Annotated in this window: 53 protein-coding genes and 1 tRNA gene (2 of these 54 cut by a window edge); 24 read left to right on the top strand and 30 right to left on the bottom strand. The window is 43.2% G+C overall.

Annotated features, from left to right (window positions below; translation table 11 throughout):
* From SD449_RS16850 to SD449_RS16815, 8 genes are all read left to right on the top strand, one after another.
* Positions 1 to 918, top strand: partial view of an efflux RND transporter permease subunit gene (locus SD449_RS16850; protein ID WP_318312235.1) — the 3' portion only. 2,277 nt of this gene lie to the left of the window's left edge; only the last 918 of its 3,195 coding nucleotides appear in the window; its start codon lies beyond the left edge, outside the window; its stop codon occupies positions 916 to 918.
* Position 919: 1 nt separating this feature from the next.
* Positions 920 to 1,225 (top strand): hypothetical protein, encoded by a 306-nt coding sequence (locus SD449_RS16845; protein ID WP_318312234.1) that lies wholly within the window; start codon positions 920 to 922, stop codon positions 1,223 to 1,225.
* A gap of 10 nt (positions 1,226 to 1,235) precedes the next feature.
* Complete coding sequence (locus tag SD449_RS16840; protein ID WP_318312233.1) at positions 1,236 to 1,439, top strand: YgaP family membrane protein; 204 nt, start codon at positions 1,236 to 1,238, stop codon at positions 1,437 to 1,439.
* 60 nt (positions 1,440 to 1,499) lie between these two features.
* Entirely contained in the window at positions 1,500 to 2,057 is a 558-nt protein-coding gene (locus tag SD449_RS16835) for a YeeE/YedE family protein (RefSeq protein ID WP_318312232.1), read from the top strand.
* Positions 2,054 to 2,467 carry a DUF6691 family protein gene (locus SD449_RS16830; RefSeq protein WP_318312230.1) on the top strand — a complete coding sequence of 138 codons (414 nt, stop codon included), beginning with the start codon at positions 2,054 to 2,056 and terminating at the stop codon, positions 2,465 to 2,467. The genes SD449_RS16835 and SD449_RS16830 overlap by 4 nt, the downstream gene beginning before the upstream one ends.
* 102 nt (positions 2,468 to 2,569) lie before the next feature.
* The gene (locus SD449_RS16825) at positions 2,570 to 2,977 is read left to right on the top strand and encodes a response regulator (RefSeq protein ID WP_318312229.1); all 408 of its coding nucleotides are present in this window, start codon (positions 2,570 to 2,572) and stop codon (positions 2,975 to 2,977) included.
* A gap of 107 nt (positions 2,978 to 3,084) precedes the next feature.
* Positions 3,085 to 3,156 (top strand) — tRNA-Arg (locus tag SD449_RS16820).
* Between the two features lie 221 nt (positions 3,157 to 3,377).
* A complete protein-coding gene (locus tag SD449_RS16815; RefSeq protein ID WP_318312228.1) occupies positions 3,378 to 3,821 on the top strand; it encodes a hypothetical protein in 444 nt (147 codons plus the stop codon).
* 295 nt (positions 3,822 to 4,116) lie between these two features.
* Here SD449_RS16815 and SD449_RS16810 read toward each other — a convergent pair whose 3' ends face one another.
* Positions 4,117 to 6,294, bottom strand: coding sequence for a TonB-dependent receptor (locus SD449_RS16810; RefSeq protein ID WP_318312227.1), 2,178 nt, complete (start codon positions 6,292 to 6,294; stop codon positions 4,117 to 4,119).
* A 68-nt stretch (positions 6,295 to 6,362) separates the two neighbouring features.
* Complete coding sequence (locus SD449_RS16805) at positions 6,363 to 6,692, bottom strand: hypothetical protein (protein ID WP_318312226.1); 330 nt, start codon at positions 6,690 to 6,692, stop codon at positions 6,363 to 6,365.
* A 258-nt stretch (positions 6,693 to 6,950) separates the two neighbouring features.
* Here SD449_RS16805 and SD449_RS16800 point away from each other — a divergent pair, with 258 nt between their 5' ends.
* The 3 genes from SD449_RS16800 to SD449_RS16790 all read left to right on the top strand — a co-directional run bounded on the left by SD449_RS16800 (position 6,951) and on the right by SD449_RS16790 (position 12,470).
* A complete protein-coding gene (locus SD449_RS16800) occupies positions 6,951 to 7,964 on the top strand; it encodes a transporter family protein (protein WP_318312225.1) in 1,014 nt (337 codons plus the stop codon).
* Positions 7,954 to 9,495, top strand: coding sequence for a phosphatase PAP2 family protein (locus SD449_RS16795; RefSeq protein ID WP_318312224.1), 1,542 nt, complete (start codon positions 7,954 to 7,956; stop codon positions 9,493 to 9,495). The genes SD449_RS16800 and SD449_RS16795 overlap by 11 nt, the downstream gene beginning before the upstream one ends.
* A 332-nt stretch (positions 9,496 to 9,827) precedes the next feature.
* The gene (locus SD449_RS16790; RefSeq protein ID WP_318312223.1) at positions 9,828 to 12,470 is read left to right on the top strand and encodes a carboxypeptidase-like regulatory domain-containing protein; all 2,643 of its coding nucleotides are present in this window, start codon (positions 9,828 to 9,830) and stop codon (positions 12,468 to 12,470) included.
* A gap of 252 nt (positions 12,471 to 12,722) precedes the next feature.
* Here SD449_RS16790 and SD449_RS16785 read toward each other — a convergent pair whose 3' ends face one another.
* Positions 12,723 to 13,673, bottom strand: coding sequence for a DUF4382 domain-containing protein (locus SD449_RS16785; protein WP_318312221.1), 951 nt, complete (start codon positions 13,671 to 13,673; stop codon positions 12,723 to 12,725).
* A 527-nt stretch (positions 13,674 to 14,200) separates the two neighbouring features.
* On the opposite strand from SD449_RS16785, the gene SD449_RS16780 reads away from it, so the two are divergent.
* Both SD449_RS16780 and SD449_RS16775 read left to right on the top strand, forming a co-directional pair.
* Positions 14,201 to 14,662 carry a (2Fe-2S)-binding protein gene (locus SD449_RS16780; RefSeq protein WP_318312220.1) on the top strand — a complete coding sequence of 154 codons (462 nt, stop codon included), beginning with the start codon at positions 14,201 to 14,203 and terminating at the stop codon, positions 14,660 to 14,662.
* A gap of 22 nt (positions 14,663 to 14,684) precedes the next feature.
* Positions 14,685 to 16,955 carry a xanthine dehydrogenase family protein molybdopterin-binding subunit gene (locus SD449_RS16775; protein ID WP_318312219.1) on the top strand — a complete coding sequence of 757 codons (2,271 nt, stop codon included), beginning with the start codon at positions 14,685 to 14,687 and terminating at the stop codon, positions 16,953 to 16,955.
* 185 nt (positions 16,956 to 17,140) lie between these two features.
* Here the strand turns inward: SD449_RS16775 and SD449_RS16770 are convergent, their stop codons facing one another.
* The 6 genes from SD449_RS16770 to SD449_RS16745 form a co-directional block, all read right to left on the bottom strand.
* Positions 17,141 to 18,493: a hypothetical protein gene (locus SD449_RS16770; RefSeq protein ID WP_318312217.1), complete on the bottom strand. Its 1,353-nt coding sequence runs from the start codon at positions 18,491 to 18,493 to the stop codon at positions 17,141 to 17,143.
* A 49-nt stretch (positions 18,494 to 18,542) separates the two neighbouring features.
* Positions 18,543 to 19,124 (bottom strand): hypothetical protein, encoded by a 582-nt coding sequence (locus SD449_RS16765; RefSeq protein WP_318312216.1) that lies wholly within the window; start codon positions 19,122 to 19,124, stop codon positions 18,543 to 18,545.
* A gap of 52 nt (positions 19,125 to 19,176) precedes the next feature.
* The gene (locus SD449_RS16760) at positions 19,177 to 19,326 is read right to left on the bottom strand and encodes a hypothetical protein (protein ID WP_207035658.1); all 150 of its coding nucleotides are present in this window, start codon (positions 19,324 to 19,326) and stop codon (positions 19,177 to 19,179) included.
* Between the two features lie 168 nt (positions 19,327 to 19,494).
* Positions 19,495 to 22,320 carry a hybrid sensor histidine kinase/response regulator transcription factor gene (locus SD449_RS16755; protein WP_318312215.1) on the bottom strand — a complete coding sequence of 942 codons (2,826 nt, stop codon included), beginning with the start codon at positions 22,318 to 22,320 and terminating at the stop codon, positions 19,495 to 19,497.
* A gap of 153 nt (positions 22,321 to 22,473) precedes the next feature.
* Entirely contained in the window at positions 22,474 to 23,058 is a 585-nt protein-coding gene (locus SD449_RS16750) for a GDYXXLXY domain-containing protein (RefSeq protein ID WP_318312214.1), read from the bottom strand.
* Positions 23,048 to 24,316, bottom strand: coding sequence for a DUF2157 domain-containing protein (locus SD449_RS16745; protein ID WP_318312213.1), 1,269 nt, complete (start codon positions 24,314 to 24,316; stop codon positions 23,048 to 23,050). Before SD449_RS16745 ends, SD449_RS16750 begins: the two co-directional genes overlap by 11 nt.
* 310 nt (positions 24,317 to 24,626) lie before the next feature.
* On the opposite strand from SD449_RS16745, the gene SD449_RS16740 reads away from it, so the two are divergent.
* The gene (locus SD449_RS16740; RefSeq protein WP_318312212.1) at positions 24,627 to 24,959 is read left to right on the top strand and encodes a hypothetical protein; all 333 of its coding nucleotides are present in this window, start codon (positions 24,627 to 24,629) and stop codon (positions 24,957 to 24,959) included.
* A gap of 5 nt (positions 24,960 to 24,964) precedes the next feature.
* On the opposite strand, the gene SD449_RS16735 is transcribed toward SD449_RS16740, so the two are convergent.
* Positions 24,965 to 25,906 (bottom strand): NAD-dependent epimerase/dehydratase family protein, encoded by a 942-nt coding sequence (locus SD449_RS16735; protein WP_318312211.1) that lies wholly within the window; start codon positions 25,904 to 25,906, stop codon positions 24,965 to 24,967.
* Positions 25,907 to 25,970: 64 nt separating this feature from the next.
* Here SD449_RS16735 and SD449_RS16730 point away from each other — a divergent pair, with 64 nt between their 5' ends.
* The gene (locus SD449_RS16730; RefSeq protein ID WP_318312210.1) at positions 25,971 to 26,468 is read left to right on the top strand and encodes a hypothetical protein; all 498 of its coding nucleotides are present in this window, start codon (positions 25,971 to 25,973) and stop codon (positions 26,466 to 26,468) included.
* Positions 26,458 to 26,958 carry a nuclear transport factor 2 family protein gene (locus SD449_RS16725; protein ID WP_318312209.1) on the top strand — a complete coding sequence of 167 codons (501 nt, stop codon included), beginning with the start codon at positions 26,458 to 26,460 and terminating at the stop codon, positions 26,956 to 26,958. Before SD449_RS16730 ends, SD449_RS16725 begins: the two co-directional genes overlap by 11 nt.
* 1 nt (position 26,959) lies before the next feature.
* On the opposite strand, the gene SD449_RS16720 is transcribed toward SD449_RS16725, so the two are convergent.
* The 3 genes from SD449_RS16720 to SD449_RS16710 form a co-directional block, all read right to left on the bottom strand.
* Complete coding sequence (locus tag SD449_RS16720) at positions 26,960 to 27,661, bottom strand: hypothetical protein (protein ID WP_318312208.1); 702 nt, start codon at positions 27,659 to 27,661, stop codon at positions 26,960 to 26,962.
* Between the two features lie 81 nt (positions 27,662 to 27,742).
* Entirely contained in the window at positions 27,743 to 28,552 is an 810-nt protein-coding gene (locus SD449_RS16715) for an SDR family oxidoreductase (protein WP_318312207.1), read from the bottom strand.
* On the bottom strand, positions 28,545 to 30,815 hold the full coding sequence (locus tag SD449_RS16710; RefSeq protein WP_318312206.1) for a M28 family peptidase: 2,271 nt from the start codon (positions 30,813 to 30,815) through the stop codon (positions 28,545 to 28,547). Before SD449_RS16710 ends, SD449_RS16715 begins: the two co-directional genes overlap by 8 nt.
* 123 nt (positions 30,816 to 30,938) lie before the next feature.
* Here SD449_RS16710 and SD449_RS16705 point away from each other — a divergent pair, with 123 nt between their 5' ends.
* Positions 30,939 to 31,409, top strand: a complete 471-nt coding sequence (locus SD449_RS16705) for a CBS domain-containing protein (protein WP_318312205.1) — start codon at positions 30,939 to 30,941, stop codon at positions 31,407 to 31,409.
* Position 31,410: 1 nt separating this feature from the next.
* On the opposite strand, the gene SD449_RS16700 is transcribed toward SD449_RS16705, so the two are convergent.
* From SD449_RS16700 to SD449_RS16680, 5 genes are all read right to left on the bottom strand, one after another.
* A complete protein-coding gene (locus tag SD449_RS16700; protein ID WP_318312203.1) occupies positions 31,411 to 31,764 on the bottom strand; it encodes a hypothetical protein in 354 nt (117 codons plus the stop codon).
* A 9-nt stretch (positions 31,765 to 31,773) separates the two neighbouring features.
* A complete protein-coding gene (locus tag SD449_RS16695) occupies positions 31,774 to 32,346 on the bottom strand; it encodes a pentapeptide repeat-containing protein (protein WP_318312202.1) in 573 nt (190 codons plus the stop codon).
* Positions 32,346 to 35,495, bottom strand: coding sequence for a VPS10 domain-containing protein (locus SD449_RS16690; RefSeq protein WP_318312201.1), 3,150 nt, complete (start codon positions 35,493 to 35,495; stop codon positions 32,346 to 32,348). The genes SD449_RS16695 and SD449_RS16690 overlap by 1 nt, the downstream gene beginning before the upstream one ends.
* Positions 35,496 to 35,558: 63 nt before the next feature.
* A complete protein-coding gene (locus tag SD449_RS16685; RefSeq protein WP_318312200.1) occupies positions 35,559 to 36,050 on the bottom strand; it encodes a DUF6265 family protein in 492 nt (163 codons plus the stop codon).
* Between the two features lie 36 nt (positions 36,051 to 36,086).
* Entirely contained in the window at positions 36,087 to 36,785 is a 699-nt protein-coding gene (locus SD449_RS16680; RefSeq protein ID WP_318312199.1) for an SIMPL domain-containing protein, read from the bottom strand.
* A gap of 123 nt (positions 36,786 to 36,908) precedes the next feature.
* On the opposite strand from SD449_RS16680, the gene SD449_RS16675 reads away from it, so the two are divergent.
* Positions 36,909 to 38,045: a glycerate kinase gene (locus SD449_RS16675; protein ID WP_318312198.1), complete on the top strand. Its 1,137-nt coding sequence runs from the start codon at positions 36,909 to 36,911 to the stop codon at positions 38,043 to 38,045.
* On the opposite strand, the gene SD449_RS16670 is transcribed toward SD449_RS16675, so the two are convergent.
* The 3 genes from SD449_RS16670 to SD449_RS16660 all read right to left on the bottom strand — a co-directional run bounded on the left by SD449_RS16670 (position 38,042) and on the right by SD449_RS16660 (position 39,776).
* Positions 38,042 to 38,644 carry a GNAT family N-acetyltransferase gene (locus tag SD449_RS16670; protein ID WP_318312196.1) on the bottom strand — a complete coding sequence of 201 codons (603 nt, stop codon included), beginning with the start codon at positions 38,642 to 38,644 and terminating at the stop codon, positions 38,042 to 38,044. The genes SD449_RS16675 and SD449_RS16670 overlap by 4 nt on opposite strands.
* A gap of 113 nt (positions 38,645 to 38,757) precedes the next feature.
* Positions 38,758 to 39,228: a hypothetical protein gene (locus tag SD449_RS16665; RefSeq protein WP_318312194.1), complete on the bottom strand. Its 471-nt coding sequence runs from the start codon at positions 39,226 to 39,228 to the stop codon at positions 38,758 to 38,760.
* 53 nt (positions 39,229 to 39,281) lie between these two features.
* The gene (locus SD449_RS16660) at positions 39,282 to 39,776 is read right to left on the bottom strand and encodes a Dps family protein (protein ID WP_318312192.1); all 495 of its coding nucleotides are present in this window, start codon (positions 39,774 to 39,776) and stop codon (positions 39,282 to 39,284) included.
* Positions 39,777 to 40,227: 451 nt separating this feature from the next.
* Between SD449_RS16660 and SD449_RS16655 the strand changes: the two genes are divergently transcribed.
* Together SD449_RS16655 and SD449_RS16650 are read left to right on the top strand one after the other, a co-directional pair.
* Positions 40,228 to 40,560, top strand: coding sequence for a single-stranded DNA-binding protein (locus tag SD449_RS16655; protein WP_318312191.1), 333 nt, complete (start codon positions 40,228 to 40,230; stop codon positions 40,558 to 40,560).
* A 141-nt stretch (positions 40,561 to 40,701) separates the two neighbouring features.
* The gene (locus SD449_RS16650) at positions 40,702 to 41,106 is read left to right on the top strand and encodes a hypothetical protein (protein ID WP_318312190.1); all 405 of its coding nucleotides are present in this window, start codon (positions 40,702 to 40,704) and stop codon (positions 41,104 to 41,106) included.
* 70 nt (positions 41,107 to 41,176) lie between these two features.
* On the opposite strand, the gene SD449_RS16645 is transcribed toward SD449_RS16650, so the two are convergent.
* The 9 genes from SD449_RS16645 to SD449_RS16605 all read right to left on the bottom strand — a co-directional run bounded on the left by SD449_RS16645 (position 41,177) and on the right by SD449_RS16605 (position 53,958).
* A complete protein-coding gene (locus tag SD449_RS16645; RefSeq protein WP_318312189.1) occupies positions 41,177 to 42,730 on the bottom strand; it encodes a M20/M25/M40 family metallo-hydrolase in 1,554 nt (517 codons plus the stop codon).
* Positions 42,731 to 42,803: 73 nt separating this feature from the next.
* Positions 42,804 to 42,965, bottom strand: a complete 162-nt coding sequence (locus tag SD449_RS16640; protein ID WP_293166822.1) for a hypothetical protein — start codon at positions 42,963 to 42,965, stop codon at positions 42,804 to 42,806.
* 81 nt (positions 42,966 to 43,046) lie between these two features.
* On the bottom strand, positions 43,047 to 43,889 hold the full coding sequence (locus SD449_RS16635; protein ID WP_318312186.1) for a phosphatase PAP2 family protein: 843 nt from the start codon (positions 43,887 to 43,889) through the stop codon (positions 43,047 to 43,049).
* A gap of 30 nt (positions 43,890 to 43,919) precedes the next feature.
* Complete coding sequence (locus SD449_RS16630; RefSeq protein WP_318312185.1) at positions 43,920 to 44,822, bottom strand: histone deacetylase family protein; 903 nt, start codon at positions 44,820 to 44,822, stop codon at positions 43,920 to 43,922.
* A complete protein-coding gene (locus tag SD449_RS16625) occupies positions 44,823 to 46,955 on the bottom strand; it encodes a Tex family protein (RefSeq protein WP_318312184.1) in 2,133 nt (710 codons plus the stop codon).
* 63 nt (positions 46,956 to 47,018) lie between these two features.
* On the bottom strand, positions 47,019 to 48,467 hold the full coding sequence (locus SD449_RS16620) for a hypothetical protein (RefSeq protein WP_318312183.1): 1,449 nt from the start codon (positions 48,465 to 48,467) through the stop codon (positions 47,019 to 47,021).
* 9 nt (positions 48,468 to 48,476) lie between these two features.
* Positions 48,477 to 50,573 (bottom strand): methionine--tRNA ligase, encoded by a 2,097-nt coding sequence (gene metG, locus SD449_RS16615; protein WP_318312182.1) that lies wholly within the window; start codon positions 50,571 to 50,573, stop codon positions 48,477 to 48,479.
* 143 nt (positions 50,574 to 50,716) lie between these two features.
* Positions 50,717 to 52,435, bottom strand: coding sequence for a DUF1501 domain-containing protein (locus SD449_RS16610; RefSeq protein ID WP_318312181.1), 1,719 nt, complete (start codon positions 52,433 to 52,435; stop codon positions 50,717 to 50,719).
* Between the two features lie 11 nt (positions 52,436 to 52,446).
* A complete protein-coding gene (locus SD449_RS16605) occupies positions 52,447 to 53,958 on the bottom strand; it encodes a DUF1800 domain-containing protein (RefSeq protein ID WP_318312180.1) in 1,512 nt (503 codons plus the stop codon).
* A gap of 169 nt (positions 53,959 to 54,127) precedes the next feature.
* Between SD449_RS16605 and SD449_RS16600 the strand changes: the two genes are divergently transcribed.
* The 4 genes from SD449_RS16600 to SD449_RS16585 form a co-directional block, all read left to right on the top strand.
* A complete protein-coding gene (locus SD449_RS16600; RefSeq protein WP_318312179.1) occupies positions 54,128 to 54,487 on the top strand; it encodes a YraN family protein in 360 nt (119 codons plus the stop codon).
* A 52-nt stretch (positions 54,488 to 54,539) separates the two neighbouring features.
* On the top strand, positions 54,540 to 55,199 hold the full coding sequence (locus SD449_RS16595; RefSeq protein ID WP_207035716.1) for an aspartate kinase: 660 nt from the start codon (positions 54,540 to 54,542) through the stop codon (positions 55,197 to 55,199).
* Positions 55,200 to 55,274: 75 nt separating this feature from the next.
* Positions 55,275 to 57,257: a DUF3352 domain-containing protein gene (locus SD449_RS16590; protein WP_318312178.1), complete on the top strand. Its 1,983-nt coding sequence runs from the start codon at positions 55,275 to 55,277 to the stop codon at positions 57,255 to 57,257.
* Positions 57,258 to 57,440: 183 nt separating this feature from the next.
* Positions 57,441 to 57,671, top strand: partial view of a serine hydrolase domain-containing protein gene (locus SD449_RS16585; RefSeq protein WP_318312176.1) — the beginning only. 927 nt of this gene lie beyond the right edge of the window; 231 of the gene's 1,158 nt are visible here — the first part of the coding sequence; it begins with the start codon at positions 57,441 to 57,443; the stop codon falls past the right edge of the window.

Below are 57,671 nucleotides of genomic sequence, written 5' to 3'. Positions count from 1 at the left end.
ATTGTTGAGGTAATGGCCATGACTTTCCGTGAACAACCCGTATCGCATATTTACCGAGAGGATGCTTTTGACCAAATCGGGATTGTACTGTCCATTAGTGAAAAGGATAAATCCAGTTTGGATGAGATCAAACAATTGAAGATAGCATCCCAACAGGGGAATATGGTCTCCGTTGGCGACTTGGTTCAAGTAAAAGAAGACATAAAGGCGAAGAGCATCTACAGAAAAAATCAAAAAAGAGTGGTTTATGTGATGTCTGATATGGCGGGCGAACTGGAAAGTCCGGTATATGCCATTTTGGGTATGACGGACAAGTTGAGCCAATTGGAGTTGCCACAAGGGTATTCCATTGACGAATTATATATGGAGCAACCCCAATTTGAGGATGATTATACCGTGAAATGGGACGGCGAATGGCAGATTACCTTGGAGGTGTTCCGCGATCTGGGAATTGCCTTTATGGGCGTAATCGTGATTATTTATATGCTCATCGTAGGTTGGTTCCAAAATTTTAAGGCGCCTGTGGTGATGATGGTGGCCATCCCACTTTCCTTGATCGGAATTGTACTCGGGCATTGGTTGTTAGGAGCATTCTTTACCGCAACCTCCTTTATCGGCATGATTGCCTTGGCAGGAATCATGGTGCGGAACTCGGTATTGCTTATCGACTTCGTCAACCTAAGGTTGGACGAGGGAGTTCCCCTTAAGCAAGCCGTATTGGAAGCAGGTGCTGTGCGTACCACTCCTATTTTATTGACCGCGGGTACTGTGGTCATTGGAGCTTTTGTGATTTTGTTCGACCCCATTTTTCAAGGGTTGGCGATATCGCTTATGGGAGGAACCATAGTGTCGACCATTTTAACGCTATTGGTAGTGCCTTTGGTGTATTACATGATTGAACGTAAAAATTACAAGTAAAATGAAAATGATCATTGTGACCACAGTGGAAGAGTATAAAAGCCAGGTTTTTAAACTCTTTAAACAAGCAGGTGTCGAAAGCTTTAGCGAATCCGACATAGATGGGTACAAAAGTGCCGCGCCATTGATGTACACCAGCAGTTGGTTTCCCAGTGAAAAAGGCGGAGCGGCATCGAACATGTTCTTTTCCTTTACCGAAGAGGAAAAAGTGACCGAGTTGTTCAAACTGTTGAGACAATTCAACGAGGAGAGCGAAACCACCAACCCGATAAGGGCCGTGGAAATACCAATTGAAAGAACCGTTTAAAAATCAAGAAATGAGAAATAGAATCGTAAGAGGAGTTGCAGGGTCTTTTGTGCTGATAAGTTTGATCCTTGCCATATATGTGAACATTAATTGGTTGTGGTTTACCGCATTCGTTGGGGTCAATCTCCTGCAATCATCATTGACCAAATGGTGTTTGTTGGAGGACATCCTGAAGAAGTTCGGGGTTTCCGATTCGGACAAAAACTGCTGCTAGTCAATCACTTTGTTTGTTATTTGAGGCATTTTCGTGAACTTTGCCCAAAACCTCACGAAAATGCTTTATCAACCTTGGCCTTGGTATGTATCGGGCCCACTCATTGCCATCATCATGGCCTTGCTCATTTTGATGGGCAAAAAATTTGGAATGTCATCCAACTTGGAGACTTTTTGCACCATTGGCGGAGCAGGAAAATTCACGGATTACTTCAAAGTGGATGTAAAATCCAAACGTTGGAACCTATTGGTGGTTTTGGGATCGGTAATTGGAGGATTTTTGGGAGCGCATTGGTTGTCGCCCAATCCTGCTGTGGATATCTCCGATAAAACGGTGGCGAAGCTTCAAGATTTAGGTTTTGATAGTGCTGGCAAGGCCTATTTGCCCACAGAACTTTTCAGCATGGATTCATTGGCGGACCCCAAAGTGTGGGCTATACTGTTGATTGCTGGTTTTTTGGTGGGCTTCGGAACCCGATATGCTGGCGGATGTACTTCTGGGCATGCAATTTCTGGTCTGAGTAATTTACAGCGACCATCATTAATTGCTGTCATCGGATTTTTTATCGGTGGATTGATCATGGTGCACCTATTGTTCCCTTTAATTTTTTCAGCATGAAGAATATAGTGTACATCATATTGGGAACTTTTTTTGGGATAGTGCTGTATAAGTCAGAAGCTGCATCGTGGTTCAGGATCTATGAAATGTTCCAGTTCGATTCATTCCATATGTACGGCATCATAGGTTCTGCCTTGGCTGTGGGAGTTGTTTTGGTCTTCTGGATAAAAAAATCGAAGGTCAAATCTTTTTCGGGAGAAATCATAAGCATCCCCGATAAAGAAAAAACGTTTACGAGATATATTTTGGGAGGAACCCTGTTTGGACTGGGCTGGGCTTTGGCAGGGGCATGTCCTGGACCCATCTATATATTGGTAGGAGCGGGTTATTGGCCTATAATTCTGGTGCTTATGGGTGCTGTTCTCGGAGCTTTTGTATATGGTATTGTTAGGAGTAAATTGCCTCATTAAGGTTGACTCAACGGTATATTTGGGCCAAACAACGAAAATGAATGGCGCATTGATGGTTTGCTTCTAGCTTTGCTCTCCCCAAACTTACGTAATAGTTCCTACATGAAGTTAACTACGTTTATCATAGACGATGACTTGGTGTCGCAGTTCGCGACCCGATACTGCATACAACAGTCCCATGCCAATTTTGAAATTGTCACATGCTCCAGCGGCGAAGAGGGAATCCAGGCTTGTTTTGGCTCTGTTGAGCAACATGACAGACTTCCTGATATTATCTTTTTAGATCTTGTGATGGATGGGATGAACGGTTGGGATTTTCTGGAAAACCTTCAGACTTTGTTCCCAGACCATCAGTTGCCCAGTGTATATATTCTTTCGGCATTTACCAAGGCATCTGACAGAACCATCGCCAAAAAGCATCATTTTATAGCAGGATATGTGGACAAGCCCCTATCGCGCTCTTTTCTGGAGAAAATCTTAAAGGAAGAAGAAAAAAAAAGAGTACACTGATTTAAAGGTTTTATCGAATAAACTTTGTCCAAAAACACTTTAAATTGATTCCCACGGTTGTATAAAGTTTTTAAAAAAACCTATTTTTGCAGTCCATTTTAATCAATGGCCCCGTAGTTCAATGGATAGAATAGAAGTTTCCTAAACTTTAGATGCAAGTTCGATTCTTGCCGGGGCTACTTTTTGACACTTTCCTTAATTCTTTACCAAATACAAGTTTCATTGATTATAAAGGGATTTACTTTTTCGGTAAAATTAATTGGTTTGTCATTTAGAGATTGCCCCTAAATGGGAATAGGATTTTCTAGGTTTGATTAACTTTTTTAGTATTCTTTCATCGAAAACCCAATTCTTGATTATTAGAAATTTCCTACATTTATGAAAAATCAAATAAACGATTATGAGAAATTCATCAACTTTTTTACTGCTAATTGTTTTTGTCACAATAATAATATCGTGTTCTAAAAACGATGATTCTGATCTTTCGATTACAAATTTAAAAAGTGTAACTGACTGCGATATAACTATTCAACCGGAAACTTTAGTATCAATATGTGTTGATGGAACTGACTCTGCCTTACCAGATGAAGTTATAAAATTTGTAACTACGTTTTATTCAAAAACCGATAACGCTTCCACTTCTAAGATATCGTGGACAATAGAGTCTGGCAATATGGAAATTTTAGATATTGAGAATTCAATTGATGGTTTATTGGCAAAGTCAATTGCCACAATTAAGTTTAATTCTGATTTTTCGGGTAATGGTATCATTAAGGGAACTGCTAAAAATATTGGAGGAGAAGCTTTTGCAACGCACCTTGTAGAATTAGAAACAGATGAATAATCCCTTTCCAACTCTTTATTGATTTAATTGACCACCCCAAAGAAAATTATTTTCAAGTGTATAAAAGGACCTTGGGAATCTAAGTATGGACATTAAGAGTTCACAAATCGTCAACATTTTGAAATCAAAAAGTGAAAACCCCAATAAAACTGGGGGTCCGAAAGAAAAGTTCGATTTTTTCTGGGGCTACTTTTTGACACTTTCCTTAATTTGTTGTGAGAATTTTTCCAATTGGAACAATTAGTGCCGCATTAAAACAATTGTATGTGATGGTATTGAGCTCAGGAAACTTACTTCATAGTTTTAGTTTAAACCCGCCATTGATCACAAATCCATCCACGGGAGCATAGATTTCGGAAAATTGTGGGTCACTGATATTTCCTGAGTATATGGTATCGAAACGTGTTTGTCTGGTATCCAAGAAGTTTTCAAAATTCAGAAATATGGAGAATCTGTCACTAATTTTCTTTTCGCTCATCAAACCAACGATCCAATAGGATTGGCCCGTATTCCCAGAAGAGAGTTTTTGGGGACTGTAATAATACCCCTCGAGACCGATCCAAAGGTCACCTTCCCTTTCATACATCAGTACATTGTTCAATCGATGCTTTGCCACAAGCGGAAAGTCTGATACATTACCATTTTCATATTGTTTTACATTGGCATGGGTATAACCGGTGAACAACTTAAAGTCCCCATATTTTACCTTTAGGTTGATTTCCGCACCTCGGGTATCCACGTAGCCGTCGGGTTGTTGGAACGAATAGAAACCGTTCCCTTCGGGCCGTAACAACATGGGGTCATCGATTCTGGTATAAAAAAGAAGTGTATTGATGGACATGGTCATGCCCTCCATGGGAGCCCACTTGTAATTCACATCAAAATTTCCCCCAATGGATTTTTCCAGATCGGTCTGATCAATATCAATAGGGAGCACGTTCCTGAATTGTAGCCGTTCTGCATCTTCTGTAAAAACCGTGGGAGTCTTATAGCCCATGCCCCCGCCCAATCGAAATGTCAATTTTTGACTTGGCTCATAAAGAAGGGACAATCTGGGTAGGGCCATAGCCCCGTAATCCGAATGGAAGTCGGCACGAATACCTGTTTCCAAACCAATCTTTTTACTAATCTGCCATACATTTTGGGCGAACAATCCAAAGATTTGATAGGATTGGTCCAGCGCTATGGACCGATCATCCCTGGTATCGTTAAAATATTCCGTCCAAAGATTGGTCCCGAACACCCATTCAGGCCCATCTTCCGAACCGGTTGAAAAATTCAGTTCACTAAAGGAAGAACGTTGATAACCTGAAAAGGTAAAATCTGGAATCTGAATCGTACGATCATAAAAACTGAAACTGTTCTTGACTTCCAATCGATTTTGGTCGTTAAAAGCATGTTTGAAACCTAATTGGGTGGAGACACGTTCGGTTTGATTGGACTCAAAATACGGGTTTTCCACAGACTCCCCCTTTACATAGTCCATATTGCCTCCAAGACGGTCCTCCCAGATGGCATTGATTCCCAACAACAGTTCCGTTTGTTCCGCGAGGTACCAGTACAGTTTAGGGTTCAAAGTGAAACGGTCGAACTCTGGTATTGCCGTGAGCCCTATATCGGCTGGGTCATACGGGGTTCCCAAATTGTAAGAGGCAAAAACCGTGGTTCCAAGTTTCTTGAATTTCTGCGAATAGAATCCGCTCAAATCTAGTCCGAGGGCTGAGGTGCCATTGGCCATAAAACTAAGTTCGGGCTCATCCTCAGGGGTCTTGGATATCAAATTTACAAGTCCGGCAATGGCGCCACCCCCATAGAGGGTAGAACTGGACCCTTTGATGACCTCCACCTGCTTAAGGTCCAAGGGCGCAATTTGCATCAGGCTCAACCCACTGGCGAACCCTGAATATAAAGGGAAACCATCCCGAAGAAGCTGGGTATACTTTCCGTCGAGACCTTGGATGCGGATACTGGAATTATAACTGGTGGCGGAGGTCTGTTGTGTACGGATACCTGTACTTTCGTTGAGCAACATTCGTATGTCCCCAGGTTTCATATTGCCCTTTTCGGATAGTTCCTCCCCGGCAATGACCTCCACCCGTGTCGGGATATCCTCAATGGTACGGGTGCTTCTGGTGGATACCAAGGTAATCTCTTCCATTTCCTCGGTCTGGGGAACCAGATAAACTGTTTGATTTTGTTGTGAGGTACTCAAGGGAAAACGTAAACTTAGCTCAAGCTTGGCGTATCCAACATAGCTTAAGTGCAGGTTGAAGGTTCCATTCGGGATGTCTTCGATATGAATTGTACCTGTTTCATCCGATATCGCTCCGATGTCAAGTGAAGGCAGAACAGCGGTTACCCCTATCAACGGTTCTTTATCAATGGAATCCTTGACCATAAGGTCAAGAGTGTTTTGTGCCAGAACAGGTGCAACCCCCAAAATAAAGAGTGCCAAAAATAATTTAAGTTTCATTTTTTTAGTTTTTTGAAGTATGCTTTTCTTGGTCCGATTTATGGCCAAGGATATGTTGTTATGGTAGATTATACTTCAAAGATGCGTGGCGGTTTCAAGTGGTAAAAATAGACCTCTTTGGGTATGAATTCCTGATATGGTATTACCGTCTTTTTGAAATTTATCTCAACAATATCGATGGCAATTAACTTGTCCGAAGTTATTGTAAAGCCAGGACAGCGTCCACAGGAGTAGAAGGGAGAACAAGGTGCCTCCTTATCATGGTGTGTCTCACTGAAACCATTATAGGAACTGACGCCATCGTATGGAGATTCCATACAACCCTCACGTTCCAAACAACACGGGACCGATGATAACAAAAGGATAAGAATGGATAATATGGCCGCCAATTCCTTCATGTCTCGAAGATATACAATTATACAGAAAACCTAAGGGTTTCAGTGATTTTGGAACAAGCTTGATGCCAATATGTATTATAGATTAAGTGGTTCGTAACTTTATTTTATCGGTCCTTAATCTTATTAATCAAAGCTTAACCTACATTGGGGTTTCCTTAATAGGTGGATGTTCCCTTTACTTCTATTTTAGCCTCCGACAGCCAATAATTATGACGTTTGTCATAAAATGGCCCTGTTTTCACAACCAACAAATAGATTATGATTCCAAACGAATATTCGGGGCAATGCTCCGGTAAGTGCCCGTGTGTAAATGCGGGAAGATGGCAATGGATGTCCCTACTATTGCTAGGTATCCTTTTTGTTCCCAAAACAATGAACGCGCAAACTCCATCGGATGCCCTGATGATGCGATCCAAAAACATATGTGTCCTTTTTTCCTATGATATGGGCACTTTTGACAGGTATTGGGAAGGGGAATATCTGAGGTCCAACGAAACCATTGCTACCGTGGACCGCAACACCGTACTTCCCATGGCAGCCGTTGGTATTTTTGACGACCTTAACTTTTATATCAGCTTACCTTATGTGAAAACGGAATCCTCCGAACCCAATGGAGGAAAGTTTGCAGGGGCCCGTGGCTTTCAGGATATAGGTTTTGCCCTTAAATACAGGGCCATCCATAAGGACTTGGGCACGGGAAAGATCACAGCGTTGACAACTGCCGGATTTTCGACTCCGTTCACCAACTATCTCTCGGACTATAGGCCGTACAGTATCGGTTCTGGTGCACCGGAGTTCTCATTGCGTGCCATAGGACAGTACGAGCATAGCAGCCAATTCTATTTTCGGGCATCCATAGCCCATTTATGGCGTGGATATACGGAGGCGGAACGCGACTATTACTATAACAACGGAAGTTATTATACCGCCTGGATGGATGTTCCCAACGCTTGGACCTACGAGGCTATTTTTGGCAAGTGGCTCTTCAACACCTCCCTAAAGCTCGAGTTGAGCTATATAAACCTGAATTCCACCAGCGGGGATGACATCCGTGCCTATAATGCTGCCCAACCCACCAACAAAGTGGAATTCGAACGTATTGGGTTCGCTGCCCAATATTACCTGAAATCAGTTAAGGGTTTGGGATTTGTGGCCTATCACAATCGGGTTGTCAATGGGAGGAACGTCCCCAAATTTAGCAATACCGGTTTTGGGCTTACGTACCAATTCAATGTAATCAAGAAACAAACAGAAACTACCGATGGACAATAAAATATTCACCCTGTTTATGGCCTTGGGCCTTTTGCTATTGACTTCTTGTGAGAAGGATTTGCCACAGTACATTCCCTATGAAGGATATGCATATTCCGAACTGGATGTTGATGGAGGAAATTGGACCCCTGTACTTGAGGAGTCGGGTGCATCCATTGAAGTGCCGTTTCCCGACGCCACTGACTCAGAAAGCTATCAAAATGAACTGGAGGAACTGAAACAGGCAATGTTGGACATTTCTTCAGACCAAAAAAAGGCCATAACCTATTGGACCAATAATCCTACGGTTCGCTGGAACGAGATAGCATTGGAGCTTATTGCCAAATATAACCTGATACCTGGACCAAATGCCGATGGGAGCTATACGTTGCCCGACCCTGCCAATCCCGAAGGGCCGCCGGCTTTTCCCTTTGCGCACCCTCCATATGCCTGTAGGGCATTGGCCTATATGTCCGTGGCCCAGTTTGACGGACTTATATCCGCTTGGCACCATAAATACCAATACAACAGACCTGCGCCCTATGCTTTGGATGAAAGTATCGATTATGCTTATGAGGAGAATGATATCCCTTCGTATCCTTCGGACGGTGCCGTGATTGCCAGGGCCTCCAAAAATATTCTAACGGCCATGTTTCCCTTGGAGGCGGATTATCTCCAACAATTGGAAGACGAGCATTTGGAAAGCCTATTGCTATCGGGAGGTAATGTTACAAGCGATATCAATGCGGGAACGTTGATCGGGGACGCTGTTGCCGAAACGGCCTTGACCCGGGCCTCCACCGATGGCATGAAAAATGCCCAGGCACCCAAGGCCGTTTCCGATTCCATTAAGCAAGCTGCATATGACCGGTTTGGTTGGGCATGGGACAATTTGGAGATACCCGAACGCCCCGTTGGATTGACCCCCTTGTTTAGTCAAGTGACCATGTGGAGCATTGATGATGTGGAGAGTGTGCGCCCGGTTCCCCCTCCCGCATTGGATTCCCAAGAATTTCTGGACGATGTGGAAGTATTGAAGGGCCATGCCCGGAATATGACTGATGAAAAGCGCAGGATCGCCAACTTTTGGCAAGATGGCCTTGGCACCTACACGCCTCCTGGCCATTGGAACAGAATTGCCAATGAACTTATTGTAGAGTACCGTTTGAACCCCCTGCAGACCGCACGTACCTTGGCCTATATGAACATGGCCATCATGGATTCGGGCATTAGCTGTTGGGATGCCAAATATTATTATCACTACCCTAGGCCTATCCAATTGATCGAAGGTTTTGAAACCATTGCAGGAACCCCGAATTTTCCCAGCTACACCTCTGGTCACAGTGTTTTCTCGGCCGCTGCTTCGGAAGTGCTGGCCTATGTCTTTCCGGAAGAAGCGGAACAGATGAGGGCCTGGGCCGAAGAGGCAGCCATATCCAGGGTCTATGGTGGAATTCATTGGAGCTTTGATGCCACTGTGGGGACCGACCAAGGCAGGGAGGTGGCCCAATACACCTTGAATAGGGCAAGGGCGGACGGAGCCGACAACTAGTTTCAATGCATCAAAAGCCAACAGGTTCAATTGAGATTTGATACGTACCTCCGTATCTTGAACAAATTGCATCGATATGTGCAAGCGTTCACAAATGATTGGCTCTATACAAGGATTTTTACCGCAGCTTTTAGAATTTTGGCCAGAGGACAAATTTCTGTAGGTCGATTTTAAATGGGACACTTGGTAAGACGCCCTTTATACTCCCATAATGATATGGACAATGGTATCATTAATAAAAAGTAAAAATCAATAAAGAAAGGGTTAAAACAGGCAATACCCTTGTTTGTCCAAAGAAACCACTTTTTTTTTGACGCTAAAACCATTCGATAATGACGTTTAAGCATACCTTTTCCATTCTTTTTTTCACTTTGGCTATGATTCATATGACGAATGCCCAGCAAACCATAACTGGGCAGGTTGTCGATCAAGCCGATAACCAGCCTTTGATGGGTGCCCTGGTTATTTTAAAAAACAGCGGGAAAAGTGCATTGACCGATAATCAGGGATATTTCCAAATGGACCTTGGGTCGACAACGGATACTTTGGTAGTGCAATATCTAGGCTATGATGATACTCGAATCCAGATTACTCCAAATACTTCAACCATGGGAACGATAGCCATGCGTTTGAGCAATACAACCTTGGACGAAGTTGTTGTTAGTACTTCACCTAAAAATTTTAAAAGTGAATTCAAAGGAAGCAATTTTAGGATCAATCCCGTTTTATTGAAGAATATAAATCCCCTGAGCACTGAAGAGGTGCTTCGAACTGTTCCTGGGGTCAATATTGTTGGGGACATGGGATTGTCCAATCGACCGAACATCAGTATTCGGGGTTCATGGGGCAGACGCTCCAAAAAGGTGCTCTTGTTGGAAGATGGTACCCCTGCGGCCCCTGCACCCTACATTGCACCTGGTGCCTATTACAATCCGGTAAGCGATCGAATTACCTCGATAGAGGTGTACAAAGGAGCTGATTTACTGCGATACGGTCCGAACAATATGTATGGTGCGGTCAACTACATTACAGCCCTACCACCACAAAAACCAACCCTTAGGCTTAAGTTGACAGGGGGTCAGCGCAATTATTCTTCTGCCCTGTTTTCCTACGGAGGTACCTGGAATGATCTAGGTGGTTTGGTAGAGGGTGTCTACAAGAAGTTTGATGGTTTTACCGATAATTCTTCTGTGGAGATCTTGAACCTTAACGCTAAGATCTTTGCCAAGCTGTCGGAAAACCAATCCTTATATTTCAAGGTTAGTGGGCAGTTTGAGGACAATCAGGCCTCATTGAGCTCCCAAACGCCATTTACGTTTGAAACGGACCCGACACAAAACCCTTTGGACGCCGACCAATTTACCATGAGACGGTATGGTGTGGATATTATCCATAAATGGCTTCCAGAGGATGACCTTAGCTTTACCACAAAAGTGTATGCATCTGATTTTGAGCGGGATTGGTGGCGACAGGTCACAACCAAGGTGCTCGCGTCAGAAGTTCGGGATTATGTGGGCGATGAAATATTTAACGATAGATATGGATATTTGGAAGGAAGGACGTTTGATGATGAAGATTACGTAATCGTCGGTCGTGTGGAGAATGGACAGGAAAGTACCACTGATAGCCGATGGATCTACCGAGTTTCCGGAATCAAGGAAACTGTGAACAAGGATTGGAATGCCTTTGGGTCGCCCAGTGCCTTCGAGGGGAGCATCAATCTGCACCGTGAAACTTTTAAGGACGTTTTCTTGGAGGCTGACAACTCCAGATGGGCAAGGTACGGGACGGCGACCAAGGATCTATGGTACAGGTTGTGGTCGGTCAATGGTTATATTCGCAATGAATTCCATTTTGGAAAATGGGGTGCAACACCGATACTTCGTTTTGAGCACGTGGATATGTTTAGACAGGACCTTTTGTCTTTGGCACAGAACCCTGATCTGGAAAGCACAACAGAAGGTCGGGAGCCCAATATTTACAATCAATTTTTACCTGGAATTACGATAAACTATGAGTATGGCAGTGGGGAATTTTATGGGAGTATATATCAAGGAATGATAGCTCCCTCCAAAGTCTTCGGGTTTTTGGTGGAGCAGGATGGTGTGGTAACCAATCCATTGGCGGGAGAAAGCATCAATATTGACCCTGAATTGAGTTGGAACAAGGAAATCGGTTGGCGTGGCGGCCTATTGGACAACCATATCCAAGGGCAGTTAACCTATTTCCACAATGCCAGCAGAAACTTTTATGCGGGAGGTCGAAATGAAGTGTTTACCGAGCTGGGAAAAATCAATGTACAAGGTATTGAATTGGCAATCAATGCCGAACTTTTGGACACAAACGATCATCAACTGCACTTTTTGGGCAATGTTACCTATATGAATTCCAAGGTAAAGACAGGGAAGTTGGAAGACAGGGACCTTTTTTCACAGGTTATCCATGGAAGTGCTACGCGTGCGGAATACATAGCAAAAGTGAATGGGAATAGAACGGCCTATGATGTTTACATTGACAATGGGGGAGGCGAGACATTGTTGACCGATGAAACCATTGATGCATCACAATTTGACAATATTACCAGAAGCGTCATTACCTTTGGTGACGAAGGTATTTCCAATGCCGAGGCCCCCTATACCCCCAATATCAATATGAGCCTTGGTCTTACTTATGATTGGAACCGATTGTCCAGTGGCTTCAATGTACATCATGTGGGCAAGCAGTACACGGAGTTTCATAATTTTGTGAACGAATCCGCAGATGGGGCCATAGGCCAATTGCCTGTCTACACGACCATCGATGTTTTTGCGAACTATGATTTCGGTATTGGTGAAAAAGTGGAGGCAAGCATTTTCGTTAACGGAAAAAACATCACCGATAGGCTTTATCGGGCCTCACGATTGAACAGGGCGACTTCAGGTATTTTTGGAGGTGGTTTCAGACAAATTATATTCGGTGTCCATTTAAAAATCTAATTGCAGATAGATGGGAATCAACCAAACGAAGGATCAATTACTTCGCGTAATATTTTTTACTTGGATAGTGAGTTGAAGTCAGAACCTAAATGTTTGACACAGGATATTCAAAATTGAATGATTTTTGGAGGAACCGCTATCATTGTTGGAGTCAAACGTTTTCGAATTCCAGACACTTGGAAAAGAAAATAACCAAATAAAAAAAGCCCCAATTTTGGGGCTTTTTGGTATAATGGGTCTATTGCTTCTTTCTTAGGAAGATGTTCCGATTACAGTAACATTTGCACTTAATTGAAGCGCCGAAGTTATCTCCAAAGCTCCCAAGTCCAGACCTGTTGTAGATTCAACTTCCAAGGTAGAATTAAAATAAAATTGGTTGCCATCTTGTGTATAGGACACAAAAATCAGTTCATATTCACCAGTTGCCAAAAAATTAAGGCTATAGGAATTGTTGATGCCTCCAACCTCTGCGCTGGTAATGGCATTGGCAAACCGAATATTGCTCTCACCCTGTCCCTGTGTTTCAACTTCTGCATTGTACGTGCCTTTTTCGTAGGCATATACCACGATTTTGTCCGAAGTACTCTCTGCATCGTTCACCGTACCTTGAATTTCCCCCGTAGCTTCCTTGTTCACGGCTCTAAGACCGGCACTCAGTTCGGAAGCAGTAACAAAGTTAAAGTCACTTTCCAAGGTCCCTTGTTCTTCCTTAAGGGTCTTTCTTAGGTCAAAATCAATGATGATTTCGTTGGTATTTGTTGCAAATACTTCAAAACTATCGGTTATATCGATGGATGGTGTGGTAGATTCGATCTTGTCCTTTGATCCATCGGCCAGTTCCACATAACATCCGGGAGCATTGCCATCCATATCAGCATCATAGTCCAACACCAATTCAATATTGCTATAGGAACCGGCTTCCATTTGAAGATTTCCTAGGGTCTTGGTCTGTCCGTTTACCAATGCGGAAAGGTCGAATGTGGTCTTGCTGAAACTCTCTAGGGAGGTGCCATCCACTTTTATATCGGAAACTGTTATGAATACAGCTTCGACTTCGGCATTGTCCACAGGTGCATCTGTAATTTTGTAAGTGGTATTATAGGTTTCACCTTCTGGTTTTTCATTTCCATTATCATCACTACAGGAAAACATCATAACTGCTATTCCCATTGTAATACCGACATTTTTCAAAAAGGGTTTCATAAAATTTAAGATTTTGAGGTTTTTAATATTCTTTATTATTGTAACAAACTGAATCGAGTAAACCCTACTTCAAAATAGTAAAGATTTTACCTCATGATTAGAGAGGTTTGATAGCCAAAAAGTTATGCTGATTTTTCTTATCTGTCTTTTTTAAGAAATCATGTTCTCAAGTTTAGAATCTTTTTTGCCGCCCCAATCATTCATATCCAAAATGGGAGGTATTGTATCATTTCAAAATCGACAATGGTAGTTTGTAAAATGTCGATATTCTTAAATCCATAAGTAAAAACCCTTTTAAAACTATGGGTTCAGGGGAAAAGTTCGATTCTTGCCAAGGCTACTTTTTTGCATCCTCATTGATCTGATCGATATATTTTCTGGTGAGACGTTTTTCGGTCCCACCGAACAATTCACTGATATAAAATTTAATTCGCATTCATATTTTTAACAGGCTTTTTAAAACATGCTTGAATGTAGCTGTAAATGATTGCAATAAAATGAGTAATTTGAGGTCAAGAACTAACATTATGGCAATTTTCAAATTAAACATCAATGGAGAGGTCAAGGAAGTAGATGTAGATCCATCTACCCCGATGCTCTGGGTATTAAGGGACAACTTAAAACTTGTAGGAACAAAATATGGGTGTGGTATTGCCCAATGTGGTGCTTGTACGGTTCATTTGGACGGTACGGCCACAAGATCATGCATGCTTACCGTTTCCATGGTAGGCAATTCGGAAATCGTGACCATTGAAGGACTGTCCGAACAAGGTGACCATCCTGTGCAAAAGGCCTGGTTGGAAGTCGATGTTCCCCAATGTGGCTATTGTCAGGCGGGACAAATTATGACGGCCTCCGCATTATTGGAAAAGAATCCAAATCCAAGTGATGAGGAAATCGAAATGGCCATGAACGGAAATATTTGTCGCTGCGGGACCTATACCCGAATCAAGAAAGCAGTTAAAATGGCTGCAGGAAGCAATTCCTAATTCACCTCTAAATACAATTACAATGACACTGATAAAATCACAAATTGGCCGGAGGGCTTTTATTAAGAATACAAGTATTGCGGGAGGTGGATTGATCCTTGGGTTCAATCTGTTCAATTCCTGTAAACCAAAGGCGGCGGAAGCAGTAGGTGTGGAAATTGAAATGCCCAAGGAATGGTACGAGATCAACGGTTATTTGAAGATTGGGGATAATGGCATCGTTACCATTATGTCGCCAAATCCCGAAATCGGGCAAAATGTTAGGACGTCCATGCCCATGATCGTAGCAGATGAATTGGAGATAGACTGGAAAAACGTGTTGGTGGAACAGGCACCGCTCAACACCAATTTATATAGCTGGCAAATAGCGGGTGGTAGTAGGTCGATAAGCAGTTCGTGGCAAAGTTTGAGAATGGCCGGGGCAACTGCCCGGCAAATGTTAAAAGAGGCGGCGGCCAAATCATGGGAAGTTCCCGTTAACGAGGTTACCGCAATTGCAGGAACACTATCGCACGAACCCAGTGGTAAGTCGGCCGGCTATGGCGAAATGGCATCGGTAGCGGCCCAATTGGAAGTTCCCGAAGAAGTGGAATTAAAGGAACTTTCCGAATTCTCCATCATTGGAACATCAAGAAAAAATGTGGACGGTAAAAAAATAGTAACCGGCAAACCATTGTTCGGAATCGATGTGCAACGAGAAGGTATGTTGATAGCCGGTCTGGTACATCCACCTGCTTTTGGAAAACGCTTAAAGTCCTTCGATGCCGAACAAGCCAAGCAAATGCCTGGCATCAAAGATGTTTTTTCTTTGAAACTTTACGATGATGACTTTGATAAAATAGCATTCCATTTTACGGCCTTCAATGAAGTAGTGGTGGTTGTTGGAGAAACGACATGGCAAGTGTTCCAAGCCAAAAAAGCATTGCAAATTGAATGGGAAAACAATCCGGACATGACACAAAATTTGACCTTGTTCGGGAACCAAATGGAGGTGAAGCATCCGGCAGGCATGGAAAACTCGAGCACTCATACAACACAATTAAAGGAATTGATATCGAAGAACGGTAAAGTGGCCCGAAAGGACGGTGATCCAGAGAAAGCGTTCAATACTGCGGCAAAAATCATAGAAAGAAGTTACAGTTGTCCATTTTTGGCCCATAATACCATGGAACCCATGAATTTTTTCGCAAACGTTACGGACGACCATGCGGAACTATTGGGCCCCACCCAAACCCCGGAGTTTATGGAACTGGCTGTAGCTGAGCGATTAGGGCTGCCCTTGGAAAAAATCGATATTCAGATGACGCGTCAGGGCGGTGGTTTTGGACGTAGACTATATGGTCATTTTATGGTGGAGGTTGCGGCCATATCCCAACGGTTGAAGGCTCCCGTGAAATTAATGTATACCCGTGAAGACGACATGACCCAAGGAATTTATCGGCCATCCTATTATGCTACCTATAGAGCGGCATTGGATGCGGACAATAATTTGGTCGGCTTCCATGTTAAAGCTGGCGGTATTCCGGAAAGTCCACTTTTTGCCAATCGTTTTCCTGCTGGGGCAATCGACAATTATTTGGCGGAAGATTTCACCGTGGACACTAATATAACTACCGGGGCATTTAGGGCGCCGCGTTCCAATTTCATCGCCGGTGCCGAACAATCTTTCTTGGATGAATTGGCCGAGGAAATGGGAAAAGACCCTATTGATTTTAGGCTGGAACTTTTAAAGCGGGCAGAAGAGAACCCCGTAGGTGCTCCGGAATCCAATGATTATGACGCTTCAAGATATGCGGGAGTCCTTGAATTGGTTCGTGAAAAAGCAAAGTGGGGACAAAATGAAGCTGGACTACATCGTGGTGTTTCGGCGTATTTCTGCCATGATAGTTATGTAGCGCAAGTGTTGGACGTTGTGATGGAAAACGATACCCCAATAGTACAAAAAGTTACCGCGGCCATTGATTGTGGCATTGTGGTGAACCCTGATGCAGCGACAAACTTATCCGAAGGTGGCGCTGTGGATGGAATCGGTCATGCGATGTACAGCGGACTTTCATTTAAGGACGGTTCTCCGGAACAGACCAATTTTGATCGTTATCGTTTGATTCGCCATAGCGAAGCTCCAAGAGCCATTGAAACCCATTTCGTAAAAAGTGATATTGATCCAACTGGAATGGGAGAGCCACCGTTTCCACCAATTATGGGTGCCTTGGCCAATGCATTGTACAAAGCTACAGGAAGACGGTATTACCATCAACCGTTTATAACGGATAAACCTCCATTGGTTGGATAGAATTAGAAATCGTATCAGGAATATATACTATAAAAATAGAAGGTCCCGGTAAAAAATTGAATTCTTACCAGGGCCTCTTTTCTTATTCGATTTATAGCTCTTTGTTCCAAATTCCTTTTGTGACATTTTCTGTTTCCTACCGAAGTCGATATCTAAACCTTGATGTTGCCACTGTGGGATTTTAGTTAATTCAACTTCCAAACAGTGTTATCGGTTGATGAAAAATTGGACCGTTGAGTCCCTCCGATCGCAAAAAGTTCCCCATTTAAATTGACCAACGTAAAGAAAATAGCCCGTATAGGGAAGGAATCAATCGTAGTGGCCAATTCCCAATCTTCACCATTTGGGGATATATAAAAGGTAGAGGAGCTGTTCGGGCCATCAACAGGAGTAGTCATCAATATGATTCTATCGTCGAATACCACCGTGCTTACAGAGTTTATACCTCTTTCTCGAATATCGGAAACAACTGGGTCGGACCAATTGACGCCATCCGAACTGGTCCTGGTGCTGATTGCTTCGATGTCCGAATCCGGGTCGGGTTCAAAACAATAAAGGATGTCGTTAAGGCTTTCAATTCGAAAACCGTATTTGGATTCAAACCCATGGTTTTCGGTTTCCAGCACCCAATTTAAGCCATCCGAACTGCTATATACATTTCGCTCAGGGGAAAGTTCTTCCACATCGCCCCTGTAGCCGGCAATCCTAAATATTTGATCTCCAAGAACTGTAAATCTAGAGGACTGATATTGAGTAAAGGGTGTAGTCTCCGTTTCCTCCACCCAAGTGATGCCATCTTCGGAACTAAAAATCTTGTTGGACACAATACCCTCGTAAATACCTCCGTAGATCCATAGTTTACCATTGAACGCTATCAGGTCGTGCCCATAAATGGCCCCAAAAGAAAGATTGCCTTCAAATGTCCAGTTTTCACCATCTACACTGGACCAAATATCCGGGAGCGGAGTATCCGTTTCGTCCCTGCCTCCTATCAACCACATTTTTTCATTAAAAACTTCAACAGCCGTACCCTTTCTGCTACCGTATGCTGCATCTTCGGTAATCAAGGTGGCGAATATGGCTTCGGTGGTAAAGACCTGTATTTCGCTTTCTGCTAGGGTAGTGCCATCTTCAACGGCTATTACCTGCCAATAATAGTCGGTGTTCAGCTCAAGGGGGTCGGTTTCCTCTATATCAAAGGTGGGCATGTCAAGTCCGGATGCGAATTCTGTTAACCCATCCTCGGAGGTTCCAAGAAAAACGGAGTATGTTACCGCTTGATCTCCATCGTACTCTTCCCAGGCTATGGTCGGTGTCTTGGAAACGGGCTTTTCGTTATTGGAAGGACTCAATGTAACCAAGGTCCCAACGGTAATTTCCCCCCCGTCATCGTCGTTGTCATCGTCATCATCTCCAACGTCATCGACGTCTTCAATTTCATCTTCCATTTCACTTCCATTGTCATCATTGCTACAGCTCTGTAACAAAAGGGCAAAGCAGATAAATAGTAGTTTAAAAAATGGCTTTACAGTATTCATGATGTATCTTATTTATAAAAAGTATTGTAGTTTTCGTTCACGGTCATTGCTAATAAGAAAGACCAAAGTGGTCCATTACTTCATAGTAGGTCATTTTATTAAAGTTTATGGTCTGCTCGTTTTTCGTTGTAGTATTGCTGGCAGGGATAATCACATATCTAAAATCTGTAAAGATGGTGAATGCGGTAGTTGAGTTATCAACTGAGCGGGCGATAAAGATGATTTCGCCCAAAGTTTCCGGCAATACAAAGTAGTAGGTTTGGTTGTTGAAGACCACGGGGATGGGAACTACGGAGGCCCCATCGCGCCCATATACCAAAACGGTTCCTGAATTTAAAATATCGCTGGTAAATGCTTCATCCTCAATATAGAATTGGGTATAGCTTACAATATTATTCGAAAATTGTTCCGGTATCCATTCAGAGGCGATTACATTGGCATTTCCATCTTCTCCAGGTTCACCTTGGGGTCCAGCTGGTCCTTGTTCGCCCTGCGTTCCCTGAGGCCCTTGTTCACCTTGTGCTCCTTGAGGGCCTGTCGGACCTTGCTCACCATCTTCTGCGGAACAGCCGATGAATAAAGAGGCCAAGAGAATAATAATTGTTGTTTTAATAAATAAAGAGGTTTTCATTTCTAAGGTTGTAATTAATGGTTCAATTAAAAGCTTGTGTTTTGCCGTGGAGTCATTCCTTGGAGAAGTGCGTGTTTTTGATGATTTTGTTTCGGTTCATGATCTTAAGCATGTATTTTCCTTTTTGGAGTTTGTTGACATTTAAACAGATTTCAAAACGGGGAACTTCATCCAGTATCCCTTCATATCTCTTTTTCTTCATGTTGATATGAAGTTTTTTTGTTAGTTATTGGTAAGGTGGAATACGTTTGTGACCTACACTGCCAACCTTGGAAGCAAACTTAATGGTATGGGGGACAGGGGGCTATGAATTATGTATCAAAGCCTATGAAATATGTAACAGAACTGGTATAAGACAGTTAGAAAGAGATTAAGATGTCTTGTTCTTACTGAATTCAGAAGGGGAGAGGCCATAGGTTTCCCGAAAGCATTTTGTAAAATAGGAATGATCGTTAAAACCTACTTGATATCCTATTTCTGAGATGTTGACATCACTTTCCTGTAAAAGTTTGGCTGCCAGTTTTAGCCGCTGGCCCCGTATAAACTCCGATGTGGTTTGACCGGTGAGTGCCTTTAGCTTGCGATGAAGTTGCATTCTGCTCATGCCAATGGCAACGGAGAAGGCCTCCGCGTTAAAATCGGACGAGACCAATTGTTCGTCCAAAATGGTTTGTAGGGATTCCAAGAACCGTTGGTCATACGAACCAATTGAAATGTCCTTTGGGGTTAATATTACCTCTTGGCTAAAGCGTTTTTGTAATTGTTTACGGCTCTCCAAAAGATTTTGGACCGTTTGCTTCAAAACTTTATTGTTAAATGGCTTGGTCAGATAGCTATCGGCTCCAATCTCCAATCCTTGCAATCGGTTTTCATCGCCAGTCTTGGCGGTGAGCATTACAATGGGTATGTGGGATGTAGTATCGTTGGTCTTACAGTTCTCGGTCATTATCAGCCCATTGTCCTTGGGCATCATTAAATCTGTGATGATTAGATCGGGCACCTGCTTTAGTGCCTTTTGAAATCCGACATCGCCATTTTCAGCGGTGATTACATGGTATTTGTTATGCAAAATGGAAGAAATATACGTGCGTATATCTTCATTGTCATCCACAATTAATATAATGTCCTTGGCCTCCTTGTCTTCTACAGAAACCCTTTCATTGTTATGGCCATCAATGATTTCGCTCTCTTGGTATGGGGTTTGGTAAGTGGTAGGCTTCGAATGCATATCCTTCTCGTTTATTGAAAAGGCATTTTCATGAACGGGGACCTCCATATAAAAAGTGACACTATCGGCATCGCTTTTTACGTGTATTTTGCCCTTGTGCAGTTCCACCAGCTCTTTAGTAAGTGCCAGACCAATACCTGTTCCCGGCTCATTTTCGTGGCTTCGGTGGAAACGGTCGAAAATGTTATTGAGCATTTCTTTGGAAAGTGAAATGCCGGTGTTTTTTACAGATAACGAAAGGTTGCCATCCCCAATGTTTGCACTTACATGTATTTCGGCCTTTTCGGGACTGTATTTTAGTGCATTGCCCAAAAGGTTCACCACTATTTTTTGAAGCACATCGGCATCGTACCAGTAGAGATGTTCTTCAATGGAAATCTGAATGTTGAGCAGCTGTGATTTTTTGTTGGCCTGAAACACAAACGATTCAGCAATGGATTTTAGAAAAGAGGAAAACAACCCTCGGCCAACCTGTAATTTGTAAAAACTGGATTCGAGTTTGGACAGGTCGAGCAATTGGTCCACCAATGTGGTCAGCCGTTCGGCATTTTTTTTGGCAATGGTCAAACTCTGTTTGTCTTCCTCACTAAGGCGGGCGTTTTCCAGTTGTTGATCTACCGGACCTTGTATCAAAGACAATGGGGTGCGCAGCTCATGGGAAATATTGGCGAAGAAGTTGGATTTGGCGGTGTCCAGTTCCATTAACCGTTCGTTGGTCTTTTGTCGGTTACGATACAGCAAAAATAGAAACAGGGCAACCAACGAGATAAGTGCAATTCCCCCCAAAAGAATATTCCGTTGATTTTTTTTGCGTACCTGGGCCAGTTCACTTTGTGATTTTAACAATGCAATTTCCTGTTCTTTTTTCTGTGTTTGATATTTGGCTTCCAGGTCCAATGCAAGACTTTTTTGTTTTCGGGCATCCAAAGAATCTTGATGCACCAAGGTTTGGCTATAGAACTCGGTAGCTTTTTCAAAATCTCCCGTTTTCCTGTACGACTCGGCCAGTGAGCTTGTAATTCCCAATAGAATGCCACTATGGCCCGCATCGGAATCTTGGAAATAATCATATGCATTTTCCAAATATGGGATGGCTTCTCGGTGTCTGTTGATTCTTTGAAGGAAACCTGCATGGACCCGATTGGCATTTGCGATTTCTTTGGGGTTTCCCGCCTGTGTCAATAGGTCGAGTCTTTTCTTGTAATAAAATTCGGCTTGCTCGTAGTTGTTGAGGTCCGTCTCAATAATACCAAGGGACCAATAGATGTCCGCCACCCGTTTACTGGAGCCCATACGTTCAAAATAGGCCAAACTTTTTTTAAAGTAAGGGATAGCTTTTTCATATTCCTGTCGTTGCCCATAAATATTGCCCAGCATTATATAGCCGAAATGTTCCTCTTCAGGATTTCCGATTTCCGAAGCCATTTTTTGGGCACTGCGGAAATAACGCTCCGCTTTCCCAATATAGGATGTGTCCTGTACGCTGTAGGTTCGCAACAGTACCTTCCCCAGATTGAACAGCGCATTTACCACGTGTGGGTTTTTTTCACCATAGCGCTCGGAAATGGAATCTATTTTTTGATAGTGGTCTATGGCATCAATGTCTTCGAACTTTGAATAATGGACATTGCCCAGTGAAAGCAAAGCGCTTGTCATTACCTCTGGTAGTTTGTTGGCACTCGCCAAGCTCATTGCTTGCTTTGCATAATGGGTTGTGGAATCGTAATCGCCCTTCCTGAAGTATAGATGTGAGATTTTGCTCTTTGCCTGTCCCAAAAGCAGATGGGAACCTTCTCTTTTTGCGATTTCAAGATTTTGAAATGCAAGCTGGAGGGCATCATCATATTTTGATGATTCGGATAAGGAATCTATTTGTGTTTGATTGGATAAAAACCCATCAGGTACATTTTGACCAAATGATGAAAACCAAATTGACGTAAGAATAAAAACTAAGCCTCTTTTAATCATGATATCAATTTTATCATCAACCTGACAGGACAAGTTAACCAAAATTCCACTTTACCCTCCGTTCCCATGTTAAATTGCCAAAAAACGGATAGGTTTTGACCAACAAGGCAACCAAAGGATTTTTTAAGAGCCTAATTCTTGCCAATACCAATTTTAGCGTTGGTCTTTACTTTGTTCCTTTATGACTATTTCCCTGATCGGAATATCATCTATCAACACATCTTTTAGCACGGCATCCCCGTTTTTAATGGAAACCAGGGCGTATGTGGTTTTGGTTGTGTCAATCTGTGATTTTTGATAGGTGGCTTCGGCATCGTACGCCTTGGATTCCTCCATATAAAATCTGTTAAACGGGTAATCGATTGATACCTTGTTTTCCCCGTTTCTGGACACAAACCATGCCTTGGCCTCTACAAAATCCTGCTGGCCGTTGGGAACCTGTTTGGAAATGGAATCTATTTTTGCAAACCCGGATTTGTTCGTGCCAAGAAGGACATACACTTTTTCACCCCGGGACCAGTCCATTTCATCTTGCACGGTAAAGGTGTTTTCTTCAAAAGTCAATGTAATGTATTTTCCCCTAAAAGGATCGTTAGGGTCGACCGGGGCAGTCTTGAATTTGTATTCGGTGCCTTCCTCCAGTATGCTTTCTTGGTTCCAAACCATTTTGGCGGGAACGTATAGCTGTACCAAGGCCACAACGATAAGGAACACTATTCTGGTTTTGCTATTTTTCATTCCCACTCCGTTTTTTTAACATCCAATAATTGCCCAAAAAGAAACCCACACCAACACTCACAAAGAGAACGCCGCGCACTACAAAACTTAGATCGGTATCAAAAAAGCGACTGATGATCAAAGCGGTGATAATAAGCAGTCCGTAGTTGAGTATGCCCAAGTGGTTTTGATCGGCTCCATCACGAATGGTCAGGACTCCGATAACAAGAACGAGTAGGTTTATCAGTAAAACTGCTGTGGAACTAAATGTTCCCAAAAAGAATATCGGAACAAAAACCAGAAATGCGACCGAAAACACACTTATTTTCTTTCTATTGAAATACAGAAGCACTGCTGCCAATAAGGTAACCACCAGACTAACGATAAACTCTGGTGCAATGAAAACTTCATCGAACAAAAAATCTTCTTTTATTAAATGGTTCCAAAACTCATTAAAACTTAAAATCAGAAGTGAAATGATCGTGCCGAGGCTGCCCAATAGGGTGTAGCCATTTTTCTTTGACGCCAGTTCGAAGAAGTTGCCTGTACCGAAAATATAGAATAACCCAAATAGGCTCATGTATGCTACGAACATGAGTTCTTCGGACTGTTTGGAAAGAGTGCCAAGCACGATGATTATGGACAACGGAACAATCCAGTTGTGAAAACGGGTAAAGTTGCTTTTTGGCTTTTTTGTAAGCAATCCGTGGTAATGGGAAACTATGGCAACCAGCATGGCCCAATAGGGATAGGACTCCGAGGTTGGAAATCCCCAATAACTGGTTTCGCATGCATAGTACGTTGTTCCAATAATATAAAGCAAGGATGCCATGGAAGACTTCATTACATAGATAAGGGGCAGGCACAATAGCATCCAGGTAATCAGGTAACCGCTCAAATTTCCGGGAATATTATATATCTGGCTCACCAAGGCAATGCTGGCCCCAACAGCGCAGAACAGAAAAACCGTTGCGCTTTCCTTCCAAACCAGGTTGTCCGCTTTTTTCCAAAGGGCATAACCACATAGGGCCTGTCCCAATAAAAGTGGTAAAAATGCAAATATGGTTTTTGTGCTACGCGAAAAATCGTCCCAGTTGTGGGCAATGATCAGAATACAGCCCAAACCGACCAAGAGTGCCCCAAGGATTCCAAAAGCTAAAAAGAGCCTGTTTGTGGGCGGCCCGTTTTTACTTTTATAGTAGGTTTCTATGTCCGCTGCGGTATCTTTTGAGATTACCCCGGCATTGATAAGTTCTGGCAGGTCTTTGAGTAGGCTCATAGTCCTGTATTTATAGGCCTATGGCCTAGTTTGTTGTGGATGAAGATACATATTTATTCTTAAAATGTATCTTGATATTGGAGCCACTATTGTTGGGTTGCAGTATACAAGTTTGATACATTTGCCTCAGATGGTTTCCCGTTAATTAAGGGATAAAAACGCATGAAAACCCTTGAAATGTGCTTTTGTAAATATATTTTTGATGCACATTATCGGATTTTTGGACCGGATTCGATTTTTTTTGATAATTTTTTTCTGAGAAATCAGTTTTATTCTATTTTTAGATAGACCATAAGATAATCCCAACATCATGAATAACCTCAAACGCGTAATTGTAGATTATAAAAAACTGACCTCGGAGGTACTCAAGCTTTTGGTGGAAAAATATCCTGATGGGTACGGGGACGATGACGTAATACACTTCAAAAACCTAAAGGGCGAGTACATAGAAGCCGTGGAAGTCTCAACGGAGGATACCAAATATCTGGTGAAGATCAGCTCCAAGCTGGAGCGTAGCATGGCCGACTTCGATGAGGATGAAGAGGACGAAAATTTTGATTCCGAAGATTACGAAAAAATCCCAGAGGATGACGAGGATTTCTCAGAACCTGAGGAAGATGGTGACGAAGACGAGGACGAATAAAAATCCTATCCCTTCAAGTTTTTTAGCATTTCAACTGTAGTCTGGTCTAGATCAAACCTAGGTTCCCATCCCCATTCCTTTCTTGCTGCAGAATCGTCGATACTGCTTGGCCAAGAATCTGCAATCTCTTGTCTAAAATCGGGTGCATAGCTTATCCTAAATTCCGGAATGTGCTTTTTAATGCTCTCCGCCATCTGTTCCGGGGTAAAGTTCATGCCCGCCAAATTATAGGACGACCTCACCTGTATTTTTTCCGAAGGCGTTTCCATAAGGCCAATAGTGGCCCTAATGGCATCGTCCATGTACATCATCGGGAGTTCCGTCTCTCGCGATAAAAAACACTCGTACGACCCATTTTTCAATGCTTCGTGGTAAATCTCCACTGCATAATCGGTGGTCCCGCCGCCCGGCATGGTTTTCCAGCTGATCAGTCCCGGATATCGAACGCTCCTCACATCCACGCCATATTTTTTATAATAGTACTCACACCATCTTTCACCGGACTGTTTGCTGATGCCGTACACGGTGCTCGGTTCCATAATGGTATTTTGTGGCGTATCCTCTTTGGGTGTGTTGGGGCCAAAAACCGCTATGCTGGAAGGCCAGAATATCTTGGAAATTTTCTTCTCCTTGGCAAGGTTAAGCACATTGAAAAGCGAGTTCATGTTAAGGTTCCACGCTCGCATCGGAAATTTTTCCGCAGTGGCGCTCAACATCGCGGCCATTAAATACACTTCGTCAATTTCATAATGCATCACAACATCCTCGATCGCGGCATAATTGGTAGCGTCCAAAAGTTCAAAAGGCCCGGACTGCATTAGCGCATCACTGCCTTCTCGGATGTCGCTGGCAATTACTTTTTCAGAACCATATTTGTTACGTAGTTCAAAAGTGAGTTCCGTTCCTATCTGGCCGCATGCCCCTATGATCAATATTGGTTTGTGCATTAAAAATGAAGTTAATTTAGTTTGAAGGCAAAGATACCCTTTATTAAAATTTGTACATTCGCTTATGCGAAAATTGTTAGGCATACTTATTTTGCTCACTGTTTTGGGAGCATGTAAAAAGACCGTAGAAACCACGGCCCAGGTCGATGAGCAAGAATTGGAATTCAATTATCGTGAAATGCTCGAAAAGGCCGACCTTAACCCTGCCGCAACCGCCATCGTTGAAGATTGGCAGCCGTTCAAGGACTTGAATGCCAGTATAGATGTTCTCTACAAGGCCACCAACAATGAAGATTTGGCCCTTGCCATTGACGACCTGATAGAAAAGGAGAAAAAAATGGCCGATGGAAAATACCCGGAACTGTTCGATTCTTTCCAAGTGAAAAGTAGACAAAGGGTCATCCGCACCTTTTTATACAAGACCAAGGCAAGCATTATGGAAAACCAACCCACTACCGAGCCTACCGTAAAGCTATTGAACGCATATAACGCTTTGCGCAAACAGTTGAACGTAATCATGAACAGTCAATTGGACAAAAAATTGATTTTGGATGAAGCATAATATCCTCTTGGTGACGGTAATGCTCTTTACGTGGACCCTTTGTGCGCAAATTACAGAAGAACAAAAAATAGATGAGGTCTTGGATGCGTGGCACATGGCGGCCGCCAATGCCGATTTTGATGCCTATTTCGGAAAAATGACGGAGGACGGCGTTTTTTTGGGAACGGATGCCATGGAAAATTGGCAAAACGAAGAATTTCGTTCGTTTTCCAAACCTTATTTTAATAAGGGAAAGGCATGGAACTTTACCGCAGTACAGCGGAATATCTATGTGAACGAGACGGGAACATTCGCTTGGTTCGATGAACTCCTGGATACCCAAATGAAGCTTTGTCGAGGTTCCGGAGTACTGAAAAAAATAAATGGGCAATGGAAAATTGCCCATTATGTGCTTTCAATCGCCGTACCCAACGAAAATGTAGACGAATTGGTGGAAATCAAAACAAAAAAAGATGATGAACTGCTGGAAAAGCTAAAGAAAAAGCAATAGCCTAGTTTTCCGTATTCGTGGTAGTTTCTTTTTTCCTTGATTCCAAGGCTTGTTTGCTCAAACTGGCCAAGTTGAAGTTCGGCGCAATTTTAAGGGCCTCGTCAATGGATACGATGGCGGCATCAATATCCTCCTTGTTCATATTATAGTCGGCCAGACCCTTTAAATGATAAAAAGCGGCTTTTAAAGGAACCTCATAGGGCTGTTGCCTTTCGTAAAAGGCATATCCCATATCATCTTTTGCATTGGCAATTCCATATTCAATATTTTCTACAGCACCACTGGTATCACCGGTTTGGATTTTAAGATCGGCCATTTCATAGGCTAAATAGGCTGATGGGCTTCTGGAAAATAGTTCCTCGAAATGCTCCAAGGCCCTTTTGGGCTGGTTGAGCGCCTTTAAGGAAAAGGCCTTGATCTGCATGGCAAGTTCGGAATCATTGGTGTTTTTTTCCACCCCGATGGTGTTTAGGGCTTGTACGTGTTGGCCATTGTTCATGTAAACAAACGCCAGCGTATCCCTTCTTTCCTTGGATGGTGACAGCACGTTCAGGTGGGTCAACGCTCCAATAATGCCATTTACATCACCTTGGGCACGCATTTCTTGGTAATAGGCTTGGTAGTGCTCCAAAAGAGCATTGTTGGTTTGGGAAATACCGCTAAAGCCCGCAAAAAGGAGCAATAAGAGTACAGTCTTTTTCATTGGTGTTCAATTTAGTGCGCCAAATCTAACAAATTAATCCCAACCGCCCTGTTAAGAATCTGATAAGTAAACTATAGACCTTTAAGAAATGATGGATGTTCCGAAACGATGCTTTTTCTCCAAGAAATTTTTGCTCAACACTACTTTCCCTTCTTTTGATACAGTCTCGGTTTTGTATTGTGGGGCGGGAAGCCCTCTTTTTTGGGCCTCTTCAAAATAATAGACTTGTTTTTTGGGATGATGTGGATATACCCCGTTGAAGATTTGCCCCCAATATCCTTCCTCCAATATGGTAAGAATCATATGGATACAATCATCCAGATGTATCAGATTGACGGGATCGTTGCCATTTTCAAGATGTTCTCTGCCGGACAGCATGGTCACAGGGTGGCGGTCGGGTCCTATCAAACCACCAAACCGTACAATGGTGGTGTGGTAGTCTTTGTTATCCAAGAACAGATTTTCACACGCTACCAATTGTCTGCCGGACTCGGTTACGGGCCGGTTGGGCGACTCCTCGCTTACCTCTCCCTCGGAATCCCCGTAAACAGCGGTGCTGCTAACAAACAATATATGGGAAACCTTGTTTTTCGTGATTTCCAAGTCGAGCAATTTCATTTTTTCGACAAAGTTTTCTTTCGAGTTGCCACGTAACTTGGGCGGTACGTTTATGATCAAGATATCTACTTTGGAGAGAAATCCTTGGATGTCACCCTGAATGCCAGTTTCGGATAGTCGGATTTCAAACGGGACGATTCCTACATCCTCCAAAATTTTTAGTTTATCGGATGAGGTAGTTGTGCCTACGACATCGTATTCTTTTTCAATCAACTTCTTGGCCAAGGGAAACCCTAGCCATCCACAGCCTAAAACTCCTATTTTTTTACTCAAATCGTAACGTTTTTATGGTCAATATTGCATCGTTCAGCACAAAGGGCATTGGGATACTGGTCTTTGGCCGTTCGGGCACACTAAAATCTTGATGCTGCAAAAGATCGTTGGAAGCTTCGTACAAGGTGAGCTCCAAAATAGAGTCCTTGGGAAACTCCAGTTGTAGCTCTGTAAAATCGTTGTTGGTGATGTAATGGGTGACCAGTCTGCTATTTCGGTTTTCCAAAAAATAGGAAGATAAGGGCACCCGGTTCACGGTGGCTTTGTTCAGTTTTATCGGATTCGTGAACACCTCCAACCGGTTTACCTTCCGTTTTGGTGAAATGCAGATTTCCACAAGCCTATTTTCTCCGATAATGGTGTCCATTACCGTGTCGATATACGGTAGCTCAATATTTTTTTTAGGAGCATCGGCGACATAGCTTAAGCTTGTTCGGTATTTACTGGAAATGGTCTCGGCATCAGGTTTTCTTTTGTTGTTTTGAAAAAATTGTCCGTTCCAGCCGATCATCAAATGGTCGTAGCTGGCCCAAAGAGAGGAATCCGTATCGGCATCATAAACATATAAAAGACTGCTTGGCTTTGGTCTTTCTTCATTAAAATTGGATTGGATATGACTTGAAATCCCGAATGCAAAAAAAAGAAAAAGGAAGAGGTATGCCAATCTCCCCTTACTTTTTAACTGTCCAAAAAACGGAAGTACCAGTAAAAACAGTAGAGTGGTAAATACGGTTGCGGCCACCATCATTTTTAGACCAAGCCCAACGGGAAACATTTTTATAAAAGGCGAATAGATCAGCACGGCGGGCAGTGCCAAAAAGACCATTAGGAACGGGTTGGGTTTTTCTTGGTTGATGGTCACCAAAAAGGACGCCAACAGACCAAATAAAGGTATTATAAAGAAACTGGCTCCTTTAAGGTAGTTTGCGACCAATCCACAGATGAGCAACCAAATAAAGATGGGTGCCACCAATAAATTGGGTGTGGCGGTCTTTCTGAACTTGTGATAGGTGTAAAAACAAACGAACAAGGAAAAAGCGACGTAAACCGCGATATAGGTGTGTCCATTATAGGTGAATCCGTGCAACATATCCTTGAATCCCGGGTACCACCATGTGATTATGGACCAGCACAAATATCCTGCGAGCCCGTTGATCATCAAGGTTATTAACATGGGCAAAAACCCTTTGAGAATATCTTTTGCATTAAGCACCTTCTTTTTAAATCCTGAAAAGAGCAAGAGCACAAATGCCAGTACCGCTATGACAAACATGGGCCATATCCATTCAAAAGGATAGGATATCAGCTTAAAGACAGGCATATTGAAATAGACATAATCATCGAGGCTCTTTAAATTGCCCAAGTCCGTATTGGCAAAATGCGAAAGCAAGGGCATTAGGTAGCTCCCTTGGTGGGCCAAGGTTTTACGGTCCAGCCTTTGGAAATTGTCCAGCGCCGTATGGTAATCAAAATGGTCGTCGATAAACGCAAAGTTGAATCCCTCAATATCGCCATCTTCCCTAAATACGGTAAGATCGGTATCGTTCGGCAGCATTTTATAAATACTGTAGGCTAGGGAGTTGCTCACCGGATATTTTGGGTTGGCTTTGACAAACTCTTTAATTAGAGCGCCATTGCCCCGGTTGGTTTCAATGAGCATGTAGCTTGGTCCGCCACTGCCTCGGGCCTCGAAATTTAGGGCAAGCCCTACGTCTTTGACCCATGGGTGGTTGTTTACAAAAAGGTCAGCTCCGTTAAGGCCAAGTTCCTCGGCATCCGAAATTAGGATGATGATATCGTTCTCAGGGATTTTATTTTGACTCAAAAATGCCCTGATTCCCTCCAATATGGTGGCAACACCGCTTCCGGCGTCGCTTGCGCCATACGAGCTGTGCGGACTACTGTCATAATGAGAAAGCAGCAAAAGAGCCTTCCCATCGCCGCGGCCCTTTATGCGCGCCAAAATATTGGATGCTTTGCTCAAGTTTCCCCAGTCTCCCGCGGTATAGCCTTCCTGTACCGTGGTTTCCAGCCCCATTTTTTTTAATTCGGAAATGATATAGCTCTTTGCCCGCTGATGCCCCGGAAAACCAACGGCATGGGGTTCCATGGACAATTTTTTCACATGGTCCAACGCCCTGTCCGTGGAAAAGACATCCAAAGCAACTTCTTTATCGGCCTCATAAGTGGGCATCAATGCGGTAAAGCTCCAATATGCAGCTAGAAAAAGAAGAATCAGGGCAATGGTTCGGGAAGTTTTCATGCAGTGTTTTTTGTTGATATCTAAAAGTATGAAATTATGAAAGGTTCTCACATTTTAGCATCGAAAATTAGGATATTCACTAAAAAAAGCTATATTTATTACTCAACTTTAAAATCTAACCATATGGCAATCAAAAGTTTTCAAGGCGTACGATGCAAAGAGGAGGCGAAGAAGAAATACGATGCCCCAATTTTGGTCGAGGATTACATGACCAAAAAATTGATTACATTTTCTCCGGACCAGTCCATCCTGGAAGTTATGGAGATTTTTGCCAAGCACCATATCTCAGGTGGTCCGGTTTTGGACAATAATGGTTTCTTGGTGGGAATCGTTTCCGAAGCGGATTGTATGAAGCAGATTTCGGAGAGCCGCTATTTTAACCAGCCCATTTTGGACAAGAGTGTGGAACGATTTATGACAAAAAATGTCGAGACCGTGCCCCATGACATGTCCATTTTTGATGTTGCGGGTGTTTTTGACAGACACAACCGACGTAGATTACCCGTGATGAAAAACGGGATTCTCGTTGGGCAGATCAGTAGAAAGGATGTTGTTATAGCAGCTTTAAAATTGACCTCGCATAGCTGGAAATAGGCTACTCCCGCTTCACGATCATGTAATAATCATTATCCAACGGCAAGTATCCCAAGTCGTAGACAAAAAAATAGGTGCTGCCCTTTTTGGTGGTGTAGAGGTTTGTGATGTACTCAAAATCGAAACCTTTGTCCAGCAACTGCATTTTGGTGGTCTTTGTTTTGCCGTCGCGCAGTGGAAAGCTATCCAAGACCCTGTAATTTTTCCGCAGTTTGTTGTTGATGTTGCGCACTAGGTTTTTACTGTCCCGGTTCAGTAGATTGTTGTAGGCGTTCCTGCAATGGTCGGAACAATATTTTTGGTCTATTCGGCCCAAAAGTTTTTCGCCGCACACCAAACATTTTCTATCAGACATAGGATAAGATTAGGTCACCACAATATCATACTTTTTTAATAAACCGACCAATCCGTCCTTAGCGAACTTGGTTTTCTTCAGTTTGTTGATGGAAGGGTCGATGTCAAAATTTAGGGCAGAGGTAAAATCGGCCTGCTCTAGATCGGTATTCTCGAAAATGGCATTCTCAAGATCACAGTTTAAGAATTCACCCTGTTTCAAAAGGGTGTCGGAAAAGTCGGTTTGGTGAAGTTTGCAACCCTGAAACCGGGTCCGGGGCATGTTCAAACCACAAAACGAAGCTACCGAAAGGTTACATTCCCCAAAATTGAAGGACAGTAGAAGTGGGTTACAGCTTTCAAACTGCAACCCTACCATTTTACATGTTTTAAAAGCGACCTCGTTAAAAACGGTGTGGGAAATGTTGACGTTGGTAAGATCGCAACCTTCAAAAGTGCACTCCACAAAATTTTGATTGTCCAAAAAACCCTTGGTGAACAGGCAGTCCACAAAACGACAATTTTCATAGTCGCCCTTGGGCAACTTGTTTTGTGTGTAGTCCTGTTTTATGAACTCCTGATCAAGCCAAAAGGGTGCCGCCATTATTTTTCGGTCAAAATGATGGCGGGCAAGTCCAAAGATTTGAACGTTTGGTTATATTCTTCCATACCTGTACTTATTATGGCATTTTTTTCTTCCTCGTAGGTTTTCCATTGCTCCTGTAGATCACCAAAAACTTCTTTGGCACCGTCCGTTACCTTGGGCTCGGCTACATCTATAAACTCTTTTAGGTTCATAAAATCTGCGTTCAGCTTACTACTGAAATTGACAACATCTTGGAATGTTTTTTGTTTGGGCTGAATCAGGTTTTCTTCCCATGTATTGATTCGCTCCAAGAGTTGATCACCTTTTTCGAGAAGTTCAGAGGCCTTTTCGTTGTCCTTGAGCAACTCTTTGTACTGTTTTAGTTGCGATTTTGCGGTACGCATTTGGTTCACAGCTCTGTGCATATTTACCAAAACAGCATCGATTTTTGTCAAATAGGATTGTTGTTCCGCGTAGTCGGCCGGGGAAGCTTCGATCAGTGGGTCGGGGAGGACCGTGGCCGATGTCTCTACCGTCTGATTGCCCAGGGATAGCTTTAGCGTGTACGAACCTGGTGCCACACGGGAGCCACTGTAGCCATCCATTGCAAAAACACCTTCGATGGCCGGGGGCGACTCTCGGTAAAAATCCCAAGTAAAACGATTGTATCCTTTAAGCGCTGGGAGGGTCTCTGGTTTTGAAGGACCTCCGGGCCAGCTTTTGAAATCTTCAGGTGCTTGATTGGTATAGGTTCTGATCACTTTTCCACCGGAAATTACCTCAAGCTTTAGCTCCGTGGAATCCAACTTTTTAGGCAGATAGTAATCAAAGGTAACACCGGACTTAGGGTTTTGGCCCAAACCTGGCACTGGTTTGTCCGAGCTTCCGTTAAAAATTCGGTAAGATGGTTTTGGCGTTACAATTTGAAGGGAGGATGGAGGGTTCAGGCTATTTTGAATCGCACCCAAATCATCCAATATCCAGAATGCGCGTCCTGCGGTGGCGGCCACCAAGTCATTATTTTGAATGATGAGGTCGTTGATGGGAACAACGGGCAAATTCAATTGTAATGGCTGCCAGTGTTGCCCATCATCCAAAGAAACATATAGTCCAGTTTCGGTACCGGCATACAGCAACCCTTTTTGTTTTTTATCCTCACGGACGACTCGGGCAAAGTTGTGTTCGCCATCAATTCCATTGGTAATCTTTGTCCAAGTTTGACCATAATCGGTTGTTTTGAAGATATAGGTTTCCAAATCCATGAACTTGTATCGCATCAAGGTAATGTATGCGGTGGCAGGGTCGTGCGGGGATACCTCTATACTGTTGATGATGCCTTCCTTAATGTTAGCAGGGGTTATATTGTTCCAACTTTCACCGCCATTTTTTGTGATGTGGACCAAACCATCATCGGAGCCGGCATACAGTACCCCTTTTTCATGGGGAGATTCCACCAAGTACATGATGGTGTTGTAATTTTCGCCGCCAGCGGCCTCATTGGTATAGGGTCCTCCTCCAGGGCCTTGCTTTTCCAGTTCGTTCCGGGTAAGGTCCGGGCTTACCACATCCCAACTATATCCACCGTCCTGGGTTCGGAAAACTACGTTTCCTGCATGATAAATCGTATTTCGGTCGTGGGGGGAGCTAATGATCGGGGCGTTCCAGTTATATCGGAACTTAAAATCTTTTGGGATGTTCCCAAGCCCTAATTCAGGATATTCCTGTATGGGTTTTGCTACGCGGGAGGCCCTTACCCATTTTTCAATGATACCTTGATAGCATCCGCCATAAACAAACTCGGGATTGTCGGGGTCGAATGCCAAGTAAGCACTTTCGCAACCGGACACCGCATACCAATCTTTCCAATCGATTCCATTATCACGGGTCCTGCTGGCAATCGCCACGGAAGTATTGTCCTGTTGGCCGCCATACACATTGTAAGGAACCAAATCATCGGTAATCACACGGTAAAACTGAGCGGTGGGCTGGTATTGTTGGGAACTCCAGCTGGCACCACCATTATTGGAGACATTGGCACCACCGTCATTGGAGTTGACCATGATCTGGTTGTTTTCGGGATGTATCCAAAGATCATGATTGTCGCCATGCGGGGTAGAAACGGGAGTAAATGTCTTTCCACCATCAATGGATTTGGTAACGGGAGCGTTGAGCACATACACGATATTTTCATCTTGGGTATCAGCAAAAATCTCCATGTAGTACCATGAACGGGCTATATTGATTCGGTCTTTATTGGTCTGTTTCCAGGTTTTTCCGGCATCTTCACTTTTATAGACACCGCCTTTTTCACCTTCGGCCTCCAGTACGGCATACACTACTTCAGAATTTGCCCTTGACACGGAGATTCCCGATTTTCCGAATTCCTTGGGAAGTCCTTTCTCCATTTTTTCCCAAGTAGTTCCGCCATCGGTGGACTTATAAAATCCTGAGGAAGCTCCTCCCGATTCCATTGTCCAAGGATATCTGCGGTGTTGCCACATGGCGGCATAGAGTATCAGAGGGTTGTTCATATCCATGGACAGGGAGGATGCCCCGGTATCTTCATTGACATAAAGCACCTTTTCCCAAGTTTCTCCACCATTGGTGGAGCGGTAAATACCGCGGTCTTCGGATGGCCCGTACTGAGCACCTTGGGCGGCAACAAAAATAATATCGGGATTGGTCGGGTGGATGATGACGTCCGAAATATGGCGCGTATGGTCTAGTCCTATGTGTTTCCAGGTTTTTCCTGCGTCGGTGGATTTGTATAAACCGTCACCCATGGAAGTCATTACCCCACGGGCAGGATGTTCTCCCATTCCCGCGATAACTATGTTGGGATTGCTTTCGGAAACGGCAATGTCGCCCACGGTTCCTGTCTTTAGAAATCCGTCGGAAACATTGGTCCAAGTGATGCCATCGTCAGTGGTTTTCCATATTCCGCCTCCCGTGGATCCCATATAGTAGGTGTGGGGCTGGCCCACAACCCCGGTTGAGGTAACACTTCGCCCACCTCGGAACGGTCCTATGTTACGCCATTTTAACCCCGGAAAAAGGGAGTCGTTGACAATGATGGAAGGTTGGTCGGATTTTTTGTTTCTTCGTTGGGCATCCATAGGATGCAGCGCCAATAAAAGGGCACATAAAAGTAGAGGTCTTAATTTCACGGGTCAGTTGGAATTAGTTAGTCTGTTAAATATACTAATTCAACACATTCCCATGAAACTAAATCACTTTGTTCTCTTATAGGCAAAAAGAATTTCTTCTGTGTTCCCGTCTTCTTCGATAAGGACCCAAACATTCATTTGGTCGTCGCTGATCTTTTCCATGGTAAGTCCTTCAAAATATACTTTGTTGGGCTCCAGTTTTACCAATTTAAAGTCGATGGTCTGGTTTTTTTCCTCCCAACCCCGCATGTTTCCATCAAAATGTTTGAGTTGGAGTATGAGCGAGTCGTCCAATTGTTGGATGTGCCCGGACTCATAAAAAGATACTTCGCCATCGTTCACCATTCGGAAAACGAACATCATGGAATTGCCCATGGGGGCGCTCCAGATTTCTTCGGCAATGCCTCCAAAGGCTTCTCCCGTCCAGTGGCCTTCTATCCAGGAAACATCTTCCAAATTTGCGTTCGGCGATGTTTCACCTTCGGGCAGTTGCAGGGTTTCTTGCGCAGAAACAATTCCTGCGCTGAGCATCAGAATAAGTACGATTGATTTCATAATGGATTGGTTTATTTGATTGATGTGTCCTTGCCATTAATTTGACAAGGCAAATTTTACGTTGACATTGGTCTCGACCCTCATTTTTTCAAAATCGATGTCCAAAGGGGCTGCTTGGGACATGTCGGCGGAAACAGATTTCATTTCCATCATCGGGGCTTGATTGTATCTTGGGTAGTAATTTGAATTGTCCGCAATATGAATGGCCATACCTACTTTTTGACCCAGAGGTTTTGTAAGGGCTTCAGCCTTTTGCATGGCTTTTTTTACGGCCCTGGTTTTTAGTTCCAGTTCCAGTTCGTCCATTTTGGAGTATTCCGTCTTTTCAATATTGGTGTTGGCGATCTCCAACTGTTCCAAGACCATCATCACATCGCCCAATTCTTTTCCTGAATAGACTACTAGTGAATATTGTTTGCTTTTGAGCACTTCTTTTTGGCGCAAGAAGTATTTTTTGAAGTTACTGCTCATATCTTTTATGACCAACTGCTCCTCGAGGTCGATTCCCATCGCCTTGAAACGTTTTGCCATTTCGTTTTCTTGTTCCTCGACCGAAACACGGCCTTTTGTATCCTTTTCTTGGATGATGATGTTCAGGTAAATTTTGTCCGGGGTCACCATGGTGTCAACTTGGGCCTGGGTCTCCAAATATGGCGTGTCCAAAAAGCTTTTGGATTGTGCAAAAATGGTTGTGGTGAACAAAACGGTTGCTATAAAAATGATGCTTTTTTTCATGGTTTAATTTTATTAAAGGTAAATACTTCCACCTTATGTTCAAAACCTGTGCCGCATTGTAATTTGTCCCTGTGATGATCAAATTGTCTGGGTTAACTCGATAAACTTGAGTACATTGTAGGGATGAAATTTATTTTGGCACCAGATAAATATAAAGGCTCCCTTACAGGACGCGAATTTTGTGAAATCGTTGCCCGGGGCATCAAAAAAGTTTTTCCAAATGCCGAAATCTTGAACAGGCCCTTGGCCGATGGCGGCGATGGTACCATTGATGTAGTGGCCGACTATCTCAATGCTTCGATGGTTTCGGTGACCGTGAAGGACCCGCTTTTTAGGGAAATCAAGTCCCAATATCTGCTTTCTGAAGACAAACAGACCGCTTTTATTGAAATGTCCGAAGCTTCCGGCTATAAATTGCTGAACAAATCCGAATTGAACTGTATGGAGACCACCACCTTGGGTACGGGCGAGATGATTGCGGACGCCCTTGAAAAAGGTGCAAAGAACATTGTGCTCGGCATTGGGGGTAGTGCCACGAATGATGGGGGTATGGGCATGGCGAAGGCCTTGGGCCATTCTTTTTTGGATGCTGATGGAAACGAGTTGGAACCGATTGGAAAGCATTTGAGCAAGGTGCAACAAATCCAAAGGAATCAGGTGAACCCCAAGTTGTCCGATGCCAAGATTCAAGTGGCCTGTGATGTCAACAACCCGTTCTATGGTGAAAATGGGGCTGCCAGAATTTATGGGGCACAAAAAGGGGCATCCGAGGAAGAAATAGCATTATTGGACAGGGGCTTGGAAAGCTTTGCTTCCGTACTAAAATCCACTTTTGATGTTGACGTGCAACAGATACCTGGAGCAGGTGCCGCTGGAGGTTTGGGAGGGGGCGCTGTAGTCTTTTTAAATGCAGAATTGGCCTCTGGCGTGGATTTGGTAATGGAACTGGCCAATTTTGATGAGGTTTTGCAGGGTGCCGATTGGTTGATTACGGGAGAGGGGCAGTTGGATGGACAGACCTTTTCGGGAAAAACCATAAATGGGGTAGTGCAGTCTGCCAAAAAGCACAATGTTCCCGTTGCGGCATTTTGTGGATCTATTGATGTGACGATTGAACAAATGCAACAAATGGGGCTGGACTATGCTGTTTCCATTCTCAATCAAATTGGAAACTTGGATGATGCCAAGGCCAAAAGCGCCGAAAACCTGGAGCTGGCCAGTTATAATTTTGCACGTTTATTAAAAAGGGGCAAGGGTTAGCCCAAATAACTTCTTTCCATTTTAAACTCCAAGGATTTTTTCACGGTCTTCCATTCGCTGTTCAAAATGGAGAATACCACCGTATCACGAAGGTTACCGGATTCATCCAATCTATGATTCCGTAAAATACCGTCTTGTTTGGCCCCCAAACGCAGAATTGCATTTCTGGAAGGATGGTTGTGAAAGTGGGTACGGAACTCTACTGCAATGCAGTTCAGGTTTTCAAAGGCATATTTGAGCAATAGATATTTGCACTCGGTATTGATTCCTGTTCGTTGTGCTTTTTTAGCGTACCAAGTTGCCCCGATTTCCACTCGCTTGTTTTTTGCATCCACGTTCAAATAGCGTGTGCTGCCCACTATGGTGTTGGTTCTTTTATTGATAATGGCAAAGGGAAGTGCCTTGCCCGATGCTTGTTCGGCAAGCGCAATGTCCAAATAGGAATCTATGGTCTTGGGAGAGGGCACGGAGGTGTACCACAGTTCCCAAAGTTTTCCATCGGATGCCGCAAATGCCAAATCTACTTTTTGCGATTTTTGCAGGGGAACGAGCTTTACCAATTCGCCTTCCAGTTGTACGGGACTTAACCAGGATTCCATAGGTTGAATTTATGCCCCAAATATAGGTTTAAATGTTTCGATTGTTGCACAAAAAAAGAGCCGAGAACATTGTTCTCGGCTCTTACATCAATCAAAAAACGAAATTATATGACCTATTGTGAATCACTGAATTCTTCAACAATAAAGAAGTCTTTATCCTTCTTATTGATCAAATATGTGCTTTCCACAACATGGTACTGCATTGATTTGTCATCTACTTTGATGTCAAATCCTTTATCGGTAGGTACTAGCTCGAATTTACTTTTCTTCGGGCTCTTGTATTTTAGTACCATATAGTCATCATAGTTTTTATCGGCATCATTGTCAATGGCTACCAACTTGGTAACGTATGCCGATGAGGGCTTTCTATCTTGATTGACCATTCCTTTGTCCTTTTGGTCCATTTTCATGGTATAATCCCTCTGTTCCATGACTTTTACACTGTATTGTTTTTCCTTGCCATTTTCAGATATGGTGAAGGTATTCAGTTCCTTGGTTGCGTTCATCATCCCATTTTGGCTTTGCCCATATCCGGCAAATGCCGTCAGGGTTGAGATTGATAGTATAGTGAGTAACTTTTTCATAGTTCTGTTTTTAATGGTTAACAAATCAGTGTTCTGGAAGGACCCAATTTTTCCTACTTTAGGAAAGAGGTGAACATCCAGTGTCTTTTCTCCAGCTCGGTCATAAACTCGGTCAACATGTTCTCGGTCACAACGTCGCCGGTCTCGAGGGATGCATTTACGGCATCCAGCATGCTATCGTGCAGAATTTCATAGTCGTGGAGTACTTCCCTTACCATTTCGAGCGCAGAAATATTTTTTTCCTGCTCTTCAATGTTGGAAAGCTCCAAGGTCTTTTTCATGGTGAAATTGGTCTTTACGCCAAATACCCTGATTCTTTCTGCCACGATATCAATATTTTCTTTCACGGTATTGTATTCGTTTTCGAATTCCTCATGAAGCTCAAAAAAGTCTTGACCTTCGATGTTCCAGTGAAAGTTTCTGAGTTTATTGTAAAATACTTGGTAATTGGCCAAAAGGGTATTTAAGCTTACCACGATTTCGGCGGTTTCCAAATAGGTGAACCCTAGTTTTTTAAATGTTTTGTTTTTTGCTTTAATAGCTTCCATATAATAGATTTTTGATTTTTGTTATACCTAAAATTACGGGTCAATCAACGAATAGATCGATTGAAAAGATTTAATTCTTGATGCAATAGATGTAAAATGTTTGTTTGGTCCGAAAATGACCGTTATTGACACGAAACTCCAAGATTTTATAATTCGTTTCTTATAATAAATTAATATTATATATCAGAAAATCAATTATTTAACTAAGTTTAACGCTTAGCGTTGCTGATGGGGGATGCTTTCTACTTGCACCTCCTTTTTGTCTTATATTCTTTTAGAAGTGACCTTGTTCCATAACGATATAAACAATTGCAAGTGGTTGTAATCGTTTACATACGTTTACAAACGAAAACAAATGATTACAAACCAAATAATGTTTTGTAACGCATCTAAGTTTGCCTCGTCGGATTGGATTTCGATGTAAAATATAAATCACTTAAATCTTACTATTATGAATTCACTTAGAAACAAAGTACAATTGATCGGCAATCTTGGAAACGATCCTGAAATGGTCGTGTTGGAAAATGGGAGCAAACTCGCAAAGTTCTCCATTGCAACGAATGAATCCTACAAGAACGCGAAAGGGGAAAAGATTACGGATACCCAGTGGCACAACATCGTGGCATGGGGAAAGCTGGCGGAGATAGCCGAGAATTTTTTGGCCAAAGGCAAAGAGGTCATCATCGAGGGCAAATTAATATCACGCTCCTACGAGACCAATGAAGGTGAAAAAAGATATATCACCGAAATCAAATGCAACGAACTTTTAATGCTTGGAAAATAAAAAGCAGAAGCATTTTCAAGAAAAAGGGGCAATTGGCCCCTTTTTTCAATTTGGGATTAGGGTAAATCCTCTTTGAGTTGTTATTAAGGCAAACGCCAGAACTTTAGTAAATGAATAAGTTAATCATTAAAAACCCAAAAGATGAGATTACAAATTCTTTTTGCGGTACTGTTTACTGTAGGCTGGTCAAGTTTGACATCTGCACAAGAGGAGCAAAATTCCTTTTATGAAAATCTCGCGATAAAGGATGCACAATACGAACAGTATTTTGTGTTCATGAATGCAGAGGATGAAAAGGATTTTTGGAAGGACCAAAAGCGCTACGAGAACGATTTAAGGAAACAAAACAGCGAATGGTACCATAGTTATTTGAACGGAAAACGAATAGCGTATTCACAACACGCCAAAGCTTGCAGCTCCCATTGTACACATAGCGAACTGTTTTTTGAAGAAGCAAAGCGCTACTTTATTTATTATGACAACAAGACATTTTTAGGAGATCCTGCGGACATCATTGTTCAAATTGATTCTCCCCGAATTTTTTGATTGTGCCTTTTAGTTAGTTAAGTAAAAAGCGCCCTGATCATGGGGCGCTTTTTTTGTCTCAAATATTTTTTTAGTTCTGCCCTCCGTTGCGTTCAGGTGAGCGTGGCTCTGGCCACTCCAATTGCTCTCCCGTTCTATCACTTATTGGAAGCACAGCTTTTTCCCTTGAAGTCTTTTCAGGGTCTTCGCTGGCCATGTAGGCAAGAATTGCCGTGAGGATGGCATTGTTCCTTACATCATCAAAAATAATTTTGTCGTAGGTGTCCCGGTTGGTATGCCAAGTATAGTTCCAATAGGACCAGTTCAAAGAACTCAGACTGAAGGCAGGAGCTCCCGCAGCTTGAAAAGAGGCATAATCCGAACCGCCACGGGCAGGGGTTCCGGGAAAGGTCGTTTCGATTTCATCGGTAATTTCTTTGGGAACTTCATGCAACCATTTTCCTAAATAATCATAGGAATTCAAAAATCCACCACCGGAAATCCTAACCACTCTACCAGTTCCATTATCCTGATTGAAAACAGCCTGTACGCCCGCAACAATTTCTGGATTATCCTCAACAAAAGCTCTGGAACCGTTAAGCCCTTGTTCTTCGCTGCCCCAATGTCCGACCAAAATGGTTCGTTTTGGGTTGGGATAGGCTTTTTTCAAAATGCGCATGGCCTCCATCATTACCAAAGTTCCAGTACCGTTGTCGGTTGCTCCGGTGCCACCGTCCCAAGAATCAAAATGTGCGGATAGAATCACATACTCATCCGGCTTTTCGGAACCTTTGATCTCGGCTATAGTGTTGAAGGTAGGTACTTTGCCCAATTCTTTCGATTCTGCTACAATATGAAGCTGCGGTTTTTGCCCCGATTCCACTAATCGATATAACATCCCATAATCTTCCAATTCCAAGTCAACGGTCGGGATTTCTTTGGTATAGGCACCGAAAATTTTGTTTACGCCAAAACCTCTGGACCAATAGGAGGCTACGATACCAACCGCACCTGCTTCTTCAAGGGCGGCAGGCAGACTACGACGGTCCAGTCCAGTTCTGGACATGTTCTTGTCCCAAGCCTCAGTTTGCTCCTCGCGTTCCTTTTTCATTTTTTCAAAGGACTTTTCGGTAGCAAATTCTTCCCAATTGTAATCGGGTCTTCCTGTGGGTTGTGGCATGGAAATCATGACCAGCTTGCCCTTAACATTCGGAAGCCAATTTTTGAATTCCATGGAGTCCGAAATGGTAGGTAAAACAATCAGTTCTGCGGTCACTCCTTTTTTGGGCGTACTTGGGCTCCAGGCCAGTTGGGTTCCCCTTAGGCTCTGTACTCTGGGATGTACCATATCGATATGGCTAATGCCCCGTTCCCAGCCTTTCCATTCGCCCCATTGCTCGTTGCGGGCAGGTATTCCCCAACTTTCGTATTTGGCAACCGCCCAATCATGGGCATTTTTCATTTGTGGGGTACCGACCAATCTAGGTCCGATACCATCCATAAGCTGATGGCCAAGGATTTCGAGTTGGGAGTTTTCGTTGGCTTCTTGAACGATGGCTTCAATCACTGCGTCCTTGTCCTGTGCCAACATGAATATGCCGGACAAAAGGAGCATGGTAAATAAAAGGGAGGTTTTTTTGATCATGGTTTCTAGTTTGCCCTAAAAATAGGACAAATACCAGAAATTGAATAGGAGGCAAGTGATTTAAGCGAGATGACTAGGCTACTTTTTTCATCAAATCAAAGCAAGGACATTTTTTGCAGCGTTTTTTTTCGCTCTTCTTGTATTTTTCGCAGCACTTGGATTTTACCTTGCCAGTTGGCGGTAACTCCCTAAGTTTTGCTTTTTTGAGTTTCTTTTTGTCCTTTTTCTTTCCCATGGATAGAACCGAAATAGGAGACAAAAATAATTATTTTAAATCAATCTAAATAAAATTTAACATAATTGTGTTTCCAATGCATTAAAACTGAAGGGAAACCCCCAAAGTGTTGGGGCCAAAAGAAAGATTCCAGCTTACGTTTTTAGGCTGTTGGTCGTTGTACTTTTCATCATATTTGGAATCGAGGTATTTGTCGATGGATTCCACAATAAAAATACTGAGCACCGTACTGAAGGCAACATCGGAAAACCAATGAAAATCATCCAGTACACGTACAAGGCCCGGAATCATACCCACAGTGTACAGACCACCTTTTACCCAAGGACTCTTGAATTGTTTGGCAATCGCGTAAGCATTACTAAAGGCCAACATGGCATGACCAGACGGGAATGAGTCATAATCGTACACCCTATCCAAATGCAATGGGTCAAAAGTTGCCGAACCTGCTCCGCTTTTTGGCCTTGCCCTACCAATAATGCGCTTGCTCACTTGTTGGAGGAACCCTCCGGCGGTGGCAGAAGAGATTAAGAGTACCCCGGTTCGCCTCAATTTTTCATTTTTGGTGAACAAGCCGGCAAGATAAACACCCCCTGTCAGCATGTAATTGTTTTCTGGACTACCATATTCGTGGCCATAATCCATAATGACATCCGGTACGTCCTGATCAAAACCATTTTTCCATCTGTTGAGTTCATCATCAACGGCAAATAGAAGTAGTGTACCCCCGGTCAAATATCCAAAATTGGCCCAATCGTTTCCCTGCCAGTGAAAGGGACGGGAATACGAATAACCAACTCCGCCAAACATGTTCCCTACATCATAGGTAAAGTTGTTCCAAAGGTTTTTTTCTTTTTCTTGATGAAGTTCCTGACCGTTCATGGCAGTGGTCAATAGGATAAAAGCAAAGTATCTAAAAAGTCTCATGAGATTGTAAAACAAAAATAGACGGTAAAATTAGCCATAAATATCTTGTGCCAAGCGAAAAGTATTGGCATGGGCTTCTACTATGATCCTGATCTCGGGGGAATAACCTCCGCCCATACTGCATTGTACCGGGATGTTGGCATCATGGCAAGTTTGAAGCACAAAACGGTCCCGCTCCTTGCAGCCGTCCAAGGTCATGGCCAAAGTTCCCAGCTTGTCGGTTTCCAGCACATCCACCCCGCAGAGGTAGAAAATAAAATCGGGGCGGACCACCTCCATTAACTCTGGTAACGTCTTTTTTAGAATGGATAGGTATTCTTCATCCGTGGTGCCTTTTTCCAAAGGAACATCAAGATCCGAGGTTTCCTTTTTGAAGGGATAATTGCCCTTACCGTGCATGGAAAAGGTAAAAACAGAATGGTCGGTCTGGAAGATTTCGGCCGTACCATTGCCCTGATGCACATCCAAATCCACGATCAAGATTTTTTCGGCCAGTTTCTGGTTCAAAAGATATCTAGCCCCAATAGCTTGGTCGTTCAGCATGCAAAAAGCTTCGCCCCTGTCCGAGTAGGCGTGGTGCGTTCCCCCTGCAATGTTCATGGCAATGCCGTTTTCAAGGGCAAAACGACAACCTTTGATGGTGCCGTCCGCTATAATGCGTTCCCGTTTCACGAGTGCCTCGCTCAAAGGGAAACCTATCTTTCTTGCTTCTCTCTTGGATAGTTGCAAACCAACCAGATTGCGATAATATTCCTCATCGTGGGCCGCTAAAATATGACGGTCTTCGGGAAAGGAAGGCTCAAAAAAGTTGTCCTTCGTGCAAGTGCCCTCATACAACAATTGCTGGGGCAGTAGTTCGTATTTGATCATCGGGAACCGATGCCCTTCGGGCAATGGGTGTTTGTAAATGGGGTGATAGGCGATTTTGAGCATTTAGGCACCTTGTTTATGCAATGCCAACTGTATCCGCTTTCGGGGCACGTCCACATCCAAGACTTTTACCACTACCTGTTGATGAAGGCTCACGTGTTCGTTGACATCTTTTACAAAAGTATCCGATAGGTTGGAAATATGGATAAGGCCACTTTCTTTGATGCCGATATCCACAAAGCAGCCAAAGTTGGTAATGTTGTTGACGATGCCGGGCAGCAATTGTCCTTGCCGCAAATCGGTAATTTCCTTGATGTTCTGATTAAAGGTGAACACCTTGGCCTTTTCGCGAAGGTCCAATCCTGGTTTTTCCAATTCTTTTAGAATATCCTCCAAGGTTGGCATTCCAATGGATTCGGTACAATAGGATTTAAGATTGATACTTTGTAAGGCGGACTTGTTTCCAACGATTTGATTGAGGGAAACACCTTGGTCCTTGGCCATTTTTGATACCAAACCGTAGCTTTCTGGGTGAACGGCCGAATCATCCAAAGGATTGTCTCCATTTTTGATGCGCAAAAAACCTGCACTCTGTTCAAAGGCCTTTCCTCCCAATCGAGGTACGTTTTTAATTTCTTCCCTACTTCTGAAGGCTCCATTTTCGTTACGATGGGCCACTATATTTTCCGCAAGTTTCGGCCCAATGCCCGAAACGTAGCTCAAAAGGGGTACACTCGCCGTGTTGATGTTGACGCCGACGGAGTTCACACAACTTTCGACTACCGTGTCCAAGGAGGTTTTTAATTGCGTCTGGTCCACATCGTGCTGGTATTGCCCAACCCCGATGGACTTGGCGTCGATTTTCACCAATTCCGCCAAAGGGTCAGCCAAACGTCGACCAATGGAAACCGCTCCTCTTACCGTAACATCATAATTTGGAAATTCCTCGCGGGCAATTTTGGATGCCGAATAAATGGATGCACCCGCTTCGCTGACCACGAACACCTCAATTGGTTTTTTGAACGGTACGCGCTTTACCAATTGTTCGGTCTCTCGCGATGCCGTTCCGTTGCCAATGGCAATGGCCTCTATTTTATAGGCATCCACCAAGGAACTTATCTTTTTGATGGCACCGGAACTATCTCGCTGTGGTGGATGGGGATAAATGGTCTCGTTGTGCTTTAAATCGCCCTGCTCGTCCAAACAGACCACTTTACAGCCCGTTCTGAAACCTGGGTCGATGGCCAAAATTCGCTTTTCACCCAAAGGAGCGCCGAGCAACAGTTGCTTTAAATTTTTCGAAAACACCTGAATGGCATCCGCATCTGCCTTTTCCTTGGCCGTTTTTAAAAGTTCGTTGGATAGGGATGGTAACAACAGTCGTTTGTAGGCATCCGCAATGGCCAGCCCGATTTGTTCTGCGCAGGCTTTATTGGTTTTAATGATGCGTCTTTCGATATTTTGAAGTGCCCTTTCATCATCTATCTCGACCTTTACTCGGATAAAACCTTCCTTTTCCGCACGCAAAATGGCCAAAAATCGGTGGGATGGACATCGGTTCAAAGGTTCGCTCCAATCAAAATAATCTCGGAATTTTTGGGCCTTTTCATCATCTTTTTTGGTCTTTACGACTTTGGTAGTGATCAGGGCGTGCCGTTCCAACTGACTCCGCAATTGGTTACGGATATCGGTGCGCTCATTGATCCACTCGGAAATAATATGGCGTGCTCCTTCGAGGGCATCGTCTTCGTTAATTACATCTTTGTTGAGGTATTTGGAAGCAATGTATTCAATTTCATCGCTCCTTTGTGCCATAATGATCTTGGCCAAAGGTTCCAATCCATTTTTTCGTGCGGTCTCGGCCTTGGTCTTTTTACTTTTTTTGAACGGAAGGTAGAGGTCTTCCAAACTGGTAAGGTCGGTACAGTTCAGAAACTTGGCTTCCAGTTCGGGAGTAAGGGCATCTTGTTCGGCGACAGCTTTGATGATGGCCGCCTTTCTTTTTTCCAAAGCCTCAAACTGGTTTTTGTATTCAACGATGGCACCAATCTGGACCTCGTCCAAATTTCCAGTAAGTTCTTTTCGATATCGGCAAATAAAGGGAATGGTACAGTCTTGGTTTAAAAGAGAAACCGTATTCTCCACACTTTTCTCCGAAAGATGGGTGTGGCTAACGATATAGGGAACAAGTTGCATGATATTAAAGAATTTTAAGTAGGCGTGGAATTGGAGTGATCGCTACAGCAAAAGCTATTGGCATTAAAACTTATACAGGATGTATTTGTCCAATTTTTTATTGTAAAACCCCCAAATGTAGGAATCGTCCAATCGAAATACTGTTTCGGCATCTGTGGAAGGAAACTTGTCTGCGGCCTCCTTAATACGGTCGAAGCTATTTTTGGGAATTTCACCTTCTTTGTGATTAAAATTCTCGTCAAACAAACATTCAATTCTGGTGGCTTTTGTGGATGAGTAGCTACCGTAGGCAAAAAAGGTGGGATTAAAGGTTACTGCAAATGCACCCGCAGATGCCATGGGAAAACCAACACCGGGCATCATCATAGGTGCTCCACCTCTCGAAATTTCTTTTTTGGAACCCATGGTGACCACATAATTGCCTTTATGTTTAGAAACTGCTACTCCTATATCTTCCTTTCCGAGCCTTCTTAGAAATTTACTGGTCTTTTCCATTTCCCGGTAACTGCTATACATTCCCCCTTCTTGAATAATTGGAGTGTTGCTGAAGGTTATTTCATCATCTTTGGTTATAACAATATTTTTCAGTTCTTCCCCAGAATCCAGCGTTTTTACAGAAAATGCCATGTCATCACTTGTTGCAGAAATCATATAAATTTTATCTTCAAGGATGAAGGAGTTTGAGTTTACAACTGCTGCCGGTAAATAAGGTTTCTCTATAGAAGAGACCAAAGGCTGTAATGTTTGGGTTGAAATATCAATGATATAGGTGCGCCTTTGCGTATCGATCGATAACGTAAAACCAGATTTCCCAGGATACATTTTTACAATGTTACTGGTACTTTCAACAGAATTTGGGGCTTCTGAATCAATTTTATCCACTTGAAACCTATATTGGCTTCCTATAGTTTGAACGTTTCCGCCAGTGGACATAATGGTATTGAGGCTTTTTGGAGTTCCTTGATCATCCACAAAAGATTCGTTTGATAGGTCTATGGTTTCCTGTACCAATTCTTTGCCCTCTTCAAAAATATAATCATGAAACAGGTTACTATCCTTCGGGATGGTAATCAAATGAAATTTTGATGCATTGGAGTAACCTTCTACGAAAAACTCCTGTTTTAGTTTGAAATCATAGAGCGTTTCTTGGGTAATACCTTGTTCAAAATCAAACAGGACACTTCCGAAAGTCTTATCATTTTTATCTTTCAAAAAGAGACGAATCTTTTTATCAAGTATGGAATAGCCAATTATTTGGTTGTACTTTTTCGGAAGTCCTTCGGAGGCAAACCTGTTGATTAATTTTAGGGAAGGGGAAAACAAAAAGCCATACATTTTATTGTCATCGTCCAAGAATAGCGCAAAATTTCCAGTCTCTTCGTCGATAACCGTAAAAGCTGTATGTACCTTTCTGCTACCTTCTTTTAGGTCATTCGATATTTCTAAAAATTTTTCTTGGGATATCGAAAATTGGACTAATAAAAGGCAAAGAATCAGAAATGGATTTTTCATGGTATAATACTAGTTAATGGTTTCCCCATTCGTGACGTCTTGTTCGTCCGGGTTGACAAAAACTAATTTACCATTTTTATTTTCCGTCATCAAAATCATACCTTGACTTTCCACTCCCCGCAATTTTCTTGGGGCCAAATTGGCGACAACGGTTACTTTTTTGCCTACAATATCCTCTGGTGTAAAGCTATTGGCAATACCCGATACAATGGTCCGGGTATCAAGTCCCATATCTACCTTTAAAATCAAAAGTTTATCTGCTTTGGGCATTTTTTCGGCTTCGATAATGGTCCCGACCCGCAAGTCAAGTTTAGCAAAGTCATCAAAAGTGATGGTATTCTTTAAGGGAGCTGTTTCTTTATCCATGGTACCTGTGCTGATAGTAGTCGAAGCATTTGCTTTTTTGGTGGCTTCCAATTTATCCAGTTGTTGTTGAATTTCGGTGTCCTCGATTTTTCTGAAGAGTAGTTCGCTCGGGTTGAGTTGGTGTCCGGCGGGGAGAAGAACATCACGTGTAGCAATTTCATCCCAATGGGATGCTGAATCAAGTTCAGCATGACGTAAAATCCCCTTTAATTTATTCGATGTAAACGGCAAGAAAGGCTCGCTTAAAATGGCCAATCCCGTTGCAATCTGAAGCGCCACGAACATAATGGTCTTGACGCGCTCTTCATCGGTTTTTATCAATTTCCAAGGCTCTTGGTCTGCCAAATATTTATTGCCCAATCTGGCCAAGTTCATTAACTCCTGACTGGCTTCGCGGAAACGGTAGCGTTCCAATGATTTGGAAAGGGTCTCCGGAAATGCTTTCAGCGCTTCCAAGGCTTCTTCATCAACGGCTTTGAATTCAGCCGGTGCTGGCACAACTCCATCATAATATTTATGCGTTAACACAGCCACTCGGTTCACGAAGTTTCCGAAAATGGCCACGAGTTCATTGTTGTTTCTTGACTGGAAATCCTTCCACGTAAAATCATTATCCTTGGTCTCCGGTGCATTTGCCGTCAACGCATAACGAAGTACATCTTGCATATTCGGGAATTCTTCCAAATATTCGTGCAACCAGACTGCCCAGTTTTTGGAAGTGGATAGTTTATTGCCTTCAAGGTTCAAAAACTCATTGGCGGGAACGTTGTCGGGTAAAATGTAGTCACCATTGGCCTCTAACATACTTGGGAAGATGATACAATGGAACACAATGTTGTCCTTACCGATAAAGTGTACCAATTTAGTGTCCTTACTCTTCCAATACGGTTCCCAATCCTTGCCCTCACGTTCGGCCCATTCCTTAGTTGAGGAAATGTAACCGATGGGGGCATCGAACCAGACATAAAGCACTTTTCCTTCTCCTCCTTCTACGGGAACGGGAATGCCCCAATCCAAATCACGGGTGACGGCTCTGGGTTTTAGGCCTTCATCTATCCAAGATTTACATTGTCCGTAGACATTGGGTTTCCAATCGGATTTGTGCTCTTCCAGAATCCATTTTTTTAGGAACCCCTCATATCGGTCCAATGGTAAAAACCAATGCTTGGTCTTTTTTAGTGAGGGTACAGTTCCTGTAATGGTGGATTTTGGATGGATAAGGTCCGTGGCATTCAATGAGGAGCCACAATTTTCACACTGGTCGCCATAGGCTTCCTCGTGTCCGCATTTGGGGCAGGTTCCAATGACAAATCGGTCCGCCAAAAACTGTTTGGCCTCATCATCGTACAATTGTTCGGTTTCCTCTTCGATAAAGTCCCCTTGCTCGTACATTTTTTTGAAAAATTCCGAAGCGGTCTTGTGGTGAACCTCCGCCGAAGTCCTGGAGTAATTATCAAAAGAAATACCAAAATCAGCAAACGATTTTTTGATGATGCTGTGGTACTTATCAATAATTTCTTTTGGAGTGACACCTTCTTTCTTGGCCTTCATGGAGATGGCTACACCATGCTCGTCGCTGCCGCAGACAAAGGCCACATCGTTGCCCTTTAATCGCAAATAACGGGAGTAAATGTCCGCAGGAACGTATACGCCGGCCAAGTGCCCAATATGGATAGGACCGTTGGTGTAGGGCAGTGCCGCAGTAATAGTGTATCTGGAAGGTGATGTATTTTGAGCCATTTAAATCTAATTAGGCCCCAAAAATACTGATTTTAACGGGATACACACAAAAAACGAAACCCCCGAAAATGCGACCCTATTTGGGGTGAGGGGTGCATTATCGAAGGGTTCCGAAAAAATGGATAACAAAGTTTCCCGCTTCTTTAGGCTATCATTACCGATTTGCTCATTTTTTTATCTCCCACGGAGATTCGATAGATATATTTTCCTGTGGACAAACTGTCCCGCATACGCTCGCGTATGTTGATGTCCACTGCGCCTTCCAACATCATTTCGTTGAACAGGGTGCCCACACGCTGTCCCAAAATATTGAAGAGTTCAATATCGACATGTGCGGAAACCGGCATTTCCAAATGAATGTATGGATTCCGTGGTGATGTTGACGGGTAAACCGCCGCATGTTGAATGGTGTCCAAAATATCTATGTTGGGGTCCAATGGATCCTGACTTGGTGGTGTATCGGGCAAAGTTGGCGGATCATTGTCCATGGCGATGTCATCAAAAGTTTCGCCGCTACAATTAAAGCCAAGATCTATGGCCTTGTAGGGGTGTCCCAATAAATGTTGTTCTACGGATGCTCTTGGAACGCACAACCATTCGGCCAATACGGTTCCGTAGAGATCCCTAAAGTCCATGGTGTATTCCAAGTTTCCACGGTTGTTGGGTTCGTCCAAAGAGGGGTGCTCCCCAACAAAGGCGCTTCCGCTCAATCCTGACCCAAAGAACAGGGTAGGGGCAGCTTTTCCGTGATCGGTACCATTGGAGCCGTTTTCAAAAATTCTTCGACCGAATTCTGAGAAGGTCATACTCAATACTTTGTCATCTTGCTCGGTAAAGGCGAGATCTTCGTAGAAGTTGTTGATGGCAATGGATAGGTTGGACATTAAACGTTCGTGTACAATGGGCTGATTTCCGTGGGTGTCAAATCCTCCCATGGAGATCATATATACTTTTGTGCCCAAATTTCCTTTGATCAAACGGGCCAACAGTGCCAATTGTCTGGCAAAGCCATTGTCCTGATATTCTACTTGGTTCTGCCCTCTCATGTAGGCATCGTGAATGGTGCCTGCATATTCGTAGGTTGTATTGGCAACACCTCGCAAAAACCGGAGTTGGTCGCCATACATACAGTTGTCGAAGGGGGCATTCTCGATTTCATAGAAAGCACCGGTTTCGGCAATTTGCTCCAACTGGTCCACATTGTTGGTCACGAAGGCATAATTGGTTTCTTCTCCTTGGAAGATCATGTTTGCCAAGTTGCCGATTTGAATGGCCGCGGGAGCAGGTGGAGGAGTAATCAAGTAATCAGGATAAAGTTCCTCAAAATGTCTGCCCATCCAGCCCGTATTCTCTCCTGAAAACCCGGTCGTAGTCAAATCCGTATTGGCAAAAATATCGGAACCTGTAAAGTGGGACAGACTTTGGTTCTGGTACCCTACGCCGTGCACGGCCTTAAATTGGCCATCGCCCCAAAGGGATTCCAGGGCGCTCATGTAGGTGGGCACACCAAAATCGTCCGTAAGTTTTAGGACCTTGCTTTCCGGGATATAGATGTTGGGCCTGGCATTGGCATACGTATCATATTGTTGAATTGGGATTACGGTACTCAGTCCGTCGTTTCCACCAGATAGTCGGATGAGAATCAGAATATTGTCCGTTTCGGCCGCTGCTACCGCCGCGGTGAGCGGTGAAGGTGAGGAGGCCGAAATAAAATGGCTGCCCAAGAACATGGAACCTGAACCGGCTATGCCCAATGCTTGTACAAAGGAGCGTCGGCTCCATTTTTTGTGTTCTTTGTCGTGGCCTTCATGTTCAAGGCCCTTGTGGGGAGAATTATCGTGGGTATGGTGATTATCGCACATGATTGATGGGGTTATTTGAGTTGGAATTCGGGTTCTCTGGATAAATGACGTAACAGGATATAGACCTGTGTTGGTGCTTCCGCGCTCATTTGAAGCATCCATTGTCCGTTGCCTCCAGGATAATAATCGGGGGAGTAGTAATCCTCTGGCACATCGTCAATTTTGAAGGCATCCATGGCCCTTCCAAAATCTTCGTCTGTCAAAAGACCTTTTGGCGTAAACTTGTTTACCAATGCCGTGACCACAATTTCGGGGTTGCTGGTGTTGCTATTGGCAGGTCCAACAGCTTCCATAGCCAAGGTTCTGAACTGCTCGGGGTCATTCTGGAAAAAGCGTTCCAAAAAGAACTCCGCTGTCAACCATCGACCAATTATAAAGTTGGTATTGATCCAAGTTCGGTCCCGTTGCCAACCTTCCACTTCGGGCGGTTGAAAAAAACGTTGTCCGATCATCGAACAGGCATCGACCATGTTGATAATGGTTCCGTCATCATAGGTGAACCCTGTTTCCTTCAATAGGTTAAAATAAAGGTCGGCAGGGCTTTTGATGATGACACCGATAGCGGTTTCATCAAAAAAGTGCTGACTTTTAAATAATTGGCGAAGCACTGGCGCTATTTCAAATCCACTGCTGATAAAGGTTTGTGCCAAACCGTCGATGATCTGAGGGGCAATTCCTCCATCATCACTGGTTGAATCGGGATGAACAAAGAATTCGTATAATTTTTTACAGATAAACCATCCTATCTCATCCGCTCTTTCATTGAAAAGAATATCGATCACGTCATCGTAGCCCCAATTCCCCGTTTGACCGAATATGGTTTTGTTCTCGGTGTTGAACTCCGTTGGGTCAAATGTCACAGGGGTGCATCCTTCTTCACCGCGTTCGGTGTATCCGGAGAGGGCCTTGGAAGTTTCTATGATGTCCTCTTCGGTATAATTGTTTCCTTCTCCCAAGGTAAAAAGCTCATACAGCTCCCTGGCATAGTTCTCATTGGGGTTGTTCCCACGGTTACGAACACCGTCCAAGTAGTAGAGCATGGCACTGGTAAGGCCAATTTCGCTGGTAAAGGTCTTGAAGTTGCCCAAGGCGTTGCGCTGTAGGCAATTGATATAATAGTATAGGAAACCGGGACAATTATAAGTTTCTAACTGGGTAACAAAGTGGTTGCTCCAGAAAAAACTCATCCGGTCCAGTAGATCATTGTTTACCAAGGCATTTCCGTAGGCGGTGGTAAAATCTTCAATTTGGGCCCCTCTCATTTGGCGGGCCAAATCGTCATCTGCAGGATAATTGGCATCGTTCCAATCTGCCCATTCCGGCGGGGGTATGGTCGGGGCAGCAAGTGCTTGATCTACCAAATTATCAACAAGCGTCCCAGCTGTTTGTCCAACAGCAGCATTAATGGTCTGTACAGAGGCGCTAAAACCAAGCCTTCGGTACAAGTGGGCCGCACGCAACTCGTCCAATGGAGTATTGTACAGCGCCAAGGTTGAGGAATTACAATTGATGAAGTACTCCATAGCAATGTCTGGCGTTAATTAGGTACATAGTTTGGGGCAACTATATGTTTATGCTAATGTTGGGTGTGGTTCAATTGAGCCAACAAATTACAATCTTAACGTTCTAAAGTCCATGAACGACCAAATTTTTCGATGAAATGCATTATATTTTTAGATTTTTACAAATTATATGGCCAATCACAACGCATTTGGAAAATTAGGGGAGCAAAAGGCGGTTGATTTTTTACGTGCATCCGGGTATGCTGTGGTTGCCCGAAATTATCGATACCTAAGTGCAGAAATAGATATTATCGCGCAGAAGGACAATGTGTTGGCAATAGTTGAGGTAAAGTCTAGAAATTCTGGGTTTTTGGGCGATGTTTCCGATATGATCTCACCTAAAAAAATCAAACTTTTAACAATGGCCGCCAATCATTTTGTAGAAGAATCGGACATGGATTTTGAAGTGAGATTTGATGTGGTCACCGTGGTGAAAAATGGCAATGATCTTAAAATTGACCACTTAAAAAACGCATTCTATCATTTTTAACCATTTGTTTGTTTTGTAACAATATGTTATTTTTGTTCAAAATCAACCGATAATGAAAACAATATCTGCTGTAGTAGAACATTACATCAAGAAAAAGCCTTTTTTGCAGACCGCATTGGCACAAGGGATTATCAATTTGACTTCTTTGTCCCGACAGATCAAACCTGAAATTGCCGAAGAGCTGGGCAAAGATGTAAAAGATGGCGCTATAGTGATGGCCCTTAAACGTTTGTCGGATGATCTGGAGTTCAGGGCTACCCATAAAATTGTGAAGGTGCTCAAGAATATTGGTGAGATTACGGTACGCTCCAATCTTACCGATTATACTTTTTTGGCCTCGGATACCATATTGGGACAACAGGCCCGACTGCTGGAAGAGGTGAATGCGAACCAAGATGTTTTCTATACCTCTTCGCGGGGCGTGAACGAGATCAATATTGTGATCAGCAACATCATGGACGGCGTGGTTGAAAAGTATTTTAAGATGGAACGTTGCACCCAAAAGGCCGAGGGACTTTCTTCGATTACCGTAAAATTGCCTGCGGAGAATGTTTCGGTTCCTGGAATTTACTACTTTATATTTCAGCGACTGGCCTGGGAAGGCATTGTACTTTACGAAGTGATCTCTACCACCAATGAGTTTACCATTTTGGTGAACGATGAGCAGGTAGATGTCGCTTTCAGGACCATCAAAGATTTAAAATCGTTGTAAAATAGGGTTCCTTTTTTTCAGGTCTAAACTAAACGGGCATCTTCTTCGTTGTAGAAAAAGACACTTTTTGGAAAAATGACCAAAAAAAGGATTTTTTACGGCATTCTGGGCTTAATTGTACTGTACCTGTGCTATTTGGCCTATATTTTTATACTCTCCCCAAAGACCAATCTACAGTCCATTTATCTGATTCCGAAGGATGCAGTCTTCATTATTGAATCGGAGCGGCCCGTGGAGAGTTGGGAAAAAGTCAGTAAGAGCGAAGGGTGGAAGCATCTTAAAAAGAACGACTATTTTTCCGAGCTCACCGAGAATATTCAACGGGTAGATACAATTTTCAACGACAATCATAAACTCTTCGAGTTTTTTGACAACCGTTCCCTGTTCATATCCATTCACATGATCTCTCCGAAGGATTACGGGATTTTTTATGTTTTGGATTTGAAACGCATTGCCAAACTTCAATTGCTGAAAACCTATCTCAATACCTTATTGGATGATGGTTATGTACTGAGCAAACGAACCTATCACGAACACGAAATTTTGGAAGTCCACGATCGAGACAGCAAGGAAACGATGTATTTGTCTTTCATTAAAAATCAGTTGATAGCTTCCTACACCCATACCTTGGTGGAGGCTTCCATAGATCAATATATGGAACCTGTTTTGGGGCGTAACCTCAACTTTTTGGAAATCAACCAAAAAGTGGGGCACGAAGATCTTTTCCGAATGTACGTGCAGTACCATTATTTTGATGATTACGTTAAAATGTACTCCGACAGACCTTCCGATTGGGTACAACGCGTGAGCGAGAACTTTTTGTTCTCTGGCTTTTATTTTGATTTGGACGAGAACAGCACGCTAACCGCCAATGGATATACCAACATCAGCGCCGTGAACGAATATTATTTGGAGGCGTTGCAAAAATCGGGTACCGCGGAACGCTCCATTCCCCAAGTGGCACCCAATAGCACGGCACTTTATATCAGCTATGGGTTTGACAGCTTCGCTGAGTTCTACGATAATTTCGAGATGGTCCAGCAGAACGATCTAGAACAGTTCGAGAGCTATCAAAAGGGAATTGCCAAAGTGGAAAAATTCCTCAAAATCAATGTCAAGGAAAATTTTGTGAGTTGGATAGGGGACGAAATCGCCGTGCTTCAAATTCAATCACACATTACCAAAGGTAAAAACGATATGGCCTTGGTGCTCAAAGCGAACGATGCCGAAGATGCCAAGACCAATCTGGATTTTGTGGTGGAGCAGATCCGTAAAAAGACGCCTGTAAAGTTCAAGGCGGTCAACTATAAGGATTATGAAATCAACTTTTTGTCCATCAAGGGTTTCTTTAAGATATTGTTGGGCGGTAGGTTTGATGAGTTTGATAAACCCTACTTCACCCAGATTGATGACTTTGTGATCTTTAGTGACAGTCCCAATACCCTAAAGGGCATTATTGATAAAGTATCGGAGGGGGATATTTTGGCGACCTCGGAAGAATTCAAAAATTTTGACAAAAGGTTCGATTCAGAATCCACTGTGTTCGTGTACAGCAATGTGCCTTTGCTGTTTGATAATATGTATGCCCTGGCCGATGCTGCCACCAAGCAAAAAATGCGCAAGAACAAGGATTTCATCATTTGTTTTCCTCAGGTGGGATTGCAACTGACCCCTGAAGAGGATTTGTTCGAAAGTAGATTGGTGCTCAACTATCAAGATGTGCAGGAGGTGAAAAAGGTGATGGATATGACCCAACCAGACACTGAAGTTGTGACCACAAATCAAAGTACAGCATCCACAGAAATCACCGATGCGGTTTTTGATTTAAGGCCCATTTATCCCAATGATTTGAACGCGAGTTCCTTCAGTAAGACCTATGCCAATGGGAACATCCGTTTTGAAGTGGACCTTAAAGATGGTCTAAAACATGGCAGATATGAAGAATTCTATTCGGATGGCACCCGAAAAATCCGTGGTCGCTTTCGGGATGATGGGCAAGTGGGCACTTGGCGCTACTATGACACAGAAGGCAATCAAGTTCATAAAAAGCGGTTTTAGATTTCTCCTCGCTACGCTCTGTCGAAATGACTGATGATGTGCAATCGTCATTTCGAACGCAGTGAGAAATCTCGTTTCCCTTTCTGAGCGTAGCGAAGAATCCTTTTTAAAATATCCTAATCGGTGATTGGAGCAGTTCTCGAACAATCATTACCTTGCTTGTCCAAACCAAACCTCCAAAAAATGAAAAATATCTTGGTTGCAGCTACACTTCTCGCTGTATTCTCCACAACTATTACTGTCAACGCACAACAAATCAATTTTCCAGAGCGCCACGCAGCATGGAAAACGGCGGAAAAGAATCAATTCAAATATGATCAATCAGCTTTGGACAAGGCGGTAGATTACGCCAATGCCAACGAGTATTCAGGTTCCAGGGATTTACGGATTGCCATTTTGGAAGGCTTCAAACGG

Source organism: Flagellimonas crocea (assembly GCF_033441595.1).
Classification (GTDB): domain Bacteria; phylum Bacteroidota; class Bacteroidia; order Flavobacteriales; family Flavobacteriaceae; genus Flagellimonas; species Flagellimonas crocea.
The sequence above is the reverse complement of the archived record's forward strand: the minus strand, read 5'-3'. Positions and strand labels throughout refer to the sequence as shown.

Excerpts from the sequence above, each read along its gene's own strand:
- SD449_RS16600 (WP_318312179.1), top strand. The coding sequence starts at position 54,128 with ATGGCCAATCACAACGCATTTGGAAAATTAGGGGAGCAAAAGGCGGTT.
- SD449_RS16650 (WP_318312190.1), top strand. The coding sequence starts at position 40,702 with ATGAGATTACAAATTCTTTTTGCGGTACTGTTTACTGTAGGCTGGTCA.
- SD449_RS16740 (WP_318312212.1), top strand. The coding sequence starts at position 24,627 with ATGAATAACCTCAAACGCGTAATTGTAGATTATAAAAAACTGACCTCG.
- SD449_RS16625 (WP_318312184.1), bottom strand. The coding sequence starts at position 46,955 with ATGCAACTTGTTCCCTATATCGTTAGCCACACCCATCTTTCGGAGAAA.
- SD449_RS16755 (WP_318312215.1), bottom strand. The coding sequence starts at position 22,320 with ATGATTAAAAGAGGCTTAGTTTTTATTCTTACGTCAATTTGGTTTTCA.
- SD449_RS16590 (WP_318312178.1), top strand. The coding sequence starts at position 55,275 with ATGACCAAAAAAAGGATTTTTTACGGCATTCTGGGCTTAATTGTACTG.
- SD449_RS16790 (WP_318312223.1), top strand. The coding sequence starts at position 9,828 with ATGACGTTTAAGCATACCTTTTCCATTCTTTTTTTCACTTTGGCTATG.
- SD449_RS16825 (WP_318312229.1), top strand. The coding sequence starts at position 2,570 with ATGAAGTTAACTACGTTTATCATAGACGATGACTTGGTGTCGCAGTTC.
- SD449_RS16750 (WP_318312214.1), bottom strand. The coding sequence starts at position 23,058 with ATGAAAAATAGCAAAACCAGAATAGTGTTCCTTATCGTTGTGGCCTTG.
- SD449_RS16655 (WP_318312191.1), top strand. The coding sequence starts at position 40,228 with ATGAATTCACTTAGAAACAAAGTACAATTGATCGGCAATCTTGGAAAC.
- SD449_RS16725 (WP_318312209.1), top strand. The coding sequence starts at position 26,458 with ATGAAGCATAATATCCTCTTGGTGACGGTAATGCTCTTTACGTGGACC.
- SD449_RS16710 (WP_318312206.1), bottom strand. The coding sequence starts at position 30,815 with ATGAAAACTTCCCGAACCATTGCCCTGATTCTTCTTTTTCTAGCTGCA.
- SD449_RS16830 (WP_318312230.1), top strand. The coding sequence starts at position 2,054 with ATGAAGAATATAGTGTACATCATATTGGGAACTTTTTTTGGGATAGTG.
- SD449_RS16815 (WP_318312228.1), top strand. The coding sequence starts at position 3,378 with ATGAGAAATTCATCAACTTTTTTACTGCTAATTGTTTTTGTCACAATA.
- SD449_RS16805 (WP_318312226.1), bottom strand. The coding sequence starts at position 6,692 with ATGAAGGAATTGGCGGCCATATTATCCATTCTTATCCTTTTGTTATCA.
- SD449_RS16780 (WP_318312220.1), top strand. The coding sequence starts at position 14,201 with ATGGCAATTTTCAAATTAAACATCAATGGAGAGGTCAAGGAAGTAGAT.
- SD449_RS16685 (WP_318312200.1), bottom strand. The coding sequence starts at position 36,050 with ATGAAATCAATCGTACTTATTCTGATGCTCAGCGCAGGAATTGTTTCT.
- SD449_RS16665 (WP_318312194.1), bottom strand. The coding sequence starts at position 39,228 with ATGAAAAAGTTACTCACTATACTATCAATCTCAACCCTGACGGCATTT.
- SD449_RS16800 (WP_318312225.1), top strand. The coding sequence starts at position 6,951 with ATGATTCCAAACGAATATTCGGGGCAATGCTCCGGTAAGTGCCCGTGT.
- SD449_RS16595 (WP_207035716.1), top strand. The coding sequence starts at position 54,540 with ATGAAAACAATATCTGCTGTAGTAGAACATTACATCAAGAAAAAGCCT.
- SD449_RS16645 (WP_318312189.1), bottom strand. The coding sequence starts at position 42,730 with ATGATCAAAAAAACCTCCCTTTTATTTACCATGCTCCTTTTGTCCGGC.
- SD449_RS16705 (WP_318312205.1), top strand. The coding sequence starts at position 30,939 with ATGGCAATCAAAAGTTTTCAAGGCGTACGATGCAAAGAGGAGGCGAAG.
- SD449_RS16620 (WP_318312183.1), bottom strand. The coding sequence starts at position 48,467 with ATGAAAAATCCATTTCTGATTCTTTGCCTTTTATTAGTCCAATTTTCG.
- SD449_RS16630 (WP_318312185.1), bottom strand. The coding sequence starts at position 44,822 with ATGCTCAAAATCGCCTATCACCCCATTTACAAACACCCATTGCCCGAA.
- SD449_RS16795 (WP_318312224.1), top strand. The coding sequence starts at position 7,954 with ATGGACAATAAAATATTCACCCTGTTTATGGCCTTGGGCCTTTTGCTA.
- SD449_RS16775 (WP_318312219.1), top strand. The coding sequence starts at position 14,685 with ATGACACTGATAAAATCACAAATTGGCCGGAGGGCTTTTATTAAGAAT.
- SD449_RS16810 (WP_318312227.1), bottom strand. The coding sequence starts at position 6,294 with ATGAAACTTAAATTATTTTTGGCACTCTTTATTTTGGGGGTTGCACCT.
- metG (WP_318312182.1), bottom strand. The coding sequence starts at position 50,573 with ATGGCTCAAAATACATCACCTTCCAGATACACTATTACTGCGGCACTG.
- SD449_RS16700 (WP_318312203.1), bottom strand. The coding sequence starts at position 31,764 with ATGTCTGATAGAAAATGTTTGGTGTGCGGCGAAAAACTTTTGGGCCGA.
- SD449_RS16845 (WP_318312234.1), top strand. The coding sequence starts at position 920 with ATGAAAATGATCATTGTGACCACAGTGGAAGAGTATAAAAGCCAGGTT.
- SD449_RS16745 (WP_318312213.1), bottom strand. The coding sequence starts at position 24,316 with ATGAGCCTACTCAAAGACCTGCCAGAACTTATCAATGCCGGGGTAATC.
- SD449_RS16735 (WP_318312211.1), bottom strand. The coding sequence starts at position 25,906 with ATGCACAAACCAATATTGATCATAGGGGCATGCGGCCAGATAGGAACG.
- SD449_RS16670 (WP_318312196.1), bottom strand. The coding sequence starts at position 38,644 with ATGGAATCCTGGTTAAGTCCCGTACAACTGGAAGGCGAATTGGTAAAG.
- SD449_RS16840 (WP_318312233.1), top strand. The coding sequence starts at position 1,236 with ATGAGAAATAGAATCGTAAGAGGAGTTGCAGGGTCTTTTGTGCTGATA.
- SD449_RS16730 (WP_318312210.1), top strand. The coding sequence starts at position 25,971 with ATGCGAAAATTGTTAGGCATACTTATTTTGCTCACTGTTTTGGGAGCA.
- SD449_RS16675 (WP_318312198.1), top strand. The coding sequence starts at position 36,909 with ATGAAATTTATTTTGGCACCAGATAAATATAAAGGCTCCCTTACAGGA.
- SD449_RS16835 (WP_318312232.1), top strand. The coding sequence starts at position 1,500 with ATGCTTTATCAACCTTGGCCTTGGTATGTATCGGGCCCACTCATTGCC.
- SD449_RS16785 (WP_318312221.1), bottom strand. The coding sequence starts at position 13,673 with ATGAAACCCTTTTTGAAAAATGTCGGTATTACAATGGGAATAGCAGTT.
- SD449_RS16680 (WP_318312199.1), bottom strand. The coding sequence starts at position 36,785 with ATGAAAAAAAGCATCATTTTTATAGCAACCGTTTTGTTCACCACAACC.
- SD449_RS16765 (WP_318312216.1), bottom strand. The coding sequence starts at position 19,124 with ATGAAAACCTCTTTATTTATTAAAACAACAATTATTATTCTCTTGGCC.
- SD449_RS16760 (WP_207035658.1), bottom strand. The coding sequence starts at position 19,326 with ATGAAGAAAAAGAGATATGAAGGGATACTGGATGAAGTTCCCCGTTTT.
- SD449_RS16770 (WP_318312217.1), bottom strand. The coding sequence starts at position 18,493 with ATGAATACTGTAAAGCCATTTTTTAAACTACTATTTATCTGCTTTGCC.
- SD449_RS16635 (WP_318312186.1), bottom strand. The coding sequence starts at position 43,889 with ATGAGACTTTTTAGATACTTTGCTTTTATCCTATTGACCACTGCCATG.
- SD449_RS16720 (WP_318312208.1), bottom strand. The coding sequence starts at position 27,661 with ATGAAAAAGACTGTACTCTTATTGCTCCTTTTTGCGGGCTTTAGCGGT.
- SD449_RS16660 (WP_318312192.1), bottom strand. The coding sequence starts at position 39,776 with ATGGAAGCTATTAAAGCAAAAAACAAAACATTTAAAAAACTAGGGTTC.
- SD449_RS16695 (WP_318312202.1), bottom strand. The coding sequence starts at position 32,346 with ATGGCGGCACCCTTTTGGCTTGATCAGGAGTTCATAAAACAGGACTAC.
- SD449_RS16640 (WP_293166822.1), bottom strand. The coding sequence starts at position 42,965 with ATGGGAAAGAAAAAGGACAAAAAGAAACTCAAAAAAGCAAAACTTAGG.
- SD449_RS16605 (WP_318312180.1), bottom strand. The coding sequence starts at position 53,958 with ATGGAGTACTTCATCAATTGTAATTCCTCAACCTTGGCGCTGTACAAT.
- SD449_RS16610 (WP_318312181.1), bottom strand. The coding sequence starts at position 52,435 with ATGTGCGATAATCACCATACCCACGATAATTCTCCCCACAAGGGCCTT.